This window comes from Pseudomonas sp. SJZ080 (genome assembly GCF_007828295.1).
Classification (GTDB): Bacteria; Pseudomonadota; Gammaproteobacteria; order Pseudomonadales; family Pseudomonadaceae; genus Aquipseudomonas; species Aquipseudomonas migulae_A.
In genome coordinates this window covers 173,015-219,508 of sequence record NZ_VIUK01000008.1, presented here as the reverse complement: position 1 = coordinate 219,508, position 46,494 = coordinate 173,015, and the positions used below count along the sequence as shown (strand labels likewise).

Genomic DNA, 46,494 nt, shown 5'->3' with positions numbered 1-46,494 from the left:
CAACACAATCCCGACCTTGAAGTAATACCCCCATCCGATCCGGATACTCTTGCGCTCCAGCACATGCAGCCACAACAACGTCGCCAGGCTGCCGATCGGTGTAATCTTCGGCCCCAGGTCACTGCCGATGACGTTGGCGTAGATCATCGCCTCCTTCACCACGCCTGTTGCCTGGCTGGCATCAATCGACAGCAAACCGATCAGCACCGTCGGCAGGTTGTTCATCATCGACGACAGCAGCGCAGTCAGCACACCGGTGCCCATCGCTGCGCCCCAGACGCCATAACCGGCAAAACCGTCCAGCCACCCCGCCAGATACCCGGTGAGCCCGGCGTTGCGCAGCCCGTAGACCACCAGATACATGCCCAGCGAGAAAATCACGATCTGCCACGGCGCTTCTTTCATCACTTTGCGCGTGGAAATCTTGTGCCCCCGGGCCGCAATGGCCAGCAGCAACGCCGCGCACACCGCGGAAATGGCACTGATGGGAATGCCTAGCGGTTCCAGGGCAAAACAGCCGAGCAACAGGATCACCAAGACCGCCCAACCCGCGAAAAATGTCGCCTTGTCGTGGATGGCGCTGGCCGGATGCGCCAGTTGCTCCGGATCGTAATCCTTGGGAATGTCGCGCCGAAAGAACCACATCAGCACCGCCAGCGTCGCCGCGACGCTCACCAGGTTGACCGGGATCATCACCGCCGCGTAGCGATTGAAGCTGATGTGGAAGAAGTCGGCGGAAACGATGTTCACCAGGTTCGACACCACCAGTGGCAGGCTTGCGGTGTCGGCGATAAACCCGGCGCCCATCACGAACGCCAGGGTCGCCGCCGGCGAAAACCGCAACGCCAGCAGCATGGAAATCACGATGGGCGTGAGGATCAGCGCCGCGCCGTCATTGGCGAACAACGCCGAAACCAGCGCGCCGAGCAGCACCATGTAGGCAAACAACCGGCGCCCGCTGCCACGCCCCCAACGCGCGACATGCAACGCCGCCCAGGCAAAGAAACCCGCCTCGTCCAGCAACAGGCTGATGATGATCAGCGCGACAAAGGTGCCGGTGGCGTTCCAGATGATCTGCCACACCAGCGGAATATCGCTCAGGTGCACCACCCCGAAAACCAGCGCCAGCACGGCACCGAGTACCGCACTCCAGCCGACACCGAGGCCTTTGGGTTGCCAGATCACCAGGGTAATTGTCAGGAGAAAAATCAGTGACGCAATCAGCATGCAAGGCAGCCTTCAATATGAATCAGGGGTTAACAGCAACGTACCGGGCGATCAGCCATGGCCTGCAAACGGGCGACGTCAGCAGCGAGCCATTCGCCATGATCTGCCAGCGCACCCTGCAACAGTGTGACGACCCAAGGTGCCAACTCCGGGTGCAGGCGATAAAACACCCACTGCCCCTGGCGCCGGTCCGCCAACAGGCCATTGCTGCGCAAGAGCGCCAGATGACGAGAGATCTTGGGTTGGCTGAGGTCCAGCCCGGCAGTCAACTCACACACGCACAACTCGCCTTCGCCGGCGATCAGCATGGCGATACGACTTCGTGTGTCATCGGCAAGGGCCTTGAAAACATCGACGGGACCACGGGAATCGGACATCAGGGAACACGCCTCCAGACAAACGAGGCGTGAAATATATGGAATTACGAATATTCAGTAAAGTGAAGACTTGAACCGCCTGCCCTGTAGCAGCTGCCGAGCCGCCGCTACAAGGACGGCGCTGAACTTACAACCGGATCACATGCCCCTCCACCGGTGCGACCTGTCCATGAAACAACCGGGAAATGACATTTTGCGCCGCTTCATAACCCTCACTCTCAACCACTTCCAGCAACGGATTTTCCACTGCAGTCACTTGCCGATAAAAACGCTGCAAGCCCTCACCAATATGTCGACTGACGCCTTCCGGCCCCCACTCGGCATTGCGCTTGCGGATCTGGATCGGTGCAAAGAAGAACACTGGCTTCGGCCCCTCGATGGCCGTCAACCGTGCCTCTTCGGTGCTCTGTGCAGACCCGGCGAAACAGCTGTAAACCAACTGCCCGGCAAACTGCTGGTGCACCTGGTCACGTAAATCCAGGTCGCCGGAAAAATCCACATAGAGCGTTGGACGGTCATTGGCCAGGCTCGCCAGTTCTGCGTAGGACACCGTTCGCCCATAACAACCGAGCTTTTCGACAAACGCCTTGTTACCGGCAGACGTCAGCGCCACTCGTTCCAGACCGGGCTGATTGTCCAGGCACACCGCCGTTCCGTAGGCGGTTTTGCTCGAGGCACTGGAGAACACCAATCGGGTCGCACCGAACAGCTGATTGTCCTGCAGGAAATCTGCCAGCATCGATGAGGTCAGAAACAGCGGCTTGAGCAAAATCTGCAGGTTTTCCGTTTCGGGACTGTAGTACGAATCCCAGCTGCAACGGGTGTATTGGTTGTAGGCCGAAGTCAGCGCCTGCCGATGTTGCGCAGCATCATAGAAACCACGCTCGGTAACGCGCTCCGGGCGCATCCAGAGATGGCTGGCAATCGGAAAATAACCGTAGAAGCGCTCTCCTACCGTTACGCCCTCGACCGTCGAAGCAATCACATCGGCAAAACCCCAGGCCGGTATGTGGCCCCATTCAGCCAGCCCCGTAGGAAAGAACCCCCAGTAATTCATCGAATCGCCATACGCGGCGTAGGTAATGTTGTTGGTGGTCAGTGCACAGCGGTCGATCTTCAGGATCACCTCCCCGTCAGCCGGAATCAGACTACGTTGCTCCTGTTCGATTCGACTCTGGTCGAGGGCGTTTTTGCGGGTGATCAGCCGTGTTACCGTGCTCGGACTTTGCATCTTTCCAACTCCTGCTGCGAGTGAATGGCGGGTAGCACCAGAGTAGTGGCAGCCGATGAAGAACGGGTTCGGAAACTCCAGGGGCCGCACCCCCACCCTCAATCCCCGCGCCAAGCCGTTGAAACGGCCGAGTCAGGCTCGGGCGATTTTCACCGTCGAGGCGATTTACGAGGCGTTTGTTCGGATTTGGCTGCGGGACGGCTGGTCGCGGTTGACCACTCGCGAAGTGGCGCTGGAAGCCGGCGTTGCGATTGGCACGCTCTATGACTATTTCCCGAGCAAGGAAGCCTTGCTGTCGGGGTACATCCGCCATTGTCTGGATACCGTGTTACAGCACCTGGATGAACACGTCATACGAGCGAACGACCTGGCCTGGCCAGCCCGGATCAAACGCCTCGTAGGCTTGACCTGCGACCCGAGCGAAGCCGGGCAGCCATTGTTTAGCCATGAAATGCTGGCTTTGGAACACCAGATCGCCGAATCGAAACATCATCGACGGGTATTCCAGGAGTTGTCGCAAAAATGGCGTGAGGCCTTTGCAGCCTGTAGCGACTTGCCCACACAACCGGCAGAAACAACCATCGACGCCTGGGTAATCATGGCCTGGGGCGGACGTCGTTATTGCATCACCGCGCAAGCGACGGCGGAGCAAACCGCCGCGTGGCTGTCGGAAATGGAAATGATGATCTGTAGCCGACTGTAGGAGCCGAGCTTGCTCGCGATGAGGCCATCCCCTTCAATATCGATGCTGGCTGTTACACCGCCATCGCAAGCAGGCTCGGCTCATACAGGGCTGTTCACACTTTTTTGTACTGTTCGACCCACTGCCCATAAGCATCGATGAATTTTTGCAGGAACGGCTTGAGCGACTCGGACAACTTGCCCGCCTCGTCGAACGCTGTACCGGCGCCGCTGATGTACGCTTCCGGTTGCTGCATGCACGGCACATCGAGAAACACCATGGACTGGCGCAGGTGATGGTTGGCACCAAATCCGCCAACCGCCCCGGGTGAAACGCTGATCACCGCCCCTGGCTTGCCACCCCAAGCGCTCCTGCCATAGGGCCGCGAACCGACGTCAATCGCATTTTTCAGGGGCGCCGGTACCGAACGGTTGTATTCCGGGGTCACGAATAGCAACGCGTCGGATGAACTCACTTGTTGCCGGAAAGTGCTGTAGGCTGCCGGCGGTGATTCGCCATCGATGTCTTCGTTGTAGAGCGGCAAGTCGCCAATTTCGACGATATTGAGCTTGAGATTTGCAGGTGCCAGATCGGCCAGGGCCAACGCCACCTTGCGGTTGATCGATTCCTTTCTCAAGCTGCCGACCAGAACGGCGATCGTGTAGACATTGCTCATGGAAGATTCTCGACTGTCCGATGGAAAGAGCTTGTAGTTATAGATGACGATTCAAGCAGTGGGCGACCGAAAAATGCCGCCCCTGACTATTTTTTTCCTGTAGGAAAACTTACCTCGCCCAACCACGGTCTACAGAACCGCAAATTGAGTGATTTATCTCCAGAGGTTCTAAGCAGATGGCAGCAGTACTCGTCAGTCAGTTCCATGCAAGAGACGCGGAAGGCCGTGTCTATTCCGTGCATGAGTTCCAGGAATCCACCCCTTCGGCAGACGGCCTCACCGCTGTCACCACTTACAAGCTGGCCATTGGCGATCGCGTCAACAAGCTTGATGAGAACGAGTTCCTGCTGGTGCAATCGGGCGTCACCCTCACTCGTGAACCCGTAGCCAACGTCGCCTCATAACCTCGCGTTATGAGCAGAAGTCTTATGCGCGGACTTGGGTTAGGATTCAGCCACTGACTCCCTCACCTGCTGAACATGGACTTCACGCATGCGTTTACGTCATATCGAAGTGATACACGCGCTTCTGCAGACCGGTCACCTGGGCACCGCCGCCGAATGGTTGCAGCTGCCAGTGGCCGAGGTCGAAAGCATTCTGCGTGACGCCGAGAGTCAGTTGGGTTTCATGTTGTTTTCCAGCGTGCGTGGACGCTTGCAGGCCACGCGCGAGGCGCGGGAATTGCAGGTCGAAATCGCCCATGTCTACGAGGCGCTCGAACCGGTCCAGCGTCTGGCCAACAGCCTTAAGCAATATCAGGCGCCCCCCCTTCGCATCATTTGCACGCCGCCCCTGGCTCAACAGTTGTTGCCCCAGAGCATCGCCGCCCTGCGCCGGCGTCTCCCCGATGTGCCTTGCAGCCTTCTGAGCCAACCCACTCGCGACATCGTCCGCAGCCTGCTGCTGCGCGAAAGCGATCTGGGCCTGAGCCTGCACGACCCCGATCATGCGGATATTCATTGCCAGGTCATTGCCCAAGGCAAACTGCAACTGTTGGCACCCCACGGCTGGCTGCAACCAAAGCAGAAATACATTTCACTGCAAGACCTGGCGGGCCAGTCGATGGTCGGCCTGGAAGGTCATGATCCGCTGAGCCCGGCGCTCGACAACAAACTGCACGGGCTGCGCCCTGCCCCCGTCGTCCACACCCGGGTTCAAACGCACCAGATGATGCGCAGCATGGTCGAGGCCGGTGAAGGTCTGGCGATTGTCGACCCGTTCACCGCGCTCGGGGCCAAATCCGCCGGCCTGGACGCCTGCCCGTTGGCGCCTGCCGTGCCGATCAGCGTTTATGCCCTGACCTTGAAGAACGGCGAGCCTTCCCCGGCCGCCCAGGCATTGCTGGATATCGTCACGGAACAAGCCGTGGCGATGTTGGCGAGCTGATCGGGTTTTCCAGCGGGTTACCGAACAATCGATACCAGAACAACGCAATCTCGGCGGTATTAGGGTCGATGCCGCGATAGCGCAGGTGATCGACACCGCCAATTACATACCCGCAGCGCTCATAGAGCCGGCAGGCACCCAGGTTGTTGTTCTGGGTTTCAAGCATGATGCCCGGCAGTTTCTTCTTGCGACTCCAGAACTGCGCCACATCCAGCAGCGCCTTGGCCACCCCATGCCGGCGTGCCGGCGCATGTACCGCCAACTCGTCGATGTGGGCAAAGCCGTTCCAGTTGGTGCTGATCACCAAATGCCCCACCGGCTCATCGTCGAGATAAGCCATGAAAATCGCACTGTCGGCGGCGTCGCGGAAACTGCTGAATTCCTCGGGATCAATGCCGTAGCATTTGCGGTAAGGGGTGATCGGCGTCACAGGCCACTGCTCCACCGTTTTGCCGATTTCGGCTGCACCATAGGCCGCGACTTCAAAACTGAAATCACTGCCCCAGATATAAGCGGCGAAACCATCGTCGGCGACGCGCACCGACAGCCCTGGGTATTTCGGATTCATGACCGGTTGCATACTGGGAAAGGTCCTCACTCCTTGATGCAATCGACGGTGTAATGCCGCCCATTGCCCTCGTCTTCGTGTTGCAAGCCGTGCACATCGGCGACAAACCCCGGGAAACTACTGTCGAACGTGCGGGCAAACGCCAGGTAATCGATAATCGAACGGGTTGACTCGGTAAAGCGTTCGCCGGGCATGATCAACGGGATCCCCGGCGGGTACGGCACCAGCATGACGGCGGCGATGCGGCCGTCCAGCGCATCGATCGACACCGCCTCCACCTCACCACGCACCAGTTGATCATAGGCGTCGGCCGGTTTCATGGCGATTTCGGGTAGCACCGTGTACATACGCTTGAGATGTTTGGCCGTGGCATTGCTGCGATAACAGGCATGCAGTTGATCGCAGAGATCGCGCAACCCCATGCCCTTGTAGCGCGCGCCGTCCTGCTGCGCCACGCACGGCAGGCAAGTCGCCAGGCTGACATTGCCATCATAGCTGCGCTTGAACTCCAGCAACTCGGTCAACAGCGTGCTCCACTTGCCCTTGGTGATGCCCATGGAGAACAGCACCAGGAACGAATACAAACCGGTCTTCTCGACGACCAGCCCGCGCTCCCAGAGGAACTTGCTGACCACCGCCGCCGGAATCCCGCGTTCACTCAAGGCGCCACCTGCGGTGAGACCCGGCATCACCAGCGTGACTTTGATCGGATCGAGCAACACATAGTCGTCAGTCACGCCGCCAAAGCCGTGCCAGTCGGCCTCCGGTTGCAGCAGCCAGTCTTCGGTGACCACGCGCTCGATGCCTTCCACCGACGGCGGTTGCCAGATCGAAAACCACCAATCGTCGGCAGCAATGTGCTGTCGCAGGTTCGCCAGCGCCCGGCGAAAACTCAAGGCCTCGTCGAACATTTCCTGTAACAAGGAACGACCGGCCGGGCCTTCCATCATGGCCGATGCCACGTCCAGCGACGCAATGATGCTGTATTGCGGCGACGTGGAAATATGCATCATGAACGCTTCGTTGAAACGGTCGCGGTCCAATTGCCGCGCGCCGCCATCCTGAACGTGAATCATCGAGGCCTGACTGAACGCCGCCAACAGCTTGTGCGTGGAATGGGTGGTGAACACCAGCGGGCTATCTTCGCTGCGGGAAGTGCCCATGCCGTAGCGCCCGGCGAAAAATTCGTGAAACGCCGCGTAGGCATACCAGGCCTCATCGAAATGCAGCACTTCGACGCTGTTGCCCAGGCTTTGCTTGATCAGTTCGGCGTTGTAACAGAGGCCGTCGTAGGTGGAATTGGTCACCACCGCCAGTTTGACCTTGGGGGCGCGACCCTTGGTCAACGGGCTGGCGTCGATCTTGGCCTGGATCGACTCGCGACTGAATTCGCTCAGCGGAATCGGGCCGATGATCCCCAGTTCGTTACGTTCCGGGCACAGATACAGCGGAATCGCGCCGGTCATGATGATCGAGTGCAGCACCGACTTGTGGCAATTACGGTCCACCAGCACCAGGTCATCGCGGGCAACCATGGAATGCCAGACGATTTTGTTCGCAGTCGAGGTGCCGTTGATCACGAAAAAAGTGTGATCGGCGCCGAAGTTGCGCGCCGCTCGTGCTTCCGCCTCGGCCAACGGGCCGGTGTGATCGAGCAGTGACCCCAGTTCGGGCACCGACACCGACAAATCCGAACGCAGGGTGTTTTCCCCGAAAAACTGGTGGAACGCCTGCCCCACCGGGCTCTTGTGATACGCCACACCGCCGCCATGGCCGGGCGTGTGCCAGGAATAATTAGAGTCGGCAGTGTGTTGCACCAACGCCTTGAAGAACGGTGGCAGCAAGCCATCCAGGTATTTGCGCGCGGCTCGCGCGACCTGCCGCGCCAGAAACGGCACGGTGTCTTCGAACAAATAGAGAATGCCGCGTAGCTGATTGAGTTCGTCCATGGCATCGGCCGGGGCGTTTTCCAGCGTCACTTGCTCACCCAGGGCGAAGATCGGCAAGTCCGGCGCACGCACCCGCGCCAGGCCGATCAGTTCGGCCATGTTTTGCAGCAGATGGGAGTTGGCGCTGGGGTCTTCGGCCGCGATCAACATGCACGAGAGGCCATGATGGGTCGACGCGACCAGTCGCCCCTCGGTGTAATCCACTGCAGAGACAATGCTGAAGCCTTCCTGCTCCAGCTCCCGGGCGATGCCACGCACGCGATCACCGGCGACAGTGTCGGCCTTGATGTCGCGATGGACGATCAGGACCGGGAATTTCAAATCTTTGTACATGGGGCTCAGTGTCCTGAGGCGGCAGGCCTTGGCTTGCCAATAACCTCAGGTTAGAGGGTTGAGGCGCATGTGGCGAGTGCAATGCCCCGAAATGGGTCATTGGGGGCGGTAGGCTTTATTGAGATCAAAAGATCGCAGCCTCGTTTCACTCGACAGCTCCTACAATGGAATGCGTGACCCTGTAGGAGCTGTCGAGTGAAACGAGGCTGCGATCTTTTTGAAGGACTTACGCCTGAGCTTCAGCCTCGGCGAGCTGCACCCACAGCGCCGGAGCGCCGGCAGATTTGGCGATGGCTTCCATCCGCGCCGCGTGACGGGCCAGATCGTCTTCGCTGGCGCGAATGATCCGCGTCGGCTGACGGTCGGCCGGCAAGCGACGGATTTCGGTGGCAGAGTTGTCTGCGCCTTCGCCGGAGCCATTGCCATCGGACGCGTTGCCGGCCAGCGACAGGCTGGTCTGGCCACCGGTCATGGTCAGGTAGACGTCGGCGAGGATCTCGGAGTCGAGCAAGGCGCCGTGAAGTTCACGGCCGGAGTTGTCGACGCCATAACGTTTGCACAAGGCGTCGAGGCTGTTGCGCTGCCCAGGGTGACGTTCCCGGGCCATCATCAGGGTGTCGAGAATCGAGCAGTGTTGCGTGATGTCGGCACGATCGTGCTGACCCATCAGGGCGAATTCGTTGTTGATGAACCCAACGTCGAACGCCGCGTTGTGGATGATCAGCTGCGCGCCCTTGATGAACTCGAAAAACTCATCGGCCACTTCAGTGAAGCGCGGCTTGCCCACCAGGAATTCGTTGGTAATGCCGTGGACGCCGATGGCGCCTTCGTCACTTTCGCGGTCCGGTTGCAGGTAAACGTGGAAATGCCGGCCCGTCAGGCGCCGACCAATCAACTCGACACAACCGATTTCGATAATCCGGTGGCCGTCGGTCACCGGCATGCCGGTGGTTTCGGTATCGAGTACAACGGATCTGGTGGCCATCAGTGCTCAGCTCTCAACGGGTCAATCGTGCAAAAACGGCGATGTTAACACGCTCACAGGATCCGCAGCGCACACAGACAAATGACTGATGCTCATGCAGTTTTTAACATTCATTAGCAATGATCATAAAGTTTGGCGCAGAACGGCTTGATAGCGTGTCCCCCTTGATTCCCCAAGGGTTTGAATTGTCATGAAAAGTACACGGCTCATCGTGTTGATTACCGGCCTGTTGAGCTCGGGCGCTCAGGCCACCAGTTTTGTCATCAGCACAGATATCACGCTGAGCCTGACCTTGAGCTCAACCAAAGGCACCAGCGGATCGTTCAAGGACGACAAAATCGTGCTGGCAGCCAAGGATGACGCGGCAGCGTTTGTGGCGAGCGAAGGGGAAATCCGCGGAGCGCGGATTGAAGCGGCATTCGAGAGCATTCGTGGGGGACTGAGCGATCAATACTCGGACCAACAACTGGCCACCGCCATCTTGATGCTGTGAACCCCGATTTTGCAGGAGCCGGCTTGCTGGCGATACGGTCCTGAGCCCTGCATCGATCTCGGGAACGTTATCGCCAGCAAGCCGGCGCCCACAGGGTTCGGGATGGGTCAGGCCTGTTTGTAGCCCCGGACTTCGTCCACACCACGGTTAGCCAACTGGTCCGCCCGTTCGTTGCCGTGATGCCCGATGTGCCCGCGCACCCATTTCCAGGTGACGTTGTGACGGTTGACCTGCTCATCCAGCAACTTCCACAGGTCAGCATTCTTCACCGGTTCTTTCGCCGCCGTTTTCCAGCCGCGTTTCTTCCAGTTGTCCATCCACTCGTTGATGCCTTTCATCACGTACTGGGAGTCGGTCACCAGCAGCACGTCGCAGGAACGCTTGAGTTCTTCCAGGCCGCGGATCGCGCCCATCAGTTCCATGCGGTTGTTGGTGGTGTTGGCTTCGCCACCCCAGAGTTCTTTTTCAACGCCTTTGCACACCAGCAATGCGCCCCAGCCGCCTGGGCCAGGGTTGCCTTTGCAGGCGCCATCGGTGAAGAGTTCTACGCTATCGCTCATGCCAATCTATCCAGAAAATGCGGTGGCTCGCCGATCTGCGATCGACGATGCCCGAGGCCGGGGCAACCCCGGCCGGGAATAAAAACAGGTATTACGGTTCGATATTACGTCGGTTGACCTTGGCCATGGGCAGGGGAATCAGCTTGCCCATCGGTTCGCGACGTTCCTGACGAAGCGGACGCAGGCCCACCACAATCTTGCGCGCCACCAATAAATAGAAGCCGCCGCCAGACAATTGCCAATCACCGGCCTTGCGCTCCCAGCCGGCCAGGCGGGCTTGCCAGGCGGGGGACGCAAGCGGCGGACGATAGCACCCGAAGCGGCGTTTCTCCAGCGCGAAGCCCAGCAGATTCAGCCAGTCGCCGACCCGTGAAGGTGAAATGCACCGGGCCTTGCGCAAGGCGTCATGGGCGAACACATGGCGCAAACCCCAGGTGCTCCAGGGGTTGATCCCGACAATCAGCAAGTGCCCGCCGGGGCGAACGCTGCTCGCCGCTTCACGCAGCAAACCGTGAGGCGAGAGGCAGAAATCCAGACCATGCTGCAGCACCACCACATCGGCGGCATGCTCGCTCAACGGCCAGGCTTGTTCTTCACAGACGATTTCGACACCCGGCAACGGCGCGCCGAGACGCACATTGCGCTGGACCTGCGGTGCCGACGGCGGAGTCTCGGCCGAAGGGCCGTAATGCACCAGATAGCCGCCGAAGAAGCGCCCCAACTCGTCTTCGAGCATGCGGCGCTCTTCGTCCAGCAGAAATTGCCCGAGGGGGCCGGACAGCCATTCACGGGCTGCGCTGATCAAGGCCAGCCAGTCAGGATCAGCCTGAGCGAACGCTTTATCGGTCATTGCATTCTCCAACGCGCCAGGAAGTTCTAAGATGCGCCATTGTTTTCCGCTTGGCGAATCCGACGATGATACAGATCACAGCCCTGCCCGCCTTCACCGACAACTACATCTGGTTGTTACAAGACCCTGACTCCCGGCGCTGCGCCGTAGTCGATCCGGGCGATGCCGCGCCGGTACAGGCCTGGCTTGCGGCCCATCCGGGTTGGGTGCTGAGTGATATTCTGATCACTCACCATCATCACGACCATGTCGGCGGTGTCGAACAGCTGAAAAAAGCGACAGACGCGAGGGTCTACGGCCCGGCCAGCGAAACCATCCCGGCGCGGGACGTCGCGCTCAAGGACAACGATCGCATCAACGTACTGGGTTGGGACTTCGATGTGATCGCCGTTCCCGGTCATACCCTGGGGCACATCGCCTTCTACCATGAGGGAGCGCTGTTTTGCGGTGACACCCTGTTCGCCGCCGGTTGCGGGCGCCTGTTCGAAGGCACGCCCGAGCAAATGCATACTTCGCTGACGCGTCTGGCTTCGTATCCAGAGGATACGCGGGTCTATTGCACCCATGAATACACCTTGAGCAACCTGCGCTTCGCCGTAGCAGTCGAGCCAGGCAACCTGCATACCGCCGATCGCCTGGCCAAAGTCACCGAACAACGGGAAGCCGGAATCATCACGCTGCCCTCTACGCTAGGCCTCGAAAAGCTGACAAACCCGTTTTTGCGTACCGGCGAAACATCCGTTAAAGAAAAAGTGGACGAACGGAATGGACCCGATAACCGGGCTCCGAGTGCGGTTTTTGCTGCCTTGCGTGCCTGGAAAGATAAGTTCTGACAGGGCTTGCCGAGGGCGCGAAAAATCTGAATGGTTGACCGCAGGGGGTGCGCTTTCTAGAATCGCCCGACATTTTTGCCCGGAACTTACTTCCAGCCAATGTCGTCATCTATTCGTAAAGCCATCAATTCAGACGCATTGACCCGCCTGGCTCAAGCCATAGCGGTGGCTGTGTCCGCCACATTGGCGGGCTGTTCCAGCCATGTGCCGCAGACCGAAGCGGCCCACACTCCCAATATCGCCGCTCGAGCCAAACAGAAGCCTATCTGGCTCAGCGAAAAGCCGACCCCGCAAATTCCACAGGACGTCTGGGAGCGCATGCGCCAGGGCTTCCAGTTGCAGGAAGGCCTGGGCGTCAACCCGCGCATCGAGCAACAGCGCCTGTGGTTCGCCAGTAATCCTTCTTTCCTCGAAAACGCCGGCGAACGCGGCAGCCTCTACATTCACTACATCGTCGAACGCCTGGAAGAACGCAACATGCCGCTGGAACTGGCGCTGCTGCCAGTGATTGAAAGCGCCTACAACCCGATGGCCTATTCCCGGGCCGATGCGGTTGGCTTGTGGCAATTCATTCCCTCCACCGGGCGTTATTTCAACCTGCGTCAGACCCGTTTCTATGATGGCCGTCGCGACATCACCGCTTCGACCACCGCCGCAATGGATTACCTGACCCGCCTGCACGACATGTTCAACGGCGACTGGCTGCTGGCCCTGGCGGCCTACAACGCCGGTGAAGGCACGGTCAGCCGGGCTATCGAGCGCAACGAAAGGCTCGGCCTGCCAACCGATTACTGGAACCTGCCGCTGCCGTCCGAAACCCAGGCTTATGTACCGAAGTTGCTGGCCCTGTCGCAAGTGGTGCTGGCGCCGGAAGCCTACGGCGTGAACCTGAACCCGATCGCCAACGAGCCGTATTTCCAGGTCGTCGAAATCAACCAGCGCATGGACCTGTCCAAGGTAGCCGCGGTGGCCAATATCGACGAAGACGAACTGTTCCAGCTCAACCCTGCCTTCAAGCAGCGCACCACTATCGACGGCCCTCAGCATTTGCTGGTGCCGACGTCCAAGGCGCAGTTGCTGACCGCCAGCCTGTCGACCATGCGTCCCGAAGAGTTGATCAGCAAGAAGCCGCTCAAGCCGGTTTTCGAAGGCGCTGATGAATCCGAAATTGCCAGCCTGAAACGCGCCTACCGTGTAAAACGCGGCGATAACCTGGCCGCCATCGCCAAGGCCAACAAGGTCGACGTCAAGGACCTGCAGCGCTGGAACAAAATGACCGGCAAGAACCTCAAGGTCGGCCAGACGCTGGTGATGCAGGACAAGTCCAAAGGCAACACCGGACGCGTCAACACCGTCGTGGCGGCCAATACCAAGACGAAGACCAAGACGCCGCAGACCCAATACAAGGTCCAGCAAGGTGATTCACTGTACATCGTAGCCAAGCGTTTCAACGTTGAAATGCAGCACCTCAAGCGCTGGAATCCGCGTGTCGGCCAAGCGTTGAAGCCGGGGCAGATGCTGACGGTTGCTTCGCCACACTAAAAAAAGAGCCCCTGACTTCAGGGGCTTTTTTTTGTCGAAACACCGTTAAACAGGTTCACGCTAACCCTGTAGGAGCCGGCTTGCTGGCGATGGGCTGAAGTGCGCCGCATTTAACCCGATTTCACGCGTTATCGTTAACGGCCATCGCCAGCAAGCCGGCTCCTAAAGGGTTTGGATCAAATCGGCCTCCAAGGCGCCACAGGTATCAACATAGACAATTAAGGGGTCGTTAAATCCCCGTCTTTTTCCTGTCCATACAAGCTGTTACTGTACGGCCCACAAAGCCCAAGCCGCCTGGATCGGATCTCTGACTTGAAGCGTCCCCTCCTCCTGCTCCTGATCAGCCTGGCCTTGAGCTCCTCCGCAAGTGCGACGATCAGCGAAAGCCATGGTTATGCGCAGTTCGGTACGCTCAAGTACCCGGCCAGATTTACCCACTTCGATTGGGTCAACCCGCAAGCGCCCAAGGGCGGTACGTTGCGGGTGATGGCGTTTGGCACCTTCGATACGCTCAATCCCTACACATTCAAGGGCTCGAGCCCGGTCTCCACCGCGAATTTCCTGCAATACGGCATCAACGAACTGAACGAACCGCTGATGGTCGGCACTGGCCAGTACGCACCGTCCGGCGACGAGCCGACGTCCAGTTATGGCTTGATCGCCCAATCGGTGGAATACAGCGAAGACCGCAGTTGGGTAGTGTTCAACCTGCGCCCCGAAGCACGATTTCACGATGGCACGCCGATCACCGCGTACGACGTCGCGTTCTCTTACCGGTTGCTGCTCAAGGAAGGCCATCCGCAATACCGCACCAATCTTCAGGAAGTGTTGCGGGTGGATGTACTCAACCCGCAGCGCATTCGTTTTGTTTTCAAGCGTGCCGGTAATCCGCTGCTGATCCTGCGCCTGGGCGAGTTGCCGGTGTTGCCGCAACATTACTGGAAAGGTCGCGACTTCAAGGCCACCACCTTCGAGCCGCCGCTGGGCAGCGGGCCGTACCGCATCACCTCGGTCACGCCTGGACGCCAGATCGTGTTCGAACGGGTCAAGGATTACTGGGGCAAAGACCTGCCGGTCAATCGCGGCAAGTACAACGTCGACCGCATGGAAGTCGAGTTCTACCGCGACAGCGACGTCGCGTTCGAAGCCTTCAAGGCCGGCGAGTTCGATATCTACATCGAGCATCAGGCGAAGAACTGGGAAAACGGTTACAACTTCCCGGCCGTGCGACGTGGCGATGTCATCAAGGCGCAGATCCCGCATCAGATCCCGACCCAGAGCCAGGGCCTGTTCATGAACACCCGGCGAGCGGCGTTTTCCGACGCCAGGGTCCGTGAAGCGCTGGGGCTGATGTTCGACTTCGAGTGGACCAATCGCACGCTGTTCAGCGGCGCCTACAAGCGCGCCCTGAGTTATTACCCCAACAGCGAGTTCTCGGCCACCGGTCTTCCGGTCGGTCATGAATGGTTGATGCTCAAGCCGTACCGCGAACAGTTGCCCGCCAAGCTGCTCACCGAGCCGTTCAGCCTGCCGCAGACCCAAGGGCGCGGCATTCCAAGGGAAAACATGCGCAAGGCCCTGAGCCTGCTCGCGGAAGCTGGCTGGAAGCTTGACGGCCAACGCGTACAGAACGCTGCCAAACAGCCGCTGCGCCTGGAAATCCTGCTGGTCAACCCGAACCTGGAACGCATCCTCCAGCCTTATGTCGAGAACCTCGCCAGCATCGGCATCGACGCCCGGCTGCGCACGGTGGACCGCGCCCAGTACAAACAGCGCCTCGACCAGTTCGATTTCGACATGATCCTGATGACCCTCAACCAGACCCTCAGCCCCGGCCTGGAGCAATGGCAGTATTTCCATTCCAGCCAGGTCGGGGTCAAGGGCAGCAAAAACTACGCGGGCATCGCCAATCCGGTGGTCGATCATCTACTTGAACAATTGCTCGCCGCCCAGACACGCGATGAACAGGTTGCCGCCGGCAAAGCCCTGGACCGCGTGCTGTTGTGGCAGCACTACATCATTCCCAACTGGTACCTCAATTATCACCGCCTGGCCTACCGCAACCGGTTCGCCTTTGTCACCACGCCGCCCTATACCCTGGGCCTGAGTGCGTGGTGGCTGAAGTCTTCGGAGAAAGATCGATGAAACCCGTACGCGCCCTGCTCTTGCAGGCCAGCGGCCTGTTGTTCGCCGGGCTGGCCTGTGCCGCCCCGCAACACGCCCTGACCTTGTACAACGAGCCGCCGAAATACCCTGCCGATTTCAAGCATTTCGACTATGTGAACCCGGATGCGCCCAAGGGCGGAATCTTTCGCCAGGCCGGGTTCGGTGGCTTCGACAGCCTCAATCCATTCATCAGCAAAGGCGTACCGGCCGACGATATCAGCCTCATCTACGACACCCTGGCCAAACAGGGCCTCGATGAGCCGTTCACCGAATACGGACTGGTCGCCGGCAAGATCGAAAAGGCCCCGGACAACAGCTGGGTGCGGTTCTACCTGCGCCCTGAAGCGCGCTTCCACGATGGTCATCCGATCCGTGCCGAAGACGTGGTGTTCAGCTTCCAGACCCTGATCAAGGACGGCGCCCCGCTGTACCGCGGTTACTACAGCGATGTCGAAGAAGCCGTCGCCGAAGACCCGCTCACCGTCCTGTTCAAGTTCAAACACAACAACAACCGCGAACTGCCGCTGATCCTCGGCCAGTTGCCGGTACTGCCCAAACACTGGTGGGCGACGCGGGATTTCAACAAGGGCAACCTGGAAATGCCATTGGGCAGCGGTCCGTACAAGGTCAGCGAAGTGAAGGCCGGACGCTCGATTCGCTACGAGCGGGTCAAGGATTACTGGGGCAAGGACCTGCCGGCCAACCGTGGTTTCTACAACTTCGACGTGATGACCACCGATTACTACCGCGACAACACCGTGGCCCTGGAAGCACTCAAGGCCGGTCAGTTCGATTTCTGGCTGGAAATGAGCGCGAAGAACTGGGCCAACGCCTACAACATCCCGGCGGTCACCGAAGGTCGGCTGAACAAGGAACAGATCCCCAACGGCAACCCCACCGGCATGCAGGGCTTTGTGTTCAACCTGCGCCGCCCGGTGTTCCAGGACGTGCGCGTGCGTCAGGCCCTGACGCTGTTGCTGGACTTCGAATGGACCAACAAGCAACTGTTCAACGGTGCCTATGTGCGCACCCGCAGTTACTTCGAAAACTCGGAAATGGCCGCCACCGGTTTGCCGGATGCCGATCAACTGGCCATTCTCGACCCGTTCCGCGGCAAGATCCCCGAGCAAGTGTTCACCGAGGCGTTCCAGAACCCGGTGACCGATGCCAGCGGCATGATCCGCACGCAGCAGCGCAAGGCTTACCAATTGCTGCAAGAAGCAGGCTGGCGGATCGTCGACGACAAAATGGTCGACGCCAACGGCAAACCGGTGACCATCGAATTCCTGCTCGCGCAGACCGAATTCGAGCGGGTGCTGCTGCCGTTCAAGCGCAACCTCAGCGATCTGGGCATCGACCTGGTGATCCGCCGGGTCGACGTTTCGCAGTACATCAACCGCGTGCGTTCACGGGACTTCGACATGATCGTCGGCAGCTTCCCGCAGTCCAACTCGCCGGGTAACGAACAGCGTGAATTCTGGATGTCTGCCGCCGCCGATAAACCCGGCAGCCGCAACTCCATGGGTTTGAAAGACCCGGTGGTGGACCAACTGGTCGAGCAACTGATCAACGCCGACTCGCGCAACAGCCTGGTGGCCCACGCCCGCGCGCTGGACCGCGTGCTGCAATGGGGCTATTACGTGATCCCCAACTGGCACATCAAGACCTGGCGCGTGGCTTACTGGAACCACATCGGCCATCCGAAAATCTCGCCCCGGTACGACATCGGCACGGCCACCTGGTGGATCAAGCCCAACGTGACACCGGCGATAGAAGTCGAAACCAAACTGCAAGCCGACCCTGCGGGCACGGAGTAATAAATGCTGGCGTATATTTTTCGGCGACTGCTGCTGATCATCCCGACCTTGTTCGGCATCCTGCTGATCAACTTCGTGATCATCCAGGCCGCCCCCGGCGGGCCGGTGGAACAGATGATCGCAAAGCTCGAAGGCTTCGAAGGCGCCACCAGCCGCATTGCCGGCGGCGGTGCCGAAGTGTCGGTGGCCGGTTCCGCCTATCGCGGTGCGCAGGGCCTGGACCCGATGCTGGTCAAGGAAATCGAGCACATGTACGGCTTCGACAAATCGGCGCCGGAGCGTTTGTGGATCATGGTCAAGAACTACGCCACCCTGGACTTCGGCGACAGCTTCTTCCGCGACGCCAAGGTCATCGACCTGATCAAGGAAAAGATGCCCGTATCGATTTCCCTGGGGCTGTGGAGCACGCTGATCATGTACCTGGTGTCGATCCCGCTGGGGATCGCCAAGGCTACGCGGCACGGCAGCCACTTCGATGTCTGGACCAGTTCGGCGATCATCGTCGGCTACGCGATCCCGGCGTTCCTGTTCGCCATCCTGCTGATCGTGGTGTTTGCCGGCGGCAGCTACTTCGACTGGTTCCCGCTAAGGGGCCTGACTTCGAACAACTTCGATGAGTTGAGCATGGGCGGCAAGGTGCTCGATTACTTCTGGCACCTGGCGTTGCCGGTGACCGCACTGGTGATCGGCAACTTCGCGACCATGACCCTGCTCACCAAAAACAGCTTCCTCGATGAAATCAACAAGCAGTACGTGGTGACCGCAAAAGCCAAAGGCCTGACCAATCACCGCGTGCTTTACGGCCATGTTTTCCGTAACGCCATGCTGTTGGTGATCGCCGGTTTCCCGTCGGCCTTCATCGGGATTTTCTTCACCGGCTCGTTGTTGGTCGAGGTGATTTTCTCCCTCGACGGACTGGGGCTGATGAGTTTCGAAGCCGCGATCAACCGTGATTACCCGGTGGTCTTCGGCACCCTGTTCATCTTCACGCTGCTGGGGCTGGTAGTGAAACTGATCGGCGATCTCACCTACACCTTTGTCGATCCGCGCATCGATTTCGAAAGCCGGGAGCATTGAGATGAACCTGTCCCCTCTCAATCGTCGGCGTTTCGAACTGTTCAAGGCCAACAAGCGTGGCTGGTGGTCACTGTGGCTGTTTCTCGTGCTGTTCGGCCTGAGCCTCGGCGCCGAGCTGATCGCCAACGACAAACCGCTGGTGGTGCATTACGACAACAGCTGGTATTTCCCGGCACTCAAGCGTTACCCGGAAACCGCGTTCGGCGGCGAGTTCCCACTGGAGGCCAACTACAAGAGCCCGTACATCCGCGAACTGCTCAAGGCCAAGGACGCCTGGGTGCTGTGGGCGCCGATCCCCTACAGTTACCAAAGCATCAACTACGACCTGAAAGTCCCGGCCCCGGCGCCACCGTCGACCGACAACCTGCTGGGCACGGACGATCAGGGGCGCGACGTGTTGGCGCGGGTTATTTACGGCTTCCGGATTTCGGTGCTGTTCGCGCTGACCCTGACCATTCTCAGCTCGATCATCGGCGTGATTGCCGGTGCCTTGCAGGGGTTCTATGGCGGCTGGGTCGATCTGGCCGGGCAGCGTTTCCTGGAGATCTGGTCCGGGTTGCCGGTGCTGTATCTGCTGATCATTCTGGCCAGCTTCGTCCAGCCGAATTTCTGGTGGCTGCTGGGGATCATGTTGCTGTTTTCGTGGATGAGCCTGGTGGACGTAGTCCGCGCCGAATTCCTGCGCGGACGCAACCTCGAATATGTGCGCGCGGCCCGGGCGCTGGGGATGCAGAATGGTGCGATCATGTTCCGCCATATCCTGCCCAACGCCATGGTCTCGACCATGACCTTCATGCCGTTCATCCTGACCGGCGCCATCGGCACGCTGACCGCGCTGGACTTCCTGGGTTTCGGGCTGCCGCCCGGCGCGCCGTCGCTGGGTGAGCTGGTGGCCCAGGGCAAATCCAACCTGCAAGCGCCATGGCTCGGCATGAGCGCGTTTGCGGTGCTGGCGTTGATGTTGAGTCTGCTGGTGTTCATCGGCGAGTCCGCTCGCGATGCCTTCGACCCGAGGAAGTGAAATGAATCAGGACAATCTGATCGAAGTGCGCGACCTGTCCGTCGAGTTCGTCGTCGGCGATCGCTGTCAGCGTGTGGTCGAAGGCGTCAGTTTCGACATCAAGCGCGGCGAAACCCTGGCGCTGGTCGGCGAAAGCGGTTCCGGCAAATCGGTGACCGCGCACTCGATCCTGCGCTTGCTGCCCTACCCGCTCGCCCGGCATCCGTCCGGCACCATCGAGTATTCCGGGCAAAACCTGCTGAGCCTGAAAGAGAAAACCATCCGCCACATCCGCGGCAACCGGATCGCGATGATCTTTCAGGAGCCAATGACTTCGCTCAATCCGCTGCACTCGATCGAGAAGCAGATCAACGAAGTCCTCGGCATTCACAAAGGTTTGATCGGCAAAGTCGCGACCAAACGCACGCTGGAACTGCTGGAGATGGTCGGCATTCCGGAACCCGAGAAGCGCCTGAAAGCACTGCCCCACGAATTGTCCGGTGGCCAGCGTCAGCGGGTGATGATCGCCATGGCCCTGGCCAACGAGCCGGAACTGCTGATCGCCGATGAACCGACCACCGCGCTGGACGTGACCGTTCAGCTGAAAATCCTCGAATTGCTCAAGGAATTGCAGGCCCGCCTGGGCATGGCGTTGCTACTGATCAGTCACGATTTGAACCTTGTGCGAAGAATTGCGCATCGCGTATGTGTCATGCAGCGCGGTTGCATCGTCGAACAGGCATCGTGCGAAGAGTTGTTCCGCGCGCCGCAGCATCCGTACACTCGGGAATTGCTGGCAGCGGAGCCCAGCGGCAAGCCGGCGACCAACGTAATTGGCCCGCCATTGCTGCAGGTCGAGGACCTGAAAGTCTGGTTCCCGATCAAGAAAGGCTTGCTGAAAAAGACCGTCGACCACATCAAAGCGGTGGACGGGATAAACTTCAGCCTCCCTCAGGGCCAGACGCTGGGGATTGTGGGGGAAAGCGGTTCGGGCAAGTCGACACTCGGTCTGGCGATCTTGCGACTGATTGGCAGCAAAGGCGCAATCCGTTTTGAAGGCAAACAGCTAGACTGCCTGACGCAACAACAGGTTCGGCCTCTGCGTCGGGAGATGCAGGTGGTGTTTCAGGACCCGTTCGGCAGCCTGAGCCCGAGGATGTGCGTGAGCCAGATCGTCGGCGAAGGCCTGCGGATCCACAAGATGGGCACCGAGGCGGAACAGGAACAAGCGATTATTGCGGCACTCAAGGAGGTAGGTCTGGATCCGGAAACCCGGCACCGCTACCCCCACGAATTTTCCGGCGGGCAGCGGCAGAGAATCGCCATTGCCCGGGCATTAGTGCTAAAACCGGCGCTGATTCTGCTGGACGAGCCGACATCGGCCCTCGACCGGACAGTGCAGCGCCAAGTGGTGGAGCTGCTGCGTTCACTGCAAACCAAGTACAACCTGACGTATCTGTTTATCAGCCATGACCTGGCTGTCGTCAAAGCGCTGAGCCACCAGCTGATGGTGGTCAAGCATGGCCAAGTGGTCGAACAGGGAGACGCGCAAAGTATCTTTGCCGCTCCCCAACATCCGTATACACAGCAGTTGCTGGAAGCCGCTTTTCTGGCACCAGCCACTGCGCAATAACCTGAAAGAGAGGAGCAACACATGGGTTTTCTCGCCGGTAAGCGCGTACTGATCGTCGGTGTCGCCAGCAAGCTGTCCATCGCATCCGGCATCGCTGCCGCCATGCATCGCGAGGGCGCTGAGCTTGCCTTCACTTATCAGAACGACAAACTCAAGGGTCGTGTCGAAGAGTTCGCACAAAGCTGGGGTTCCAACCCTGACCTGTGCTTCCCGTGCGACGTGGCCAGCGATGAAGAAATCGCCAAGGTCTTCGAAGCGCTGAGCAAGAAGTGGGACGGCCTGGATTGCATCGTGCACTCCGTTGGCTTCGCCCCGGGCGACCAACTGGACGGCGACTTCACCGAAGCCACCACCCGTGAAGGTTTCCGCATCGCTCACGACATCAGCGCCTACAGCTTCGTGGCCCTGGCCAAGGCTGGCCGCGAAATGATGAAAGGCCGCAACGGCAGCCTGCTGACCCTGTCGTACCTGGGCGCCGAGCGCACCATGCCGAACTACAACGTAATGGGCATGGCCAAGGCTTCGCTGGAAGCTGGCGTGCGTTACCTGGCCGGCTCCCTGGGCCCGGACGGCACCCGCGTCAACTGCGTATCGGCCGGTCCGATCCGCACCCTCGCCGCTTCCGGCATCAAGAACTTCCGCAAGATGCTGGCCGCCAACGAAGCGCAAACGCCGCTGCGTCGCAACGTCACCATCGAAGAAGTCGGCAACGCCGGCGCCTTCCTGTGCTCGGACCTGGCGTCCGGCATCAGCGGTGAAATCATGTACGTGGACGGTGGTTTCAACACCACGGCCATGGGCAGCCTCGAAGAGTAATCTTCGGCTCGGCAACTAAAAAACCCGCCTCGATAGGCGGGTTTTTTTGTGCCTGCAATTTCAGCCTTGACGCAATCCCCTGTAGGAGCCGGCTTGCTGGCGATGTCAATTTCACGGCCGACATTTGCTGTGAGTCGAACATCGCTATCGCCAGCAAGCCGGCTCCTACAGGGGTTGTGTGTTCAGGTCTATCAGGGTCAGGCACTTGGCAAACAGTTGCTGGATCGGCGCCGGCTCCCTGGGCCCGGACGGCACCCGCGTCAACTGCGTATCGGCCGGTCCGATCCGCACCCTCGCCGCTTCCGGCATCAAGAACTTCCGCAAGATGCTGGCCGCCAACGAAGCGCAAACGCCGCTGCGTCGCAACGTCACCATCGAAGAAGTCGGCAACGCCGGCGCCTTCCTGTGCTCGGACCTGGCGTCCGGTATCAGCGGTGAAATCATGTACGTGGACGGTGGTTTCAACACCACGGCCATGGGCAGCCTCGAAGAGTAATCTTCGGCTCGGCAACTAAAAAACCCGCCTCGATAGGCGGGTTTTTTGTGCCTGCAATTTCAGCCTTGACGCAATCCCCTGTAGGAGCCGGCTTGCTGGCGATGTCAATTTCACGGCCGACATTTGCTGTGAGTCGAACATCGCTATCGCCAGCAAGCCGGCTCCTACAGGGGTTGTGTGTTCAGGTCTATCAGGGTCAGGCACTTGGCAAACAGTTGCTGGATCGGCTGCATGCGCTGGCTGTACCGCTGCAACAACACAATCTCGCGGTAAAAGGTCAATTCGCCCAACCGGATGATCCTGACCTTCGCGCCATACTCAAGCCACAACCCGGCTTCGGGAAGCAGCGAAACACCCAATCCGCATTCAACCATTTTGACGATGGCCTCCAGCTCATCCAGCTCCAAAGCCACTTGCACATCAATCTGCTGCTCACGCAGAAACCGCGTCACCAGGCGACCACCGAATGAATTGCGGTCGTAGCGCACATGGGGATGGCTCGCGAGGATCTGCAACGGATCATCACCCTCAAGCTCCGGCGGCACGATCAGCACAAACGGTTCCCGGCGGATGACCTGCGCCGACAGCTCCTTGGGTAAGTCAAACGGCGGTCTGATCAGGATCGCCAGATCCACTTCGCCGGTGTCCACCTGGCTCAACAGGTTCAGCGACACGCCGGGCACCAGTTTCGGTTCAAGCAGCGGTGCTTGCTGGCGCAGACGCAACAACGCCTGGGGCAGCAACCCGGTCTGGGCCGTGGCCACGGCGCCAATCTTCAATTCGCCGCGGTACTCGCTGACATCGTCGCTGACCGCCATGCGGCTGAAGGATTCCAGCATTTCCCTGGCCATCGGCAATGCCCGTTGCCCCGCCGCATTGAGAATCGCCTGACGCCCGGTGCGGTCGAACAGCCGAATGCCCAGCGCCTGCTCCAGGTTACGCATCTGTGCGCTGACTGCCGACTGCGTCAAACCGATGTGCATGCCGGCCGCAGCAAACGTTCCATAGCGCGTCACGGCGATAAAGGTCTTCAGTTCACGCAGCATGACAGTCTCGATTGATCAAAATATTTTGAGCTCGATGCAAAAACTATCGTCTTTCAATCAAAAAGCACAGCGCTAAACTCCACTTCAACCACCGTCAATCTGCGAGGCACAGCGATGCAACTCTCTCCTTTTCACCTGGCCATCCCGGTATACGACCTTGCTGCCGCCCGGAATTTTTACCGTGACGTGTTTGGCCTTGAGGAAGGTCGCTCCAGCGACCATTGGGTTGACTTCAATTTTTTCGGTCATCAACTGGTGATTCACCTGGCGCCGAAAAACGCCTCCCAAGAAGCGGCGCACACCAACGCCGTGGACGGGCACGACGTACCGGTGCCGCATTTTGGCGTGGTGTTGGGAATGAACGAATGGGAAGGCCTGGCTGAACGGCTGAAGGCGCGCGATACCCGATTCGTGATTGAACCGGGCATTCGGTTTCAGGGGTTGGTGGGTGAGCAGGCGACGATGTTTCTGTTTGATCCCTGTGGTAATGCGCTGGAGTTCAAGGCGTTCAAGGACATCAGTCAGTTGTTTGCCAAAAGGATTGGGTGAATGTAAGGACGCCTTCGCGAGCAAGCCCGCTCCCACATTGGATTGGCGGTGTGCCAAAGATTTATGACACACAGAAGATCGAATGTGGGAGCGGGCTTGCTCGCGAAGAGGCCGGCTCATCCACCGCAAAACTTCAGGCTACGGATGCAACGCCCTCTCAGCCTCAATCAGCAATTCATCGATCGAGTGGTGAAGAGGGTCGAACTCAACCTGCCCAATGCAGAACCGAATGTCATAACCGCGACGCATCGTGGCATTGCGCTCATCGAGGATTTCTTCAAGTCTCGCCTTGATCGCAGCGATGTCGACCGCGGATGACCCCGTCAACAACGCAACAAACTCATCATCCCCGAGTCGCCCGATCACATCGCTTTCGCGAAAGGCGATGCGCAGCACGTCGGCGAAGGTTTTCAGCGCATCGTCACCCTCGGCACGACCGTACAGATAGTTGATGTGCTTGAAGTTATCGAGGTCGAAAAACAGCAATGTGGCCGGTATTTCCAGGCGCTGACAGGTTTCCAGCCCCAATTGGGCCAGTGATGTGAAGCCGTGACGATTGGAGAGCAGCGTCAGCTCATCCATGCTCGCCATGGTCACGCCGATCACTTCCTGCTCGGCCTGGCGCGCCCTGTCACGCAGTACTTCACGTGCCTGTTGCGGCGAAAGCGAAGGGTCTGCGCCAGCGCCATGTTTAACCGGTTTGCCTGGGATCAGCATCACTTACTCCAGTGGCGGATATGTACTTTAGAGTCGTCCCGACCCGCTTTGACTCCCTGCTAACAGACCGCCGGTCAACTACCGGCCACCGGACAAGGCCCGCCAGCCTCTGCCCAGTGCTTGAATTGAGCCACGAAAATGTCGTGCGGCACCGGCACTGGCGCCCTTCCCTCACCCGGATTCCAGCCCCACAGCACCAGTTTGTCGTCGCTGACATGTTTGATCAGCGCCGCGAAATCCCGGTCACCGTTGCTGCTGCGATCCTTGATCATCGCGCACAGTTTGTCGGCCGGCAGCCCGATCCAGGCCATTTTGTGCGCCGCGGGCGGCAGGCTCCAGTGCGGAGCACCCGGCGGCGCATGCGGGCCGTAACTGGCCGGCGGGTTTCTTTCGGCGTGGCACGTGGCGCAGGGCAAACCCGCCGCGCCCTTGCCGTCCATGCCCCGAACCACGTTCATCGCATGGGGTAGCCCGGCGTCAAACTGCAACGGCGAATCACCGGGGATGTGGCAGTTCTGGCAACGCGGGCTCTGGAAGACTTTTTGCACGGTATCGAAAGCCTTCAATGCTTCCTTGTCTTCGGCGAACAGGTCCGAGGCGTAGGCCGTCAGGCCGATCAGCACCACCGCACCCAGCACAAGATGTCGTTTCATCTCACACCCCCGACAGTTGCAAGGGTAATTCGCGCAACCGTTGCCCGGTCAGGGCGAACACGGCGTTGGCCACGGCCGGTGCCGTCGGCGGTACGCCAGCCTCGCCGATGCCACCGGGTTTATCGGTGCTGGGCACAATGTGCACTTCGACCACCGACATCTCATTGAGCCGCAACACTTGATAGTCGTGGTAATTGGACTGTTGCACCTCGCCGTTCTTGAAGGTCAGCTTGCTGTGCAAGGTAAACCCGAGGCCAAAGGTGATGGCCGATTCCATTTGCGCCGCGATGCTCATCGGGTTGACCGCAATCCCGCAGTCCACCGCGCAGACCACCCGGTGCACGCGGATCGACAGGTTGTCCTGGGACACCTCGGCGACCTGCGCGACGTAGCTGCCGAAAGACTCATGCACCGCAACACCCAGCGCATGGCCGTCCGGCAAAGGCGCTGTCCAGTTGGCTTTTTCGACGGCCAGGTTCAACACCCCCAGATGCCGCGGATGCGCCTTGAGCAGGGTTCGTCGGTACTCCACCGGATCCTTGCCAGCCGCCTCGGCCAGCTCGTCGATCAGCGACTCCATCACGAACGCAGTGTGGGTATGCCCGACCGAACGCAGCCACAGCACGGTGATGCCGGTTTTCGGCGAATGCAGTTCCACCTGATGGTTGATCATCCCCGCCAGATAAGGACTGTCGGCAACGCCTTCGACCGACGTCTTGTCGATGCCGTCCTTGACCATGGTCGCCTCCAGCATGGTGCCGGCCATGATCGACTGCCCGACCATCATGTGCTTCCACGCCATCGGCATCCCGTCAGCATCCAGCCCGACGCGCGCCTGGTGCAGGAACGCCGAGCGATAGTAGCCGCCGCGAATGTCATCTTCCCGCGACCACACGGTTTTCACCGGCCCGCCCGCCGCTTTTGCAACCTCCACGGCCTCAGCGACAAAGTCCGAAGTCGGATTGGCCCGACGGCCGAAACCGCCGCCCAGGAACTCGGTATGAATCTCGACCTGTTCGGGTTTGAGCCCGGTGATTTTGCCCGCGATCATTTGATCGAGGGTTTGAAACTGCGTACCGGTCCAGATCTCGCATTTGTCCTGGGTGATCTTGACCGTGCAATTGAGCGGTTCCATCGGTGCATGAGCCAGGTACGGCACGCTGTACTCGACGTCGATGGATTTTGCCGCTTTGGATAATGCCGCCTCGGCATCGCCCGCCTTGCTCGCCGGGGCGCCAGGGGTGGCCGCGAGTTTGCGGAAGCTCTCCAGCAGGTTCTGACTATCGAGAGCGGCGTTCGGCCCCAGATCCCAATCGACCTTGAGCGCATCGCGCCCCAGCTTCGCCGCCCAATAATGATCGGCAATCACTGCAACGCCGGTCGGCACTTGCACCACTTTGTGCACGCCCGGTATCTCCAGCGCTTCGGCACCCTCAAAGGATTTGACGTGACCACCCAATACCGGCGAACGCGCGACCATGGCGGTCATCAGGCCGTCGAACTGCACGTCCATGCCGAACTTGGCGCGGCCGGTGATTTTCTCGGGTGTGTCCAGGCGCTTGGTGGGTTTGCCGATGACCTTCCAGTCCTTGGCCTCCTTGAATTTTATCGACGCGGGGTCCGGCACCGGCAATTTGCCGGCGTCATCGGCCAGTTCGCCGTACGTGACGCGGTTATCGCCAGCAATGACCACGCCCGACTCGGTACGAATGCTCGACGGCGCGACGTTGAAGCGCTTGGCCGCGGCATCGACCAGCATCAAACGCGCCGCTGCGCCGGCCTGGCGATAGCGGTCGAACTCCATCCAGGTCGAGGTTGAACCGCCGGTGATCTGCATCCCGCCAAACCCGGCCAACCCGTAATCGGCGGCCGATGCGGGTGAGTGCTCGACACGGATTTTCGACCAGTCGGCGTCGAGTTCTTCGGCGATCAGCATGGTCAGGCCGGTCCAGATACCCTGGCCCATTTCGGAATGGCCGAGCAGCACGGTGACGCTGTTGTCGTTACCGATGCGTAAAAATGCATTGGGCGCGAAGACGTTGCCCTGATTCTCCGCCCCCATGGCAAAACGATGGGCGCCGGGGATGGCAAACGCGACCACCAGCCCACCGCCCAGTAATGCGCTGCCCTTGAGGAAACCCCGGCGCGATAACGGATTGATGCTGTTCATGGCGAGCTACCTCAGCCGATCTCGGCGGCGCGTTTGACCGCGGCACGAATCCTTGGGTAAGTGCCGCAACGGCAGATGTTGCCGGAGAGCGCCTGGTCGATGTCGCTGTCGGTGGGCTTGGGAATCTTCGCCAGTAATGCCGCCGCCGACATGATCTGCCCGGACTGGCAATAGCCGCACTGGACCACGTCGAGTTCGGCCCAGGCCTGTTGCACCGGGTGCGAACCATCGGTGGAAAGGCCTTCGATGGTAAGGATTTTTTGCCCATGGGCCACGGCCGTGGCCGGTGTGATGCAGGAGCGCAATGGCGCGCCGTCGACGTGCACGGTGCAGGCGCCGCACTGGGCCATGCCGCAACCGAATTTGGTGCCGGTCAGGTGCGCGACGTCACGCAGGACCCAGAGCAACGGCATGTCCGCGGGGACGTCCAGCTCCTGATCCTTGCCATTGATGTTCAAGGTCAGCATGGCGAATTTCCTCAGACTCACGGTGTTCTGAAGAGGCGTTACGCTGTAGACGACGTTGTTTTCCTGTAGGAGCGAAGCTTGCTCGTGAAGAACGATGACGCGGTATGCCTGAAATGACGCTTTCACGAGCAAGCTTCGCTCCTGCAAAGGCTCGACGGTCTAAGCGCGCCTCGGGTTATCCCTACAGCTAAGCGCAAAATACCGGGCGAGACCGGTTCATCGACCACCGGTCGCACAGACTGCCAAGAAACGGTAGGAGCGAGCTTGCTCGCAATGGTCTGAAGGACGCCGCGTTTATCCAGACAACACGCGTTATCGTTAGCGACCATTGCGAGCAAGCTCGCGCCTACAGTGGCATCAGCCTGTTAGAAGTCAGTGGACACCGACACCTCACGCCAAACCTTCAACTCATCAGCGACAAAGCTGTTTTTCGCTTCAATCGCTGCAACGCAATCACTGCCCAGCGGTAAGCGCAGTGGCGCATTTGCCGCTTCCACCAGGGTGATCATGACCTCGGCGAGCTTGTCCGGATCACCCGGCTGGTTCAGGGTCACAGCCTTGGCGATCTTGCGCACTTCGCCTGCAGTGCTGTCGTAGTCGGCAATCGAAGACGGCGACTCGACCAGCGAATTGCCTTCGAGGAATTCGGTGCGAAAGTAACCCGGCTCGACAATCGTCACCTTGATGCCCAGCGGCGCCAGCTCGGCGTGCAAGGCCTCGCTCAAGCCTTCAACGGCAAATTTGGTCGAGCAGTAGACGCCGAAACCCGGCCCCGACCGATAACCGCCCACCGACGACAGGTTGATCACATGCCCGCTGCGAGCGGCGCGCATGTGTGGCAGGACGGCGCGGGTTACGTTCAGCAGACCGAAGACGTTGGTTTCGTACACGCGTCGCACTTCATCGGCGCTGGCTTCTTCCACCGCGCCCAGCAAGCCGAAACCGGCGTTGTTGACCAGCACGTCGATGCGTCCGAAGTGCTCAATGGCTGCCTGGGGGACCGCAATGCCTTGTGCTTCGTCGGTCACGTCCAGGCTGGTAGCCAGTAAACCGGGTTGTTCGCCAAATCGCTGAACAATGCTGCGGGCGTCACGTGCGGTGGCAACCACGGCGTCACCATTGGCCAGCGCGGCGGCAGCGATTTTTGCGCCGATGCCACGGGAAGCGCCCGTGATAAGCCAGATACGTTTGAAAGCGTTGGAAGTGGTCATGAGCGTGTTTCCTTGTGTGCAGTGGAGGTAGGCACAAGGTACGCAGGAGGATTGCCCGGAAAAATACCCTCGTGGTACAAGCACTATGAAACGCTCTTTCATAATGGCGCCCGCAATGAACCACGATCCATTCGACGGCTTGACCGAGTTTCTGGCGGTGGCCGAGCACAAAAGTTTCACCCTCGCCGCCACCCGCCTGGCGGTGACCCCCACCGCCGTCAGCCATGCGATCAAATTGCTTGAGCGCCGCACCGGCGTGTTGCTGTTCCAACGCACCACACGCCGGGTGGCGTTGACCGAGGCCGGCGCCAGTCTGTTTGCCCGCTTGCGTCCTGCAGCCAGCGAGATCGATGAGGCGCTGATGGGGCTCAGCGGCTTTCGCGATCAGCCGATGGGCACGTTGCGTCTCACCGCGCCGCGGTTGTCCGGGGCTTTGTTGATGGAGCCGTTGATCCCGCTGTTTCGCGAGGCGTACCCGCAAGTCACCCTCGACATTTCCCTCGACGATGCCACGGTGGACCTGATGGCCGGCGGCTTCGATGCCGGGATTCGACTGGGCGAGTCCATCGAAAAAGACATGGTCGCGGTGCGTCTCACCCCCGACCTGCAATGGTCGGTGGTCGGCGCTCCGGGCTATTTCGCCAACGCGGGTAAACCGGCGACCCCTGAAGACCTGACCCGCCATCAATGCATCGGCTTTCGCTTCTCGACCTCGGGCAGCGCGCACCGCTGGGAGTTTCGCCGCGAGGGGCGCGACTTTACCGTGGGCGTCGAGGGCGGCGTGATCGTCAACGACCGGCGCCTGCTGGTGGCGGCGGCTCGCTGCGGTTCGGGGCTGGCGTATGCGTGTGATCTGGAGATTGCCGACGAGTTGGCGGACGGCCGGTTGGAACGGGTGCTGGAGCCGTTTGTGCCGCTCAGTTCGGCCCTGTACCTGTACTTTCCCAGCCGCACCCAGACTCAGCCGAAGCTGCGCGCCTTTATCGACCTGGCAACGCGCTGGATCGCCGAACAGGGAGGCCTTAAACCCTCGGCTTGAGCAAAATGTCGGTGTAGCGCACCAGGAACAGCCCGAACGCGGCACACCAGAACAGCGCGGACAGCGTCAGTCCGGCCCCGGAAAACGGTACCAGAAACACCCGGCACAGGCCGGCGATCAACAGCAGGAAAAACCCGGCCACAATCGTTTTCGACGGCTGCAACAACCGCCCGGTGTGACCGAGGCTGACCCGGGCAATCATCGCCAGGATCAAACCGCCGATCCCGCCGACGGCCAACGAATGCGTGGCCAGGCTCTGTTGCGGCATTGCCCCCGCGTGCCATAGCGCCATCGCCAATGTGGCAATAGCCAGCCACGCATACGCCAGATACAACGACCACAGCAGCGGCACCCGCCAGATCCCCCGGTCATGCCAGCGCCACAGGCGCAGCAGGTGCAAGCCGCCGATCACTAGAAACAGCGCCGCGAGCCACCCTCGGGGAATGTCGTTCAAACCGCCGGCAAACGAAACGGCGGCCAGCAAACTGCCTGCCAGCAGCAACCTGAATGGCAGCGGATGGACCGGGTTGGGCGCAGGACGATTCAAACCGCGCTGAATAAAAAACGGAATGACGCGCCCGCCAATCACACTCATCAACGCGCCGATCAACCACACGGCCGCGAGCACACCGTGCCGTTGCAGGCCGATGTCATCAGTGGAAATCCCCCACAGCGTCATGGCCTGGGTCGCAGCCAGCAGCGCGACGACCAGCAGAATCGGATAATTGTCGCGTTTGCCGGCGGCCACCAGGTCTCGGCCCAGCACCCATGCCAGCAACGGCAGAAAAGGTATTTGCAGCGCAATCAAGGCAACTGCAGGGATTGGCATCAGCCATGCCAGGCGCGCCAGCAGCCATACCAGCAGCAGACCGATCAAAGGCCAACCGTTGAGCCCCGTACGCCCGGTCCAGTTCGGCACCGCCGTCAGCAGGAATCCGGCGATGATCGCCGCTGCGAACCCGAACGGCATCTCATGCCGATGCCAGCTCAGCATGCCGCCAACCGGTTGCGCACCGGGCAAGCGCCCGTACAACCAAACGGCCCAGACCGCCACAGCGATGGCCGCGAAACCAGCGCCGACCAGGAAGAACGGACGGAAGCCGAGACTGAAAACCGGTGCTCCAGCGAGTTGGCGCATCAAACCACCACCTTGACAGAGTGGGTACCCAACCAATGCTGGGCCAGCAGTCGCATGACGTAGCCGATCTTGATCAGGGTCGGGCCGATGATGGTCATGGCATGCATCGAAACCAACGCCACGATCGGCAAATGTCCGGCGTAAAGATAAGCGCCGTAGATCCCCGCCAGCAGCAGCGCGAGGCCAGCGCCCAGGACGTTGCTCGACAGGTGCAGGACGTTCTGAGGATTGCTGAAGTAAGCGAACATTTTTTCGTACTCCTGAATCAGACCAGTTGTACGTTTGCTCTTTCAGGTTTCGTGCCAGGTTTGTCATACCTGTAAATCAATGGGTTAGAGCGTTAGCAGTCAATTTGACCCACCCTAAAAATAGTCAATATGACACCAAAAGGAGTCATATTGACTGCACGCATATTTATGGCACCTAAAAGCAAACCGATATCATTTGCACACATCCAATCCTTTTGTTTTAATCGCGACCAATTCTTATTCGCACCGCAGGCGCTCGTCGCCCAGGGACACGTGCTCACGATGATGGTCGTCGATTCTTCCAGCGTTCAGAACCTCTACGTCACTCATCACCGTTGGTTGCATGAGCTTCTGCGCCGTCGGCTGAGCAGCGCGTTCGATGCCGCCGACCTTGCCCATGACACCTTCATCCGGGTGCTCAAGCGCCCGCAAGTGTTCGACTGCGAAACCCGCGAACGCTCCTACCTGGCCACCATCGCCCGGGGCTTGTGCATCGATCACTGGCGCCGTCGGCAACTCGAACTGGCATGGCTGGAGACGCTGGCCTCGCGCCCGCAAGCCGTTCAACCGTCGCCGGAGCAACGGGCGATCATCGTCGAAACCCTGTACGAAGTGGACGCCATGCTGCTGCGCCTGCCCAAGAAGGTGCGCGACGCGTTCATTCTCGCCCAGTTGCACGGCCTGCCCTACCGCGCCATCGCCGAAGAAATCGGCGTGTGCGAGCGCATGGTGAAAAAGTACCTGGCGCAAGCGCTGATGCACTGCGCGATGCTCGAAGCCGAGCTTGACGGCCTGTTGATCGAGTAAGCGCATGCCATCTGTCGCCTCCAATTCCATCAGCCATGCCAGCCTCGAACAGGCAGCGCAATGGTATGTGCAGCTCAACGATCAGCAGGTCGGCGAACACGAGCGTCAGCGCTGGCAAGCCTGGCTGGCGCAAAGTGGCGACCATCAGGCGGCCTGGCGTTATGTCGAGCACGTCGGCCAGCGTTTCGCCGCGTTGCAGGATGATCAGCCGCAGGCTGCCGGCCTGGTGCTGCGCAACACCGCGCGCTCGCCGATCACCCGCCGGCAGACGATAAAGAGCTTGCTCATCCTGGCCTCGGGCGGGCTGCTGGGCTGGAATGCCTGGCGCGAAACGTCGCTGCCGGACGCCTTGGGCCGCTGGACTGCCGACCTTTCTACCGGCACCGGCGAAACCCGCGAAAGCCTGCTCAGCGACGGCAGCCGGATCTGGCTCAATGCCCTGAGCGCATTGAATGTGCGTTTCGACACCACGCAACGCCTGCTGCTGTTGAGTGCCGGGGAAGTGTTGATCGACACCGCCAAGGACAGCAGCCGACCGTTTCTGGTGCAAACCGCCCAGGGCCGGATGCGCGCGCTCGGCACGCGCTTCAGTGTGCGCCAGGAAGAACAACAGACGTTGCTCAACGTCTACGAAGGCGCGGTCGAAGTCCGAACCACTCAGGGCCAGGTGCAAGTGGTCGAGGCCGGACGCCAATTGGCGTTCACGCAAAGCCACATCCCGCCCTCCTCGGAGGCGACGGCTGGCCGCGAAGCCTGGCGCCGCGGTCTATTGCTGGCGGATAACCTGCCGCTGGGCCAGTTGATCGAAGAGTTGAGCCGCTACCGTCACGGGCATCTGGCCTGCGACCCTGCCATCGCCGGGTTGCCGGTCATGGGTTCGTTCCCGCTCAAGAACACCGATCAGGCCTTGCGCCTGCTGGAAGCGGCGCTACCGATACGCGTGGAGAAAACCCTGGCGTGGTGGGTCAGTGTCAGTCCGAAAGCGTGAGCCAAAAACTTTTGGCGCCGCCGTTCCCTTTTGCGTTTCTCGTTCGGTTAACCCTGTGAAGCCTTTCAATTGCCGTTCGATTTGATTCCAGGGAACACCCCTTTGCGCAACGCCATCTTTCGCACTCGCTTTGCCTTGCGACCGCTGGCCCTGGCCCTTCCGGTCGCATTGCTCAGCCTTGTTTCGACGCAGGCCCACGCCGAAACATCCGCCGCCAGTGAACAGTCAGGCAGCCACACGCGTTATTACGCAATCGCTGCCGGTTCGCTGGTGAGCGTACTGAACAGCTTCGCCGAACAGGCGGGGATTTTCCTCGCCGGGCATAACGATCTGGCCAGTGATAAACGCAGCCCCGGCCTTGATGGCGAGTTCACCGAGCTGCAGGGCTTGCAGCAACTGCTACAGCGCAGCGGCTTGCAGGCCCAGCCTCAGGGCGATCGTGGTTACGTGCTCAAAGCTGTCCCGGAGGGTCCTCTGGAACTGGGCGCCACCAACATTTCCGGTCAGGCGCTGGGCGCTATCACCGAAGACACCCACGCCTACACCACCGGGTCGACCGCTTCGGCCACCGGCCTGCCACTGTCCCTGCGGGAAACGCCACAGTCGGTGACGCTCATCACCCGCCAGCAAATGGACGATCAGGGCTCTACCAGCATCGCCGATGCCCTGCGGCGCGTGCCCGGTATCAGCGTGCAGAACTACGACAGCGAACGCTGGGAGTTTTCCAGCCGTGGCCTGCCGATCACCAACTTCCAGTACGACGGCGTCAACACCGACTACGACGGCGTCTACGATTACGGCACCACCAGCACCGACATGGTGACCTTCGACCGCGTCGAAATCATCAAGGGTGCGACCGGCCTGATGACCGGCTCGGGCGATCCATCGGCCACCGTCAACCTGATCCGCAAACGTCCCACCAAAGCGTTCAAGGCCTCGATCACCGGCGCCGTCAGTTCCTGGGACAATTATCGCAGCACCGCCGATGTTGCCGGCCCGCTGACCGAGAGCGGTAACCTGCGCGGACGTTTCGTCGGGGCGTATCAGGACCGCAGCGCCTACATGGACAACTACCGCAACACCCGGGACATTGCCTACGGCATCCTCGAAACCGACCTGACGCCGGAGACCCTGCTGACCGTCGGTATCGACCAGCAGAACACCCGCTCCCGCGGCGCCAGCTGGACCGGCTTCCCGATGTACAACGGCGACGGCTCGCGCACGCGTTTTTCCCGTTCGTTCAACCCGGCCACCGACTGGAGTCGTCGCGACTTCACCAACCAGACGATCTTCGCCTCGGTGGAGCAGCAACTGGCCAACGACTGGAAACTCAAGGTCAGCTACGATCGCAAACACCGCCAGCACGACACCTTCCTCGCCTCGGCCAGCGGCGGTAACCCGGACCCGGTCAGCGGCAACGGCATGTTCATGTACATGGGCCAGTTCAAGGGCGATCAGGTGCAGGACAACCTCGACGTCAACTTCACCGGCCCGTTCCGCCTGCTCGGTCGCGAGCACGAGTTGATCGCCGGCTTCATGTCGATGAACACCCGCCAGGACATCCCGGTGCAGGGGTCCGTCTACCCGCCCGTCGACGGCAGCATCTACGACTGGCGCGGCGAGTTCCCGAAACCGGACATCGCCAAGGTGGGCGACAACGACATCGTCCAGCGCCAGACCGGTGCCTACCTCGCCACGCGACTCAAACCCACCGACAACCTGGCGGTCATCCTCGGCACCCGCGTGAGTCAGTTCAAGGCCAACGATGACCTGGCCTACAGCGACCCGAACACCCCGGACCTGCACGACAGCTACCACCAGACCGGCGTGGCCACACCGTACGCCGGACTGGTTTATGACCTCGATGACACGTACTCGGTGTACACCAGCTACACCAGCATTTATCAGCCGCAGATGAGCAAGGATGCCCAGCGCAAGTTGCTCGACCCGGTAGAAGGCGACAGCTACGAAGCGGGGATCAAGGCCGAATACTTTGGCGGCCGTCTGAACGCCAGTTTCGCCGTGTTCCGTATCGAGCAGGACAACCTGGCCGAGTACGTCAGCGGCGTCGATAGCGAGTCGGTGTACCGTGCGGTGCAAGGCGCGACCACCCAAGGCTTTGAGCTCGAACTGGCCGGCGAAGTGATGGACGGCTGGAACCTGTCGGCCGGCTACAGCTACAACCACACCCGCGATGCCAAGGGCGATCACGTCTACGGTTCGATCCTGCAAACCACCGCACCGGAACAAGTGGTTCGGGTGTTCAGCACTTATCGCCTGTCGGGCGCGCTGGAAAAACTCACTGTCGGTGGCGGCGTGAACTGGCAGAGCGAATTCTTCGGCAACGTGTTCCAGCCCAACCCCAATGACACGGTCAACTTCGGCCAGTCCTCGACGATCACCCAGCAAAGCTACGCCCTGGTGGACGTCATGGCGCGCTACCGCTTCAACGATCACTTGAGCACGACGCTGAACGTGAAGAACCTCTTCGACAAGACCTATTACACCGGGCTCGGCAACTTCGGCACTGGGTTCTATGGCGAACCGCGCAGCCTGCAACTGACGACCCGCTGGGATTTCTGACCGGCGATTTGGCGATCTACGGTACTCCCGCAAGCCCTTGGGCTGGCTACGCTGAAAGTTCAGCATCGGCCACCCGTCTACAGGAGCACCGTCATGCAACGCGTTCAAAAACTCACACCCTGCCTGTGGTTCGACCATCAGGCCGAAGAGGCCGCGAAGTATTACTGCGCGATCTTCGATCATTCAAAAATCACCGCCATCACCCACTACGGCAAGGCCGGCCAGGAAGTCCACGGTCAACCTGAAGGCTCGGTCCTGACGGTCAGTTTCGAACTTGACGGGCAAAGCTTCACGGGCCTCAACGGTGGCCCGACCTTCACGTTCAACGAAGCGATTTCGTTTCAGGTCAATTGCCAGACCCAGGAAGAAGTCGACCATTTCTGGGGGCGCCTGTCGGCGGGCGGCCCTGTCGAGGCCCAGCAATGTGGCTGGGTCAAGGACAAGTTCGGCGTGTCGTGGCAGATCGTGCCCATCGCGCTGATGGACATGCTGAAAAGCCCCGACACGGTGAAATCCCAGCGCGCCATGGCCGCGATGATGCAGATGAAAAAACTCGACATCGCGGCGCTGCAACGAGCCTTTGACGGCGAGAGCTAATACACTCTGACGCTGACCTGCCGAGGACACCGACGATGAAGCCCACCGCTGCCAAAGACGCTGACAAGGCCCCGCGCTTCTGGCGCGATGACGCCCTGCCCTTCATCGAAGCCCGCTCCATCGCCGACGGCCGTGAGGTCTGTTACACCCGGCATGCTCACGAGCATTTTTCCATCGGTGCGATTACCGCCGGGCGCAGTACCTATATCCACGAACAATCGGCGTTTGAGGTCAGCGCCGGCACGGTGGTGCTGATGAATCCCGGCGATGTCCACGCCTGCAACCCGATCGACGACCAACCGTGGTCGTATTTGATGTTGTATGTCGATACGCCGTGGCTCACCGATTTGCAGCATCAGCTCGGTTTCAGCAGCGACCTGGCGTTTCGGCGGTTTTCCACCACCCACACGGATGACGCCAGCCTGTTTGCCGGCCTGAAGGGGCTGTATGAGGTGTTGGTCGACACTGAGCAAGATGTGCTGGGCAAACACAGCGCCGCGGTCGAGTTTTTCACCGAGGTGCAACAACGGCTCAACCCCGGCGATCAACCGCTGCGCGAGCCCAATTTCAAACTGGAACGCGCGGCGGATTACATCCGCGACCACTGCACGCAACTGCTCAAGCTCGAAGACATTTGCGAAGCCGCGCAACTGTCGCCGTCGTACCTGATCCGCGCCTTCAAACAGCATTACGGCATGACGCCCCACGCCTTTCTGGTCAATCGGCGCATCCAGTTCGCCCAGGATCGACTGCGCAGCGGCCAGCTGATCGCCGACGTGGCACTGGAAGCGGGGTTTGCCGATCAGGCGCATTTTCAGCGGGTGTTCAAACAGCATTTGGCGGCTACGCCGGGGCAGTATCGTGGTTGAGGCGAGCACATATTTCCTGCGGCTAACAAGCCACTGTGGCCAGCACAAAACCCTGTCAGCATCCCGCTAAGGCAGTAGCAGATAAACCGCACTCACCGCCAGCAACGCCGCCATGATCCGGTTGAACAATCGCATCCCCGCCGGGTTGTTCAGGTAACCGCGCAAAAAGGTCCCGGCGTACGCCCAGCAGCCGACGGACAGGTAGCAGATCACCAGATACACCGCAGCGAACTCCCAGACCAGCCGCGCCTCGCCATCCGCGACAAACGCTCCCATGCCCGCCACGCAGGCCAGCCAGGCTTTCGGGTTGAGCCATTGCATCACCGCGCCGTACAACATCGACGGTGCCCGTGCCGAATCCTTGGCATCGAGCTGACCGTTATCCGCCGCCAGTTTCCACGCCATGAACAACAGAAACGCCACGCCGGCCAGTTGCACCACCCGCGTCAGCGCTGGCCATAGCTGCAACACTTCGTGCAGTCCCAGCCCCATCAGCACCAGCAACAACACAAAACCCAGCGTCGCCCCGGCCACGTGGCGTTGACTGGCGCGAAAACCGAACTGCGCGCCGGAACTCAACGCCACAATGTTTACCGGCCCTGGCGTGATCGACGCCACCAGCGCAAACGCTGCCATCGAAATAATCAGACTCATTGCGTACCTTCTTCAATTCAGTTGAACCAGCGCTCAAGGTAAAGAGCGCTCTGGCCCGCGTATTGAAGAAAACTACCCACTGACGGGGATGGTTAAACACTGCCCCTTGTGGGAGCGGCGGTGCGACGACTCGACTTGCCCGCGATGAGCCCGAGGGCGACGCGATTAATCAGGAAGTTGGCGTTATCGTTAACGTTTATCGCCAGCAAGCTCGCTCCTACAGGAGGTTGTGGTTCTCAGGAGTACGCGCCGACCACCCGCTTCACTTTGATCAAGGCTTGTCGAAGCGAATCCATGTCCACCGACCCCAACGCCAACCGGATCGCATGCGGTACGTGGACAGAGGTCGCAAACGGCTCGGCGGTGGAGACGGCGACTTGCTCGTGCATCAACTCGACCGCAATCTGGTCCGCTCTCGCATCTTCCGCCAGCGGTAACCAGAGAAAGTACGAAGAGGGATGCGTCATGCAGCGCAGCCCTTTGAGCAGCTCGGCGGCCATGGCTTGCCGGGCCTGCGCGTCCGCGCGCTTTTGCGCTTCCAGTTGGCTGACGGTTCCATCGTCAATCCAGGCGCAGGCAATCGCCGTCATCACGCCGGGGGTATTCCAGGTGGTTGCCCTGATTGCACGCTCCAGCGCCGGCATTTTCTCGACCGGGGCGGCAACGAAACCGACGCGCAGTCCCGTGGCGACATTCTTGGAGAACCCGGACACGTAGACGGTCCGTTCCGGCGCCAATTCAGCTAGCGGTGCCGGAGCGTCTTCGACCAGGAAAGCGTAGGCGGCGTCTTCAATGATCAACAGATCATGCTGGCGCGCAATCGACACGAACTGGTTGCGCCATTGCGCATCCATCACCCAGCCCAGAGGATTGTGCAGCGTCGGCATGGTGTAGACAGCCCGCACCGACCGGCGCCGGCAAAGCGCTTGCAACGCCTCGAGATCAGGCCCGGTCTCCGTGGCGGGAATGGGCACGATTTCCAGGTGCAGCGATTCAGCCAGCACCTTGAAACCGGTGTAGGTCAACGCATCCGCCGCGATCACATCACCCGGTTTGAGCAGCGCCATCATCGTCACCGCCAATCCATGCTGGGCACCACTGACGATCAACACCTGTTCGGCCTGCACGCTCAACCCGCGTGAAGCCAGATGATTGGCGATCGACGCCCGTTCATGCAAGCGCCCGGCATGGGGCTGATAGCGCAGATGGGATTCGAGGTCGCCGGATAACGCGAGCTGACGCAGGGCCGTGCGCAACAGGTCGGCCTGACCGGGTAATGACGGGTAGTTGAAGTTGAGATCGGCCATGCCCACGGCAACCACGTGCTGGCTGACGCCCTGACCGGGCGGGAGCGATGTCTCCCTGACGAACGTGCCCCGCCCCGTTTCACCACTGACCAGCCCCATCGCCTCAAGCTCTGCGTAAACACGGCTGGCGGTGACCAGCGCCAACCCGTGCTCAGCGGCGAGCTGCCGATGGGTGGGCAGGCGCGTACCGGGCGGCAACTGTCCTGAACGGATGTCTGCGGCAAAAGTGTCGACCAGCGACTTGTAGCGCAAGCGAGGCATAGAGGATGTATCCATGACAATTTTTTGATTGTCCTAATACTCGGCCATACGATGCGTTCAAGGCAACCCGCCGCATCAACCTCTGTCGAGTGACCTCAATGGAACGCGTATCGAATCTGAACACCCAGCCTCGGGAAAACACCACCAGCGGCTGGCTTAACGGGCTGATCGGCGTGGTGATCTTCAGCGGCTCGCTGCCCGCCACGCGGGTCGCGGTGCTGGAGTTCGATCCGGTTTTCCTGACGGTTGCCCGAGCCACCATCGCCGGCGCGTTGGCGCTGTGCATGCTCTGGCTGTTCAAGGAAAAACGCCCGGTGCGAAGCCAGTTGCTACCGCTGATCATTGTGGCGATGGGCGTGGTGGTCGGGTTTCCGCTGTTGACGGCGCTGGCGCTGCAATACGTGACGTCGGCGCATTCGATTGTCTTCGTGGGTCTGTTGCCGCTGGCGACGGCCGTGTTTGGTGTGGTGCGCGGTGGCGAGCGGCCCCGGCCGGTTTTCTGGTTTTTCTCGATATTGGGAAGCCTGCTGGTGGTGGGATTTGCCGCGTCCCAAGGACTGACCGCCTCGCCTGAGGGCGACCTGCTGATGCTGGCGGCGATCCTGGCCTGCGGCCTCGGTTATGCCGAAGGGGCGAAGCTGTCCCGGACACTCGGTGGCTGGCAGGTGATTTGCTGGGCGCTGGTGTTGTCACTGCCGGTGATGGCGTTGTTGAGCTTTTGGCTCACGCCCGTTTCGTTTTCGGGGATCAGCATGCCTGCGTGGTTTAGCCTGGGTTATGTGTCGCTGTTCAGCATGTTGATCGGGTTTGTGTTCTGGTATCGCGGGCTGGCGCAGGGCGGGATTGCGGCGGTGGGGCAGTTGCAACTGTTGCAGCCTTTTTTTGGGTTGGCGCTGGCGGCGACGTTGCTGCACGAGCAGGTCAGCATTGGGATGCTGGCGGTGACTGTGGCGGTGATTCTGTGCGTGGCTGGCGCGAAGAGGTTCGCGAAAAAGTAGTCAATACGAGTAGAAGGCTTACTGCCGAAGACGTCATTACGGCTACTACCGCTTCGCCAGCAAGCCGGCTCCTACAGATCCTCGGCGTCCACGAACCGTCGGCACAATCCAATCCCGTAGGAGCCGGCTTGCTGGCGATAGCGGTGGGTCAGTCGACAGATTTATCGCCTGAATGGACGCCATCGCCAGCAAGCCGGCGCCTACAGTATTGTGGGTGTCCTTGCTAATTGCCGGAGCAGTATTAGCTGGCGACTGTACGGGTCAAGCCCCACGGCACCTGTGGTAAAAATATCGCTCTCGTTACCGGAGCCGAATCATGGACCTCGCCACCCTCTCCCTCTTTCTCCCGGCCTGCTTCGCCCTGAACATGGCCCCCGGCCCGAACAACCTGCTGTCGGTCAGCAACTCGACGCGTTACGGCTATCGCACGGCGTGTGTGGCAGGGATTGGTCGGCTGCTGGCGTTCGCCGGGATGATCGCACTCGCCTCCGCGGGGCTGGCAGTGGTGCTGCAAACCTCGGAGCTGTTGTTCTACGGGATCAAGATTGTCGGCGCGGCGTACCTGTTCTACCTCGCGTGGCAATTGTGGCGCGCCGATCCGGGGACGGAGAACGTTGAGACCGGCGCGCCGGCGGGGATGCTGACCCTGGCGCGACAGGAGTTTCTGGTGGCCGCCGGCAACCCGAAAGCGATTCTGATCTTCACCGCGTTCCTGCCCCAGTTCGTTGATCCGGGCGAGGCCGTGACGCCGCAATTCGCGGTGCTGGGCGCACTGTTCCTGATGCTGGAATGGATCGCCATCGGCGCCTACGCCTACATGGGCCTGCACATGCGCCGCTGGTTCGCCAAGCCGCGGGGCAAGCGGATTTTCAACCGGTGCTGCGCGGGGTTGTTGTCGGCGGCAGCTTCGGTGCTGCTGATGGCGCGTCGCGCCTGATACAGGGTTTGACTGACCACCGGAGAAGTGCAGACTGGCGGGCATCCCGTCACCATGACTCGAGCCCTTCGAATGAACCGTAACGTGATCTACGCCCTCGGCGCTGCGGCGCTGTTTGGGGCAAGTACGCCACTGGCCAAGGCGTTGGGCCTGAACCTTTCGCCGATCCTGCTGGCAGGGTTGCTGTACCTGGGCAGCGGTCTTGGCCTGACGCTCGCCAGATTGATCCGGGACCGCCGCTGGCAGTCCAGCGGCCTTGAATGGTCAGAGTGGCCATGGCTGATCGGCGCCATTACGTTCGGTGGCATCATCGGCCCCGTAGCACTGATGTTCGGCCTGACCCTGACCTCCGGCGCCACGGCCTCGCTGTTGCTCAACCTTGAATCGGTACTGACCGCCGTATTGGCCTGGGTAGTGTTCAAGGAGAACGCCGACCGCCGCATTGTCGCCGGCATGCTCGCCATCGTGCTCGGTGGTTTGCTGCTGGCCTGGCCGCAGAGTTCGGCACACTCACAGGGCTGGGGCGGCCCCTTGCTGGTCGCTCTGGCCTGTGCCTGCTGGGCGATCGATAACAATCTGACGCGCAAAGTCTCCGCGTCGGACGCCCTGTTCATCGCAGGCATCAAGGGTTTGGTCGCCGGTGTGGTGAACTGTTTTCTGGCGCTAGTGCTGGGCGCAAAGCTGGCGCAAGCGACGGTGCTGGTTCCTGTGTTGCTCGTAGGTTTCCTCGGGTATGGCGTCAGTCTGGTGCTGTTTGTTCTAGCGTTGCGCGGATTGGGCACTGCGCGCACCGGTGCCTATTTTGCCACTGCGCCTTTCCTTGGCGCGGCGATTGCCATCCTGCTGCTGGGCGAACCCGTAACGGTTACTTTCTGGGCCGCTTCGCTGCTGATGGGCTTGGGAGTCTGGATTCATCTCACTGAACACCACGCCCACGAGCATCAACATGTGGCACTTGCTCATCGTCATCGGCACGTTCACGACGAGCATCATCAGCATGAGCATTCGTTCCAGTGGGACGGCACCGAGCCTCACAGTCATGAGCACGAGCACACGCCAATGCGCCACGCACACCCACACTTTCCGGACATTCATCACCGGCATAAGCATTAGCGCCACGTAACGTGCATTGGCACATTGAAACTGATGACGAATGCCTGGAATTCTCTGTCGATTTTCCGGTGGAGGCCTGAGGCGGCGCGCCCTATGCTCAACCCATGAACCTACAAAACGCGATGCTTCCGCCCCACGCCGAGATGGTCCGCGCCATGCTCGAACGAGACACCACCTACGAGGGGGTGTTTTTTACGGCGGTCAAAACCACCGGCATCTTTTGCCGCCCCAGTTGCACAGCGCGCAAACCAAAACCGGAGAACGTCGAGTTCTTCGCCCATGCCGATGACTGCCTGTCCGCCGGCTACCGCGCCTGCCTGCGGTGTAAACCGCTGGACGCGGCCGCCATCGCACCGGACTGGGTGCAGAAACTGCTCCAGTCGGTGGACGCCGACCCCGACTTGCGCTGGACCGACGCCCAGTTGCTGGCCGAGGGTATCGAGCCGCTGAAACTGCGGCGCTGGTTCAAGCAGCATTTCGGCATGACCTTCCACGCGTGGCTGCGCACCCGACGCCTGGGCATGGCACTGGGCGGGATCAGACAGGGCGATTCCATCGACAGCGCGGCGTTCGATTCCGGTTACGAATCCCTCAGCGGGTTTCGCGATGCCTTTCAAAAATCCTTTCACATCACCCCCGGCCGTGCGGTCAACAGCGAGCCCTTGCTGTTCACGCGCCTGACCACGCCGCTGGGACCGATGATTGCCATGGCCGAACGGCGCGGGCTGGTGCTGCTGGAGTTTCTTGACCGGCCGGCGCTGACCCGGGAAGTCGAAGCCCTGCAGAACCGTCATGGCTATGCCGTGGCACCCGGGCACAACGCGCACCTTCAGCAAATCGAAACAGAGTTGGCCCAGTATTTCGCCGGCAAACTGACCGAGTTCAAGGTGCCGCTGCACTTGCCCGGCACCGAGTTCTCCCGGCAGGTCTGGGCCGAGCTGGCGAAAATCCCCTACGGCCAGACCAGTACCTACGGCACCATCGCCGCGCGGCTGGGCAAACCGGGTGCCAGCCGCGCCGTGGGCCTGGCGAACGGGCACAACCGGATTTCGATTGTCCTGCCCTGCCACCGGGTGATCGGTGCGGACGGCTCCTTGACGGGCTATGGTGGAGGACAACCACGCAAGGCGTTTCTGCTCAGGCTGGAAAACGCGGCGGTGCAGGTCACACGACAACTCGCGTTCTGACTCTCGGTGTTTTCATAAGGAAGGAAATTCGATGGACACGCTCGACCAGCAATTCCACAGGCTGCATCAGGACGGCCTGCTGATTCTCACCAACGTCGCCGACGCCGCCGGAGCGCGCATCGTCGAGCAACTGGGCTGCAAAGCCATTGCCACCAGCAGTGCGGCAGTCGCCTGGGCTCACGGTTACGCGGACGGCAATGCCCTGCCCCTCGAACGCCTGGTCTCGACCGTCGAGTCCATCGCTCGCGTGATTTCGCTGCCGCTGAGCGTGGACATCGAGGCCGGCTATTCCGATGACCTGGCTCGGGTTGCCGAAGTGATCGATGCGGTGATCGCTGCCGGTGCCGTCGGGATCAATATCGAAGACGGTGCGTCTCCGCCGGAACTGCTGGCCCGCAAGATCGAAGTCGCCCGCCAGGTGGCCGACCGCCGCGAGGTGAAGTTGTTCATCAACGCCCGTACCGATGTGTACCTCAAGGGGCTGGTGCCGGCCGAAGACCGCGTTGCGGAAACGCTCAAACGTGCGGCGCTGTATCACGCGGCCGGTGCTGACGGGCTGTTCGCGGCCGGTGTTTCGGCGGAGTACGAAATGGCTGCGCTGTGCCATGGCACCCCACTGCCGGTGAACGTACTGGGGCTGCCGGGGTTGCCGTCGCCTGAAGCGTTGAAAGCGCTGGGCGTTCGCCGTCTGAGCGCCGGTTCCGGTATCGCCGAGTTTCTTTATGGCGCGATGGCTGGCCTGGCGAAAAGTTTTCTGGAAACCGGCAAACTCGATAGCAGCCACCTCAAGGCGTTCACCTATGGGGAAGTGAACGCACTGCTCAAACCTGCGGTGAACGCTTGACCGACCCTTACTTGCCGGCGACGGCGTTTCTCGCGGCCATGGATGACGACTGGGCGCGCCACATCGCCGCCATAGGCCCCTGCCTGCACCAGCCGCATGCCGCTCGAGATCCGTATGAATCGCTGGTGCGGGCGATTGCCTACCAGCAACTGCACGCCAAAGCCGGGGATGCGATTGTCGGGCGGCTTCTGGCGTTGTTTCCTTCGACGGCGTTTCCACGTCCTGAGCAGATTCTGGCGAGCGGGTTTGATCAACTGCGCGGGTGCGGTTTTTCCGCGAGCAAGATTGCGACCATTCAGGGCATCGCTCAGGCGGCGCTGGACGGTGTGGTGCCGGATTATGCGACGGCATTGGCGATGGACGATGAGGCGTTGATCGAGCGGTTGATCACGTTGCGCGGGGTTGGGCGCTGGACGGTTGAGATGCTGTTGATCTACAGCCTGGAGCGGCCGGATATTTTACCGGCCGATGACTTCGGGGTGCGCGAGGGGTATCGGCGGTTGAAGGGGTTGGAGGTGCAGCCGACGCGCAAGCAGATGGTGGAGATCGGGTTGGGGTGGAGCCCTTATCGGACGGTGGCTTCCTGGTATTTGTGGCGGATGACCAAGTAGACCGAGTCATCGTTCATCGCGGGCAAGTCGAAGGGGCCAGCCCATTCACCACACATCCAGAGCCACCGGCACACGCACCTCAAGTTATGAAGCCCTATGCCGACAAACCCTGTAGGAAACTATTGGTACTCAGCATGGAGCCGCTATGACCGTCATTTCTTCAATCTCTTCCTTGCCGCCACTGGCGGTCGCCAGGATGGCTGCCATCCAGCCCGCCGTGGGTACTACCACCGACTCGACAGCCGCCCTGTCCTCCCCCGCATCGATTGTCAACTTGCATCAAGATAACAAGATCATCGATGCGCAGACTTACACCTCCCGGGGTGTCATTGCGCAGCCTGATGCTCCGCTTGCCTGGGAATACACGCAGCCTGACAAAGTGTCGTTTCGCATGGGGGGCAACTTCGCAAGTGCTTCAGCCAACAGCCGGTTCCGGGGACTGGGTGAGACACTGCTCCTGCAACTGGCGCAATCCAACCAGAACATCTCCCAATCGGTCATTCGCTCATCGACCGGGCAGACGCTCGAGCCTGCAGAGTTGGCGGCAGCCCAAGCCAGGATTCACAGTGGCGTTGCAGACAACAGCATCAACCTGACCCTGAAAACAGCCAGCGGAAAAACCGTCGAGATAACCCTGTCCAGTCAGGATAACGCGCTGGCGGTGCAGGCTCAGGTCCAGGGTGGCGACCTCAGTAAAGAAGAACTTGCCGCACTTGGCGCCATGGCCGAAGGGTTTGAATCGGCCATCCAGGGCCTCAGCGCCGTTCCACCGCAACTCAAGCTGGATGCGCTGGCTCAGTTCG

The 46,494-nt window shown here is 60.5% G+C and carries 45 protein-coding genes and 1 pseudogene (1 of these 46 running past the window's edge); 27 read left to right on the top strand and 19 right to left on the bottom strand.

What is annotated here, in order from left to right:
• From FBY04_RS13950 to FBY04_RS13940, 3 genes are all read right to left on the bottom strand, one after another.
• Nucleotides 1–1,227 (bottom strand): arsenic transporter (locus FBY04_RS13950; protein WP_145315566.1); only part of this gene is annotated, 1,227 nt, incomplete at its 3' end.
• 29 nt (nt 1,228–1,256) lie between these two features.
• Nucleotides 1,257–1,604: a metalloregulator ArsR/SmtB family transcription factor gene (locus tag FBY04_RS13945; RefSeq protein WP_145315556.1), complete on the bottom strand. Its 348-nt coding sequence runs from the start codon at nt 1,602–1,604 to the stop codon at nt 1,257–1,259.
• Between the two features lie 127 nt (nt 1,605–1,731).
• Nucleotides 1,732–2,835 (bottom strand): DUF2855 family protein, encoded by a 1,104-nt coding sequence (locus tag FBY04_RS13940; RefSeq protein WP_084320814.1) that lies wholly within the window; start codon nt 2,833–2,835, stop codon nt 1,732–1,734.
• 55 nt (nt 2,836–2,890) lie between these two features.
• Here FBY04_RS13940 and FBY04_RS13935 point away from each other — a divergent pair, with 55 nt between their 5' ends.
• Complete coding sequence (locus FBY04_RS13935) at nt 2,891–3,538, top strand: TetR/AcrR family transcriptional regulator (RefSeq protein WP_145315555.1); 648 nt, start codon at nt 2,891–2,893, stop codon at nt 3,536–3,538.
• 94 nt (nt 3,539–3,632) lie between these two features.
• Here the strand turns inward: FBY04_RS13935 and FBY04_RS13930 are convergent, their stop codons facing one another.
• Entirely contained in the window at nt 3,633–4,193 is a 561-nt protein-coding gene (locus tag FBY04_RS13930; RefSeq protein WP_084320816.1) for an NADPH-dependent FMN reductase, read from the bottom strand.
• A 176-nt stretch (nt 4,194–4,369) separates the two neighbouring features.
• Between FBY04_RS13930 and FBY04_RS13925 the strand changes: the two genes are divergently transcribed.
• Together FBY04_RS13925 and FBY04_RS13920 are read left to right on the top strand one after the other, a co-directional pair.
• Nucleotides 4,370–4,597 (top strand): hypothetical protein, encoded by a 228-nt coding sequence (locus FBY04_RS13925; protein WP_084320817.1) that lies wholly within the window; start codon nt 4,370–4,372, stop codon nt 4,595–4,597.
• 88 nt (nt 4,598–4,685) lie between these two features.
• Entirely contained in the window at nt 4,686–5,579 is an 894-nt protein-coding gene (locus tag FBY04_RS13920) for a LysR family transcriptional regulator (RefSeq protein ID WP_145315554.1), read from the top strand.
• Here FBY04_RS13920 and FBY04_RS13915 read toward each other — a convergent pair.
• The 3 genes from FBY04_RS13915 to dnaQ form a co-directional block, all read right to left on the bottom strand.
• Nucleotides 5,545–6,159, bottom strand: coding sequence for a GNAT family N-acetyltransferase (locus tag FBY04_RS13915; protein ID WP_084320819.1), 615 nt, complete (start codon nt 6,157–6,159; stop codon nt 5,545–5,547). The two genes, FBY04_RS13920 and FBY04_RS13915, sit on opposite strands and share 35 nt — an antisense overlap.
• A gap of 14 nt (nt 6,160–6,173) precedes the next feature.
• Complete coding sequence (locus tag FBY04_RS13910) at nt 6,174–8,429, bottom strand: Orn/Lys/Arg decarboxylase N-terminal domain-containing protein (RefSeq protein ID WP_145315553.1); 2,256 nt, start codon at nt 8,427–8,429, stop codon at nt 6,174–6,176.
• Between the two features lie 226 nt (nt 8,430–8,655).
• Complete coding sequence (dnaQ, locus tag FBY04_RS13905; protein ID WP_084320821.1) at nt 8,656–9,414, bottom strand: DNA polymerase III subunit epsilon; 759 nt, start codon at nt 9,412–9,414, stop codon at nt 8,656–8,658.
• Between the two features lie 190 nt (nt 9,415–9,604).
• Here dnaQ and FBY04_RS13900 point away from each other — a divergent pair, with 190 nt between their 5' ends.
• Nucleotides 9,605–9,907: a DUF2388 domain-containing protein gene (locus FBY04_RS13900; protein ID WP_084320822.1), complete on the top strand. Its 303-nt coding sequence runs from the start codon at nt 9,605–9,607 to the stop codon at nt 9,905–9,907.
• Between the two features lie 107 nt (nt 9,908–10,014).
• Here the strand turns inward: FBY04_RS13900 and rnhA are convergent, their stop codons facing one another.
• Nucleotides 10,015–10,467, bottom strand: coding sequence for a ribonuclease HI (gene rnhA, locus FBY04_RS13895; protein WP_008028618.1), 453 nt, complete (start codon nt 10,465–10,467; stop codon nt 10,015–10,017).
• A gap of 91 nt (nt 10,468–10,558) precedes the next feature.
• Nucleotides 10,559–11,317, bottom strand: a complete 759-nt coding sequence (locus tag FBY04_RS13890; protein WP_017338266.1) for a methyltransferase domain-containing protein — start codon at nt 11,315–11,317, stop codon at nt 10,559–10,561.
• A gap of 65 nt (nt 11,318–11,382) precedes the next feature.
• Between FBY04_RS13890 and gloB the strand changes: the two genes are divergently transcribed.
• From gloB to fabI (FBY04_RS13845), 9 genes and pseudogenes are all read left to right on the top strand, one after another.
• Nucleotides 11,383–12,150, top strand: coding sequence for a hydroxyacylglutathione hydrolase (gloB, locus tag FBY04_RS13885; protein WP_084320823.1), 768 nt, complete (start codon nt 11,383–11,385; stop codon nt 12,148–12,150).
• 99 nt (nt 12,151–12,249) lie between these two features.
• Entirely contained in the window at nt 12,250–13,692 is a 1,443-nt protein-coding gene (locus FBY04_RS13880; RefSeq protein ID WP_084320824.1) for a transglycosylase SLT domain-containing protein, read from the top strand.
• Nucleotides 13,693–14,022: 330 nt separating this feature from the next.
• On the top strand, nt 14,023–15,837 hold the full coding sequence (locus tag FBY04_RS13875; RefSeq protein ID WP_371927811.1) for an extracellular solute-binding protein: 1,815 nt from the start codon (nt 14,023–14,025) through the stop codon (nt 15,835–15,837).
• Nucleotides 15,834–17,675 carry an extracellular solute-binding protein gene (locus FBY04_RS13870; RefSeq protein WP_084320826.1) on the top strand — a complete coding sequence of 614 codons (1,842 nt, stop codon included), beginning with the start codon at nt 15,834–15,836 and terminating at the stop codon, nt 17,673–17,675. The genes FBY04_RS13875 and FBY04_RS13870 overlap by 4 nt, the downstream gene beginning before the upstream one ends.
• Nucleotides 17,676–17,678: 3 nt before the next feature.
• Complete coding sequence (locus FBY04_RS13865) at nt 17,679–18,752, top strand: microcin C ABC transporter permease YejB (RefSeq protein WP_084320827.1); 1,074 nt, start codon at nt 17,679–17,681, stop codon at nt 18,750–18,752.
• A gap of 1 nt (nt 18,753) precedes the next feature.
• Nucleotides 18,754–19,773 (top strand): ABC transporter permease, encoded by a 1,020-nt coding sequence (locus FBY04_RS13860; RefSeq protein ID WP_084320828.1) that lies wholly within the window; start codon nt 18,754–18,756, stop codon nt 19,771–19,773.
• A 1-nt stretch (nt 19,774) separates the two neighbouring features.
• On the top strand, nt 19,775–21,385 hold the full coding sequence (locus tag FBY04_RS13855; protein WP_145315551.1) for an ABC transporter ATP-binding protein: 1,611 nt from the start codon (nt 19,775–19,777) through the stop codon (nt 21,383–21,385).
• A 21-nt stretch (nt 21,386–21,406) separates the two neighbouring features.
• Nucleotides 21,407–22,201, top strand: coding sequence for an enoyl-ACP reductase FabI (fabI, locus tag FBY04_RS13850; RefSeq protein ID WP_084320830.1), 795 nt, complete (start codon nt 21,407–21,409; stop codon nt 22,199–22,201).
• Between the two features lie 229 nt (nt 22,202–22,430).
• A pseudogene (gene fabI, locus FBY04_RS13845) lies at nt 22,431–22,697 on the top strand (enoyl-ACP reductase FabI); the annotation flags it as partial.
• Between the two features lie 164 nt (nt 22,698–22,861).
• On the opposite strand, the gene FBY04_RS13840 reads toward fabI (FBY04_RS13845), so the two are convergent.
• Nucleotides 22,862–23,743, bottom strand: a complete 882-nt coding sequence (locus tag FBY04_RS13840) for a LysR family transcriptional regulator (RefSeq protein WP_145315550.1) — start codon at nt 23,741–23,743, stop codon at nt 22,862–22,864.
• A gap of 114 nt (nt 23,744–23,857) precedes the next feature.
• Between FBY04_RS13840 and FBY04_RS13835 the strand changes: the two genes are divergently transcribed.
• Nucleotides 23,858–24,292 carry a VOC family protein gene (locus FBY04_RS13835; protein WP_145315549.1) on the top strand — a complete coding sequence of 145 codons (435 nt, stop codon included), beginning with the start codon at nt 23,858–23,860 and terminating at the stop codon, nt 24,290–24,292.
• A 138-nt stretch (nt 24,293–24,430) separates the two neighbouring features.
• On the opposite strand, the gene FBY04_RS13830 is transcribed toward FBY04_RS13835, so the two are convergent.
• The 5 genes from FBY04_RS13830 to FBY04_RS13805 form a co-directional block, all read right to left on the bottom strand.
• Complete coding sequence (locus tag FBY04_RS13830) at nt 24,431–25,009, bottom strand: GGDEF domain-containing protein (protein ID WP_145315548.1); 579 nt, start codon at nt 25,007–25,009, stop codon at nt 24,431–24,433.
• 74 nt (nt 25,010–25,083) lie between these two features.
• Complete coding sequence (locus FBY04_RS13825) at nt 25,084–25,662, bottom strand: hypothetical protein (RefSeq protein ID WP_084320834.1); 579 nt, start codon at nt 25,660–25,662, stop codon at nt 25,084–25,086.
• Between the two features lies 1 nt (nt 25,663).
• Complete coding sequence (locus FBY04_RS13820; protein WP_145315547.1) at nt 25,664–27,832, bottom strand: xanthine dehydrogenase family protein molybdopterin-binding subunit; 2,169 nt, start codon at nt 27,830–27,832, stop codon at nt 25,664–25,666.
• Nucleotides 27,833–27,843: 11 nt separating this feature from the next.
• The gene (locus tag FBY04_RS13815) at nt 27,844–28,299 is read right to left on the bottom strand and encodes a (2Fe-2S)-binding protein (RefSeq protein WP_010459764.1); all 456 of its coding nucleotides are present in this window, start codon (nt 28,297–28,299) and stop codon (nt 27,844–27,846) included.
• A gap of 365 nt (nt 28,300–28,664) precedes the next feature.
• Nucleotides 28,665–29,510, bottom strand: a complete 846-nt coding sequence (locus FBY04_RS13805; RefSeq protein ID WP_145315545.1) for an oxidoreductase — start codon at nt 29,508–29,510, stop codon at nt 28,665–28,667.
• Between the two features lie 115 nt (nt 29,511–29,625).
• Between FBY04_RS13805 and FBY04_RS13800 the strand changes: the two genes are divergently transcribed.
• Nucleotides 29,626–30,549, top strand: a complete 924-nt coding sequence (locus FBY04_RS13800; RefSeq protein WP_145315544.1) for a LysR family transcriptional regulator — start codon at nt 29,626–29,628, stop codon at nt 30,547–30,549.
• Here the strand turns inward: FBY04_RS13800 and FBY04_RS13795 are convergent.
• Both FBY04_RS13795 and FBY04_RS13790 read right to left on the bottom strand, forming a co-directional pair.
• Nucleotides 30,533–31,687 (bottom strand): NnrS family protein, encoded by a 1,155-nt coding sequence (locus tag FBY04_RS13795; RefSeq protein WP_145315543.1) that lies wholly within the window; start codon nt 31,685–31,687, stop codon nt 30,533–30,535. The two genes, FBY04_RS13800 and FBY04_RS13795, sit on opposite strands and share 17 nt — an antisense overlap.
• The gene (locus FBY04_RS13790; RefSeq protein ID WP_084320839.1) at nt 31,687–31,935 is read right to left on the bottom strand and encodes a transmembrane sensor/regulator PpyR; all 249 of its coding nucleotides are present in this window, start codon (nt 31,933–31,935) and stop codon (nt 31,687–31,689) included. The genes FBY04_RS13795 and FBY04_RS13790 overlap by 1 nt, the downstream gene beginning before the upstream one ends.
• Nucleotides 31,936–32,217: 282 nt before the next feature.
• Between FBY04_RS13790 and FBY04_RS13785 the strand changes: the two genes are divergently transcribed.
• The 5 genes from FBY04_RS13785 (at nt 32,218) to FBY04_RS13765 (ending at nt 37,779) form a co-directional block, all read left to right on the top strand.
• Complete coding sequence (locus FBY04_RS13785; RefSeq protein ID WP_145315542.1) at nt 32,218–32,742, top strand: sigma-70 family RNA polymerase sigma factor; 525 nt, start codon at nt 32,218–32,220, stop codon at nt 32,740–32,742.
• A gap of 4 nt (nt 32,743–32,746) precedes the next feature.
• Entirely contained in the window at nt 32,747–33,730 is a 984-nt protein-coding gene (locus FBY04_RS13780; RefSeq protein WP_145315541.1) for a FecR domain-containing protein, read from the top strand.
• 102 nt (nt 33,731–33,832) lie between these two features.
• Nucleotides 33,833–36,313 (top strand): TonB-dependent siderophore receptor, encoded by a 2,481-nt coding sequence (locus tag FBY04_RS13775; RefSeq protein ID WP_145315540.1) that lies wholly within the window; start codon nt 33,833–33,835, stop codon nt 36,311–36,313.
• Between the two features lie 93 nt (nt 36,314–36,406).
• The gene (locus tag FBY04_RS13770; protein ID WP_084320843.1) at nt 36,407–36,910 is read left to right on the top strand and encodes a VOC family protein; all 504 of its coding nucleotides are present in this window, start codon (nt 36,407–36,409) and stop codon (nt 36,908–36,910) included.
• A gap of 35 nt (nt 36,911–36,945) precedes the next feature.
• Nucleotides 36,946–37,779, top strand: coding sequence for an AraC family transcriptional regulator (locus FBY04_RS13765; RefSeq protein WP_084320844.1), 834 nt, complete (start codon nt 36,946–36,948; stop codon nt 37,777–37,779).
• Nucleotides 37,780–37,845: 66 nt separating this feature from the next.
• Here FBY04_RS13765 and FBY04_RS13760 read toward each other — a convergent pair whose 3' ends face one another.
• A complete protein-coding gene (locus FBY04_RS13760; RefSeq protein ID WP_084320845.1) occupies nt 37,846–38,433 on the bottom strand; it encodes a LysE family translocator in 588 nt (195 codons plus the stop codon).
• Between the two features lie 236 nt (nt 38,434–38,669).
• Nucleotides 38,670–40,001 (bottom strand): PLP-dependent aminotransferase family protein, encoded by a 1,332-nt coding sequence (locus tag FBY04_RS13755; RefSeq protein ID WP_145315539.1) that lies wholly within the window; start codon nt 39,999–40,001, stop codon nt 38,670–38,672.
• A gap of 98 nt (nt 40,002–40,099) precedes the next feature.
• Here FBY04_RS13755 and FBY04_RS13750 point away from each other — a divergent pair, with 98 nt between their 5' ends.
• The 7 genes from FBY04_RS13750 to FBY04_RS13720 form a co-directional block, all read left to right on the top strand.
• Nucleotides 40,100–40,999, top strand: coding sequence for a DMT family transporter (locus FBY04_RS13750; RefSeq protein ID WP_145315538.1), 900 nt, complete (start codon nt 40,100–40,102; stop codon nt 40,997–40,999).
• A 316-nt stretch (nt 41,000–41,315) separates the two neighbouring features.
• Nucleotides 41,316–41,936, top strand: a complete 621-nt coding sequence (locus FBY04_RS13745) for a LysE family translocator (protein WP_145315537.1) — start codon at nt 41,316–41,318, stop codon at nt 41,934–41,936.
• A gap of 72 nt (nt 41,937–42,008) precedes the next feature.
• Nucleotides 42,009–43,049, top strand: coding sequence for a DMT family transporter (locus FBY04_RS13740; RefSeq protein ID WP_145315536.1), 1,041 nt, complete (start codon nt 42,009–42,011; stop codon nt 43,047–43,049).
• Nucleotides 43,050–43,153: 104 nt separating this feature from the next.
• Nucleotides 43,154–44,236 (top strand): bifunctional transcriptional activator/DNA repair enzyme AdaA, encoded by a 1,083-nt coding sequence (locus tag FBY04_RS13735; RefSeq protein ID WP_145315535.1) that lies wholly within the window; start codon nt 43,154–43,156, stop codon nt 44,234–44,236.
• 31 nt (nt 44,237–44,267) lie between these two features.
• Nucleotides 44,268–45,080 carry an isocitrate lyase/phosphoenolpyruvate mutase family protein gene (locus tag FBY04_RS13730; protein WP_145315534.1) on the top strand — a complete coding sequence of 271 codons (813 nt, stop codon included), beginning with the start codon at nt 44,268–44,270 and terminating at the stop codon, nt 45,078–45,080.
• Nucleotides 45,077–45,691, top strand: coding sequence for a DNA-3-methyladenine glycosylase (locus FBY04_RS13725; protein ID WP_084320852.1), 615 nt, complete (start codon nt 45,077–45,079; stop codon nt 45,689–45,691). Before FBY04_RS13730 ends, FBY04_RS13725 begins: the two co-directional genes overlap by 4 nt.
• Before the next feature lie 145 nt (nt 45,692–45,836).
• On the top strand, nt 45,837–46,494 hold the 5' portion of the coding sequence (locus tag FBY04_RS13720) for a lactate dehydrogenase (RefSeq protein WP_145315533.1). 932 nt of this gene lie beyond the right edge of the window; the window shows 658 of its 1,590 coding nt (coding positions 1–658); the start codon lies at nt 45,837–45,839; its stop codon lies off the right edge, out of view.

Excerpts from the sequence above, each read along its gene's own strand:
- FBY04_RS13945 (WP_145315556.1), bottom strand. The coding sequence starts at position 1,604 with ATGTCCGATTCCCGTGGTCCCGTCGATGTTTTCAAGGCCCTTGCCGAT.
- FBY04_RS13940 (WP_084320814.1), bottom strand. The coding sequence starts at position 2,835 with ATGCAAAGTCCGAGCACGGTAACACGGCTGATCACCCGCAAAAACGCC.
- FBY04_RS13935 (WP_145315555.1), top strand. The coding sequence starts at position 2,891 with ATGAAGAACGGGTTCGGAAACTCCAGGGGCCGCACCCCCACCCTCAAT.
- FBY04_RS13930 (WP_084320816.1), bottom strand. The coding sequence starts at position 4,193 with ATGAGCAATGTCTACACGATCGCCGTTCTGGTCGGCAGCTTGAGAAAG.
- FBY04_RS13925 (WP_084320817.1), top strand. The coding sequence starts at position 4,370 with ATGGCAGCAGTACTCGTCAGTCAGTTCCATGCAAGAGACGCGGAAGGC.
- FBY04_RS13920 (WP_145315554.1), top strand. The coding sequence starts at position 4,686 with ATGCGTTTACGTCATATCGAAGTGATACACGCGCTTCTGCAGACCGGT.
- FBY04_RS13915 (WP_084320819.1), bottom strand. The coding sequence starts at position 6,159 with ATGCAACCGGTCATGAATCCGAAATACCCAGGGCTGTCGGTGCGCGTC.
- FBY04_RS13910 (WP_145315553.1), bottom strand. The coding sequence starts at position 8,429 with ATGTACAAAGATTTGAAATTCCCGGTCCTGATCGTCCATCGCGACATC.
- dnaQ (WP_084320821.1), bottom strand. The coding sequence starts at position 9,414 with ATGGCCACCAGATCCGTTGTACTCGATACCGAAACCACCGGCATGCCG.
- FBY04_RS13900 (WP_084320822.1), top strand. The coding sequence starts at position 9,605 with ATGAAAAGTACACGGCTCATCGTGTTGATTACCGGCCTGTTGAGCTCG.
- rnhA (WP_008028618.1), bottom strand. The coding sequence starts at position 10,467 with ATGAGCGATAGCGTAGAACTCTTCACCGATGGCGCCTGCAAAGGCAAC.
- FBY04_RS13890 (WP_017338266.1), bottom strand. The coding sequence starts at position 11,317 with ATGACCGATAAAGCGTTCGCTCAGGCTGATCCTGACTGGCTGGCCTTG.
- gloB (WP_084320823.1), top strand. The coding sequence starts at position 11,383 with ATGATACAGATCACAGCCCTGCCCGCCTTCACCGACAACTACATCTGG.
- FBY04_RS13880 (WP_084320824.1), top strand. The coding sequence starts at position 12,250 with ATGTCGTCATCTATTCGTAAAGCCATCAATTCAGACGCATTGACCCGC.
- FBY04_RS13870 (WP_084320826.1), top strand. The coding sequence starts at position 15,834 with ATGAAACCCGTACGCGCCCTGCTCTTGCAGGCCAGCGGCCTGTTGTTC.
- FBY04_RS13865 (WP_084320827.1), top strand. The coding sequence starts at position 17,679 with ATGCTGGCGTATATTTTTCGGCGACTGCTGCTGATCATCCCGACCTTG.
- FBY04_RS13860 (WP_084320828.1), top strand. The coding sequence starts at position 18,754 with ATGAACCTGTCCCCTCTCAATCGTCGGCGTTTCGAACTGTTCAAGGCC.
- FBY04_RS13855 (WP_145315551.1), top strand. The coding sequence starts at position 19,775 with ATGAATCAGGACAATCTGATCGAAGTGCGCGACCTGTCCGTCGAGTTC.
- fabI (WP_084320830.1), top strand. The coding sequence starts at position 21,407 with ATGGGTTTTCTCGCCGGTAAGCGCGTACTGATCGTCGGTGTCGCCAGC.
- FBY04_RS13840 (WP_145315550.1), bottom strand. The coding sequence starts at position 23,743 with ATGCTGCGTGAACTGAAGACCTTTATCGCCGTGACGCGCTATGGAACG.
- FBY04_RS13835 (WP_145315549.1), top strand. The coding sequence starts at position 23,858 with ATGCAACTCTCTCCTTTTCACCTGGCCATCCCGGTATACGACCTTGCT.
- FBY04_RS13830 (WP_145315548.1), bottom strand. The coding sequence starts at position 25,009 with ATGCTGATCCCAGGCAAACCGGTTAAACATGGCGCTGGCGCAGACCCT.
- FBY04_RS13825 (WP_084320834.1), bottom strand. The coding sequence starts at position 25,662 with ATGAAACGACATCTTGTGCTGGGTGCGGTGGTGCTGATCGGCCTGACG.
- FBY04_RS13820 (WP_145315547.1), bottom strand. The coding sequence starts at position 27,832 with ATGAACAGCATCAATCCGTTATCGCGCCGGGGTTTCCTCAAGGGCAGC.
- FBY04_RS13815 (WP_010459764.1), bottom strand. The coding sequence starts at position 28,299 with ATGCTGACCTTGAACATCAATGGCAAGGATCAGGAGCTGGACGTCCCC.
- FBY04_RS13805 (WP_145315545.1), bottom strand. The coding sequence starts at position 29,510 with ATGACCACTTCCAACGCTTTCAAACGTATCTGGCTTATCACGGGCGCT.
- FBY04_RS13800 (WP_145315544.1), top strand. The coding sequence starts at position 29,626 with ATGAACCACGATCCATTCGACGGCTTGACCGAGTTTCTGGCGGTGGCC.
- FBY04_RS13795 (WP_145315543.1), bottom strand. The coding sequence starts at position 31,687 with ATGCGCCAACTCGCTGGAGCACCGGTTTTCAGTCTCGGCTTCCGTCCG.
- FBY04_RS13790 (WP_084320839.1), bottom strand. The coding sequence starts at position 31,935 with ATGTTCGCTTACTTCAGCAATCCTCAGAACGTCCTGCACCTGTCGAGC.
- FBY04_RS13785 (WP_145315542.1), top strand. The coding sequence starts at position 32,218 with ATGATGGTCGTCGATTCTTCCAGCGTTCAGAACCTCTACGTCACTCAT.
- FBY04_RS13780 (WP_145315541.1), top strand. The coding sequence starts at position 32,747 with ATGCCATCTGTCGCCTCCAATTCCATCAGCCATGCCAGCCTCGAACAG.
- FBY04_RS13770 (WP_084320843.1), top strand. The coding sequence starts at position 36,407 with ATGCAACGCGTTCAAAAACTCACACCCTGCCTGTGGTTCGACCATCAG.
- FBY04_RS13765 (WP_084320844.1), top strand. The coding sequence starts at position 36,946 with ATGAAGCCCACCGCTGCCAAAGACGCTGACAAGGCCCCGCGCTTCTGG.
- FBY04_RS13760 (WP_084320845.1), bottom strand. The coding sequence starts at position 38,433 with ATGAGTCTGATTATTTCGATGGCAGCGTTTGCGCTGGTGGCGTCGATC.
- FBY04_RS13755 (WP_145315539.1), bottom strand. The coding sequence starts at position 40,001 with ATGCCTCGCTTGCGCTACAAGTCGCTGGTCGACACTTTTGCCGCAGAC.
- FBY04_RS13750 (WP_145315538.1), top strand. The coding sequence starts at position 40,100 with ATGGAACGCGTATCGAATCTGAACACCCAGCCTCGGGAAAACACCACC.
- FBY04_RS13745 (WP_145315537.1), top strand. The coding sequence starts at position 41,316 with ATGGACCTCGCCACCCTCTCCCTCTTTCTCCCGGCCTGCTTCGCCCTG.
- FBY04_RS13740 (WP_145315536.1), top strand. The coding sequence starts at position 42,009 with ATGAACCGTAACGTGATCTACGCCCTCGGCGCTGCGGCGCTGTTTGGG.
- FBY04_RS13735 (WP_145315535.1), top strand. The coding sequence starts at position 43,154 with ATGAACCTACAAAACGCGATGCTTCCGCCCCACGCCGAGATGGTCCGC.
- FBY04_RS13730 (WP_145315534.1), top strand. The coding sequence starts at position 44,268 with ATGGACACGCTCGACCAGCAATTCCACAGGCTGCATCAGGACGGCCTG.